This window comes from bacterium, assembly GCA_035419245.1.
Lineage (GTDB): Bacteria > Zhuqueibacterota > Zhuqueibacteria > Residuimicrobiales > Residuimicrobiaceae > JAKPUX01.
Genome location: DAOLSP010000014.1, coordinates 57,672 through 101,605, shown reverse-complemented (window position 1 = coordinate 101,605; position 43,934 = coordinate 57,672). Strand labels below are relative to the sequence as shown.

Genomic DNA, 43,934 nt, shown 5'->3' with positions numbered 1-43,934 from the left:
ACAATCAAATCATGCGGCTTAACTGTGTGTCGCAATTTGCGGGTATAGACCACTTCGGCCTTACCGGTCTAACATGGCTCGAGAGGAATACCGCCTTTGAAAAACCCCCCCTATTCCATGATTGCCGGCATGGGTGTGGCCATACCCGCCAATGTGCTCACCAACGCCGACTTGGAGCGCATGATCGACACCAGCGATGCATGGATCCGCGAACGCACCGGCATCGAAAAACGCCACATCATCGAGGAGGGACGCTACACCTCCGATCTGTGCGCCGAAGCGGGCCGTAACGCCCTCGCTGATGCGGGCCTCGCCGTTGATACGGTTGACCTGATCTGCGTCGCGACCGTGACGGGAGATATGGCGTTCCCTTCCACAGCGTGCATCGTCCAGGAAAAACTTGGCGCTAGAAATGCTTCTGCCTTGGATATTGCTGCCGCTTGTTCGGGTTTTCTTTATGCCCTTTCCTGGGCGGATGCCATGATCGCTCTGGGCCGCGCCCGGACGGTTCTGGTTATCGGCGGCGAGACGCTTTCGCGGGTTACCGACTATCAGGACCGTACGACCGCCGTGCTTTTCGGCGATGGCGCCGGAGCGGTCTTACTGCAGCCCTCAGATGGCATGCGTGGTGTGATCGATACCTATCTCAGGAGCGACGGGCGTTTCGGTCACCTCCTGCGCATCGACGGACTGGGCACCAAGATTCCTCCCAGCCATGAATCGGTCGACCGGCGTGATCAGTTCATCAAAATGGAAGGCCGCGAGGTCTTCAAACAGGCGGTTACCGCCATGGGCGACGCCGCAGAGACCATTCTTCAGCGCAACGGTTTGGACGGTTCGGATATCGACCTGCTGATCCCGCACCAGGCCAATCTGCGCATTATCGACGCGACTGCCAAGCGGGTCAATATCCCGCCTGAACGGGTTTTCGTCAACATCGATCAGTATGGGAACACCTCAGCCGCCTCGATCCCGATCGCCCTTGAAGAAGCGCGCCGGACGGGCCGCCTCCAGCCAGGCGGCCTGGCCCTGATGGTCGCCTTCGGTTCCGGATTCACCTGGGCATCCGCGCTGGTGAGGTTCTGAGTGGGCAAAAGGGCTTTTGTCTTTCCCGGCCAGGGCTCCCAGGAGGTAGGGATGGGCCGGGATCTCTTCGAGTCGGAGGGCGCCGTCCGCGCGCTTTACGAAGAGGCGGGTGTGCTGCTGGGCTTCGATCTGGCGCAGATCAGCTTCTCGGGCCCGGAGGAGGAGCTTCGCCTGACACGCATCACCCAGCCCGCATTATATGTTCACGGATTTGCACTGCAGCAGCTGCTGCGGGCGCGTGGCGTTGCCCCACAAATGACGGCCGGCCACAGTCTGGGTGAATTCACAGCGCATGCGGCTGCCGGTTCGCTCGATTTTGCGGCGGGGTTGAGACTGGTGCAGGTGCGCGCGGAGGCGATGAACCGGGCGGCGGCGCTGCAGCCGGGGATGATGGCTGCAATCCTGGGTCTTGATTTTCAGCAACTTGCTGCGATATGCGAATCGGCTGCGGCAGCCGGGGTGGTTGCGATCGCCAATTTCAACTCACCGGGACAGATGGTAATCTCCGGGAGCCGAGCCGGTGTCGAGAAAGCCATGGCGCTGGCCCTTGCCGCCGGAGCACGGCGAACCATTCCGCTGGCGGTGAGCGGAGCGTTTCATTCGCCCCTGATGGCGCCGGCGCGCGACGAACTGGCGTTGGCGCTCGCCGCAGCGCCCTTCAATCAACCGTCTGTGCCGGTTTACAGCAATGTCACCGCGGAGGCCTGCCGGGATGCAGCGGAAATTCGCCGTCTCCTCGAAGAGCAACTCACCCGCTCTGTCCTTTGGGCAGCGGAGGTGGAGCGGATGATCGCGGACGGAGCGGAGGAGTTCGTCGAGATCGGGCCGGGGCGGGTCCTTGCCGGACTTATTAAAAAGATCGCGCCCGATGCGGTGGTTCATTCAGTCGGCAGTCTGAAGGATATGGATCGCTTTATCTGAGGAGAAAACCTTGATCGATTTGCATGGCAAAACGGCTATCGTTACCGGTGGCGCCAGGGGCATCGGCAAGGCCATCGTCCTGCGTTTGGCGGCGGCTGGAGCGGACGTCGCAGTCTCCGATATCGACCTGGTCGGCGCAGAAGCCACAGCGGCTGAGGTGGCCGCTTTGGGCTGCAGGAGTCTGGCCATCCGCAGCGACATCAGCAAATGGGCTGATGCTGAAGCCCTGGTCGAGGAGGCCATGGCCGCATGGGGGCGACTCGATATTTTTGTCAATAACGCCGGTATCACCCGCGATGCCTTGCTGGTGCGCATGGATGAGGCCCAATGGGATAGCGTCCTTGCGGTCAATCTCAAGGGCACTTTCAACGGCGTCAAGGCCGCCTGCAAGGTGATGATGAAGCAGCGCGCCGGCAAGATCATCAACATCGCTTCCGTCGTCGGCGTGATGGGCAATGCCGGCCAGGCCAATTATGCCGCCTCAAAGGCCGGCGTGATCGGCCTCACCAAGTCCGCGGCCAAAGAACTGGGCGGGCGCAATATTCAGGTCAATGCCGTGGCACCCGGCTATATCGAGACCGATATGACCAAGGATCTACCGCCAGCGGCCAAGGAGGCTTTTCTCACCCTCATCCCGCTCAAACGGTCCGGCTCCGCTGGCGACGTCGCGGATATCGTCCTTTTTCTGGCCAGCCCCCTCGCCGATTATGTTACCGGGCAGGTGGTGCACGTCGACGGCGGAATGGTGATGTAATTCCGCGGGGCAAGCATACAAGCAGCGTTCAGTAATCAGAATCACTCACGTCAATCACAAGGTTGTAGCACCGTATCCATGGAGGAAAAAACAATGGCTATTGAAGACCGCGTTAAAGAGATCATCGTCCAGCAGCTGGGTGTTGATGCCAAGGAAGTCGTCCCTGAAGCCTCTTTCATTGATGACCTGGGCGCCGACTCGCTCGATACCGTCGAACTGGTTATGGCGTTTGAAGAGGAGTTTGGCATCGAAATCCCCGATGAGGAGGCTGAAAAACTGGCCTCTGTCGGAGATGCGCTCAAGTATCTCAATGAGAAAATGGGCAAATAACAACCAGAAAGGGGCAACGGCAAGTTGCCCCTTTCTGTACCCTTTCGCCAGCAAAGGCTGAACCCTAATGGCTTGTTGAGGTTCGTTATGTCAGGACTGAGAGTCGTCGTTACAGGTATGGGGGTGGTATCGCCCCTTGGGCATTCACCGGAGCAAATGTTCGCCAATCTCCTCGCCGGCAAGAGCGGCATTTCGCGTTATGAGGCCTTCGATTCTGCCGGATTTGATACCCGTATCGCCGGTGAAATCAAGGATCTGACGATCACCGATTATATCGAGCCCAAGGAAGCCCGGCGGATGGACCGGTTCACCCATCTGGCGGTGATCCCGGCATCGCAGGCGCTCAAGGATGCGGGCATCGATCTGGAACGGGTGGACCGCGAGCGCTTCGGTGTCGTCCTCGGTTCGGGCATCGGCGGCATGCAGGTCTTTCAAAGGGAGTGCAAGGTGCTCTTCGACCGCGGCCCCGGGCGGATCAGCCCGTTCCTCATCCCCATGCTCATCCCCGACATGGCTCCCGGGCTGATCTCCATCCTCTATGGCCTCAAGGGAATTAACTATACGACTGTTTCGGCCTGTGCCTCCGCGGCTCATGCCATCGGCCTTTCCTGCAATCATATCCGCAACGGCGAAGCGACCTGCATCCTTTGCGGCGGTTCTGAGGCTCCGATCAATCCGATCGGCGTGGCGGGATTCAACGCACTGCGCGCCATGTCAACCCGCAACGACGAGCCCGAGCGCGCCAGCCGGCCCTTCGATCTCCACCGTGACGGCTTCGTCATGGGCGAGGGCGGTGCGGTGCTACTGCTCGAGGAACTGGAGCATGCCAAACGCCGCGGCGCCAAAATTTATGCCGAGATCGGCGGCTACGGCTTCAGCGCCGATGCCAATCATATCACCGCGCCCGATCCCCTCGGCGACGGAGCTATACGTTCCATGCGCCTCGCCCTGGACAACGCCGGAGTGCCCCCCGAGGCAGTGGATTACATCAACGCGCACGGCACCTCCACGCCCCTCAACGACAAAATCGAAACCCTGGCGATCAAACAGGTCTTCAAGGAGCATGCCCGTACTCTGGCAATCAGCTCCTCCAAATCGATGTTGGGACATCTGCTCGGCGCCTCGGGAGCAGTCGAAGCCGTTGCCGCGATCATGACCATCCAGAAGCAGCTCATCCACCCGACTGCCAATCTCGAGACGCCTGATCCCGAGTGCGACCTCAATTATGTGCCTCATCAGGCCTTAGCGCGCCGGGTGGAGGTGGTTCTTTCCAACTCGTTCGGCTTCGGCGGGCACAACGTCACTTTGCTCTTCAAGAAATTTCAGGAATAGAACGGGCTCTGTATATCTCCCCCCGAACAGCGCAGGGCACCCTCACAGAACCGGAATTATGAAAGCTACCATGAACTGGCTGAGAAAGACCCTCTCAAGACTCATTGAACCGCGCTCATCGGCCAAACCACCTCAATTGGACGAGCTGATGGTGCTGATTAATTACCGTTTTCATGATCTGACCCTGCTGATCCAGGCGCTTAAGCACCGTTCCTACCTGGTGCAGACCGGCGAGGACCGCCTGCAGTCGAATGAACGCCTCGAGTTGCTTGGCGATTCGGTCCTCGGGCTGGTTGTAACGGAGACTCTTTATAGCGATTTCCCCGACGAAGAGGAGGGGGTGCTGACCAATTACAAGTCGCTCCTCGTCAACCGGGTGAATCTCAGCCGGGTCGCCCATGAATTCAACCTGGGCAAATTCATCCTTCTCAACGACTCGGAAGAGCGCGCCGGCGGCAGATCGCGCGATTCCATCCTCGCAGATGCCGTCGAGGCGGTGATCGGCGCCATGTACCTGGACGGCGGCCTCGAACCCGCCCGCAAGATGATCCATAAACATATCATTACCGGCCTTTCCTCCCTGCTCGAAGAGACCCAGTACAAGAATTTCAAGAGTCTGCTGCTGGAATACTGCCAGCGAGAGAGCAAGACCGGACCGGTCTATATGGTCGAGAATGAAGAGGGACCCGATCATAACAAGATCTTTACAGTGGGCGTCTATATCAATGGGAGTAAATTCGGATCCGGCACCGGTTCCTCAAAAAAAGTAGCGGAACAGCATGCAGCTGAAGAAGCCCTGACGCTGCTGTACCAGAAACGAGAGAAAGGCCCGGCATGATGAACTATTATTTGACCGAGATGCAGCAGGCGCTGCAGCAGCTGGCCCGGGAATTCGCCCGGGGCACGATTGCTCCGGCGGCTGCCCAATATGACCAGAGCGCTGAATTCCCCTGGCCGATCGTCAAGGAGATGGCGCGGATGGATTTTTTCCGGTTGTGGATCCCCGAAGCCTATGAAGGCATGGGCGGCGGCATCACAGAAATGGCACTGGTGACCGAAGAGTTTTCCCGGGCGTGCGGCGGCATTGCCCTGGCCCTAGCCGGAACCGCGCTGGGCACGTTCCCGATCCTCATTGCCGGCAGCGAGGAACAGCAACGCAAGTTTCTCCCGGTACTCGCCAGCGGCGAGGGCTTGGCTGCATTCTGCCTGACCGAGCCGGAGGCCGGCTCGGATGCCGGTGCGATCCAGACGACCGCGCGGCTGGACGGCGATGCCTACATCCTCAACGGCACCAAGCATTTTATCACCAACGGCGGCGTCGCGCGCTTTTACACGGTCATCGCCAATACCGATCCCGCGCGCGGCGCCCGCGGTGCCACCGCCTTTGTGGTCGAAGAGGGCACGCCGGGGTTGATCTTCGGCAAGAAAGAGGACAAGATGGGCATCCGCGCCTCCGCCACTTGCGAGGTGGTCTTTCAGGAGTGCCGCGTCCCCAAAGAGAATCTCCTCGGCAAAGAGGGGATGGGTTTCCCTATCGCCATGAAGACGCTCGACCGCTCCCGGCCCGGTGTGGCGGCTCAGGCCGTCGGCATCGCTCAGGGAGCGCTGGACCATGCGGTGCGCTACGCCCGCACCCGGCAACAGTTCGGCCAGAGCATCAGCAGCTTTCAGGCGATTCAGTTCATGCTCGCCGATATGGCCACCGAGATTGAGGCGGCGCGCGCTCTTGTCTATGGGACCGCCCGCATGATCGACAGCGGCGAAAAAGATTTCGGCCGTGAATCAGCCATGTGCAAGGTCTTCGCCGGCGATGTCGCCATGCGCGTCACCACCGATGCCGTCCAGATCTTTGGCGGATACGGCTACATGAAGGATTATCCGATCGAAAAATACATGCGCGATGCCAAGATCACACAGATCTACGAGGGCACCAACCAGATTCAGCGCGGGGTGATCGCGCGCCACGTCATCAAGGAGAGCGCCAGCGGGCAGTAATCCCTCCGGAGGGTCCACCGGGCGCCGGACAGGACATGAGCCAGGACTCTTACAAGACCATTGCGGGCGCGGCTGAGGCCGCGCTTAAGATCAAAGGCTCCCGTTTTCTTGGATTCGCTGCACCCATCAGCGGGCGGCAGGAGGCAGAGGCCTTCCTCGACGAACTTCGCCGGCGCTACTTCGACGCCACCCATCACTGCTATGCCTGGCGCCTGGGCGACAGCGCCGGGGAGAACAGCCGCTTCTCCGACGACGGCGAGCCCCCCGGCACCGCCGGCAAACCCCTCCTCCAGGCCATCACCGGCCGCGATCTCACCAACCTCATCGTCGTAGTGGTCCGCTATTTCGGCGGCACCAAGCTCGGCGTCGGTGGACTCGTTCACGCCTACAGCGACTGCGCCGCCCGCGTTCTCGATGCCTGCACTGTCCAGACCATCTGGCGTACCCGGAGCTGCCGGTTCACAGTCGGTTACGACCATCTCAGCGCGGTGATGCGGCTGATAGAACAGCATGGTGCAATCATCGAGGAGGTCGTGTACGGGGGGGAGGTGACCATGCGCCTGGCCTTGCGCCTGCAGGAGGCGGAGGCCTTCCGCACCGCGGCGGTAGAGGCAACCCGTGGTACGATTCACTGGGAGAGATGACCGATGATCTGCTACAAGTGCCAAACCGAGCTTGCCGTTGAGGGCAAGCCCGGCCGCCAGCAGCTCTGCCCGCGATGCAGCAGCTATCTCCACTGTTGCCGCAACTGCCGCTTTTTTGACGCCCTGGCCTACCATGGCTGCCGTGAGCCCCAGGCGGAGTGGGTGCAGGAGAAGGAGATGGGGAATTACTGCGAGTATTTCGAGGCCGGCGCTGCGCCGTCGACAGCGGTTTCAAAAGCGGAGGAAGCCCGGCGCCGGCTGGATCAACTTTTTGGAAAGAAGAACGGCTGACACGGTCCAGCCGGCGGAGTGCCCCGGGCTGGCTGGGTTCAGCCTGTTTAAAGGATGCGCTTCAGCTTGTTATGAACCTGGACCATCGATTCACCGGCGACCAAACGAATCTCGAGGTGATGGCGCAACAGGTTGTTGCTCTCCCCTTCGAGCACATCGACGCAACGGCGGAACATGGCATAATCGCTCAACCCGTAGAGCAGCATGATCCGCCAGTCATGATCGTCGGGTGCGGGCAAGCCCGCCGCATCGCTGACAAAGCCGCTGAGATAGTAAGCGCCTGCACCAATCCAGCGTTCGTGCAGGATCCGCCACTTTCTTTCCAGCAGGTTGTTGATCTCGCTATGCTCCTCGCGTGTCATTTCCATGCTGCGCTGCAAACCCACGCTTCGCCGGCGGACGGCGACCAGCATAAGTTTGTCTTCAATAGAGTGCGGTTTGTGCCGGTATCGGCGGATGTATCCATAACCAAGAAGGCCGATGGCTGCCAGGAGGAGGAGGGTTACAGTCGTGGTCATGATGGACTCCAGAAAGGGCATAGATGGTATGCGATAAAATAGGCGATTCAGGTCTCAGGTGCAAGCGAATTTTTCCCCGCTGATGATAACCCGCACGGTTACGTTCCCTGCGGCGGCCATCCTTACCGTTTACGCATCCACTCTTCTTTTCCGTATGTACGATAAACACGACTCCACTCTCTCTCAAAACCGCAACGGGGTTTGGCATGCATTCACACTTTCGTGCTGCCTGGTGGTTGATCTTCCTTTCGCCACTGGCACTGCGGGCGCAGATCTGGGATTCCGGTCTGGGTTTCTCCCTGCAAACCGGCGTCGTTAAGTTCCTCGGTGATATTCCCGATCGTGCTGCGGCCGGCACGGTCAGCGGCCTGAGTGTTCGCTACGGTCTGAACCGCCATCTTCAGCTTGAAACTCACCTGGGCTATGGCAGCTTCAAGCCCAGCCGCGAGGGTTCGCATTACCGCAAAGATCCGGATGACATGCATCGCACCTTCATTTTCCCCTGGAATCTGGGTGCCCGGATCACCCCTAATAAGATTGGCACCGTCAAACCCTATCTTGCTGTCGGCACGGGCGTGCTGTTCTGGGATCTGCGCTACCTGACCGGTGAAAAGGTGACCTTCTGGCGGGATCATTACTGGCGCTGGGGGGAGCGCGTCAGCGGTTGGCGCAAGAACGGGATGCTCTATGAAGGGGTCGGCGCCGAGTTCTACCTTCATTCAGGACTCTCCCTGGATCTGGCGGTGCGCTTCACCAGCCTGCTCCATCTCCGCCGCGATAACGTCGGCCAGGAGGATATCAACGCCCAGATCCTCGAGGGGATGGCCACGCTGACCTGGTACATCCGTTATCAGAGCGACCGCGACCGCGACGGCTATATCGATAAACTGGATGCGGATCCGCTCCATCCCGAGGATTTTGACGGCTTTCAGGATCTGGATGGCGCGCCGGATCTTGATAACGATAACGACGGGATTCCGGACAAGGCCGATCTGGCGCCCCTCGCTCCCGAGGACCTCGACGGTTTTGAGGATGCCGATGGTGTGCCGGATCTGGACAACGACCAGGATGGCATCCCCGACGTCCAGGACCTGTGCGCCAATGCAGCCGAAGATTTTGACCATTTTGAGGACGAGGATGGATGCCCGGATGCGGATAACGATCAGGACGGGATTGTCGATGCCCTCGATGCCTGTCCCGAGAAGGCAGAAGATCTCGACGGCTTTGAGGATGCGAATGGTTGCCCGGACATCGATAACGACGGAGACCTCATCGTTGACCTCGTCGACAAATGTCCCGACCAACCGGAGACCATCAACGGGTATATGGATGAAGACGGCTGCCCTGATTCAGACATCGACGGCGACGGCATTCCCGATGAGCGCGATCAGTGCCCGCGCGATCCCGAAACTAAAAATGGCTACCAGGATGAGGACGGTTGCCCAGATGATCCCCAGCTTGCACCGCAGGAGAATAGCAGTGCCGGCCTGGTGCTCCAGGGTGTCAATTTCGCCTCCGGTAAAGCGGATTTGACTCCGGAATCTCTGCCGGTCCTGGACGAGGTGGCCAATTCCCTGCTGCTCGAACCCACAGCCATCGTAGAGATCCGTGGTTTCACCGATAATGTCGGCAAGGCCGCGGCCAATCAGTTGCTCTCCGAACGCCGCGCCGAGGCGGTGCGCCGCTACCTGATGCAGAAGGGGGTGGCCGGCGAGCGCATTTCGGCGATCGGCTTTGGCGCGCGCTATCCTCTGGCGGACAACAAAACACCCGAAGGGCGCGCCAAAAACCGGCGCATTGAATTCCTTCGCGTCAAATAGGATGCCCCTGTAAGAAAAAAGCCTGCCGTGTGATTACACGGCAGGCTTTTTTATGCCCCATTAAGGAGAAACGATCAGGTTTCTCGGATGACCTCGGCGTTGGTGATCTCGCCGCCGACACGGGCATCCTTGCCCAGGTAGACCTTGACCTTCACCTCGTTTTCGAGCACTCGGATATCCCCTTCCACCACCGAACCAGGCCCCAGACGGATGGTGATATACTGCTGGGCCGAACTATGGCGCTTGGAATCCTTGATGATGATATCGCCCTTGACAAGGGAGGCATTGGCGAGCATGACATTGCCATTGAAAAGCGAAAGATCCCGCTCCGCGATGGCATGATCCATCGTCAGATTGCCATTGATGGAGGCCAGATCTCCTGCAGCTTTGGCACCGACATGGAGGGTGATCGATCCGTTCACGGTTGTCACATCATCGCGGGCCTTGCTGTTTTGGCCGATCTCGATGTCGCCATTGACGACCTGGAGTCCCTGCACCAGCGAATTCTGGCCGACACGAATCGATCCGTTCACCGTGCGGCAATCACCGCGTATGATGCAGTCGTTGCCGATGGTGATGTTGCCATTGACGGTGTTGATTCCGCCGTCGCGTCGTTCGCCATCCTGAACATAGACGCTCTTGTTGATCGAGGAATCACAACCCGTCGCCACCGCCAGGAGCAGAGTCAGGCCCAGGGTCACATTGAGTGCTTTCATCGTGCAGCCTCATGGATTGGTGTAATGCCTGCTGGCTTGTCTGCTTTTCTTTACGAACGGCCGGGGGAAAGGTTACATTTTTTTTCGCCGTTTTCTGCGCTGAAAGAACTCGGGCGCCTCACGAATGGCGGTGACCAGAATCGGCAGAGAGCGCGCTGCCACCCGCCAGCCGGTGCGCTTGAGGGCGGCCGATTCCGTGCCGATCGTCTCGAATCCCTTTTCTGTGGGATGCAGCTGCTCGTAATTCCGGAAAAGCCGTCCCCACGGTGAGCTGAGGGCTGCTGCCATCTTGCGTTTGGCGAAGAGGGGGTACCAAAAGGTGTCATGGTAGGTCACCGAGGCAATATAGGACCAGGGTGCGAGCACGGTTTTTAGGGTCCATTCGAGCGGCTTCTTCAGGGGGCCCCAATAAATACGGTGCTGCATGCGTGCGGCGAAGGTCATTTTCTTAAAGGGTCCCGTAAAGTGCCAGTTTTCGCCAGCGGCCTCTTCATCGCCGACGATCTCGATCTCATGCGGATCGCCACATCCCAGACCCGCTTCGTGGGCGAGGCGGATGAACTTGATCGCGAGCGGATCCATGCCCATCAACCGGGCGGCGATGGCATCGATGGCCACCTGATCCGAGCTGGCGAGCAGGATGTTCTTGACATGCGGCATCATACAGCGCGGCCCGGGACCATCGCCCGCGAAGGTGCCGTCCATCACGGCAAAGATCCCCTTGTGGATCCTTTTCTGGACGCGCAACAGATCGACCAGCGTCTCATGAATGACCGGATGAGTCCAGTGCCGCCGCTCGTTAAGCAGGCCGCCGAAGGCGTTTTTCATTGCTCCCGTTATGGTCGTAAAAATGTGCGTCTTGACGGTGGGCAGGTGGATGATATTCTCGCCGATCAGCCGCTTGGGGATCATGAAGCCATTCCTGAAAACCTGATTGAGGCAGAGAAATTCGTCTGTCAGGTCGCCGACGGCCTCGCGGATGTCGATCCACTCCTCATCCTCGTAGAGATGGATGTTGCGCAGACCGTAGGTCTCAACCACGTGGAGTTGTTTGTTCTCCCGCTCGCCGAGGTGGGCGTCTACGACGACGGTGCGATTGTGGCAAGCGTGGATCTTGTCGCGCGTAAAGCCGTCGCTCAGCAACGAGCGAATCACCCCTTCGAGCTGCCAGGGAGTGGTGGAACTTCCCGGATAAAAAAAATGCCAGGAGATATTCACCTTGAGGGCCGTCTCCGCCGTGCGGTCCAGCGTCTCTTGGTAACCGGCCAGATTCATGAGCCGGTGGTAATCGGAAAAGATCGTACGGGGATCGGTTTTAATGACCGCGACACGACTTGCCATGGTTTCAGCCCCTTTCGATTGATCCTTCTTCCCCTATAAAATGAACTGTACCCGATCCTGGGGCGTACGGCAGTCCATGTCGGCACCGCGGTCGCGATGGTCGGCGATCTCGGCGGCGACGCCGATGGCCCTGCCGTAGATAAACTGCGTGAAACTGAGGTCCTGCACCATCTTGACCGTCATCCGGCCCTGCTGTAGGTCGCGCCAGACCAGCTTGAGAATTATCACGGCTAGGACCGCATCGATGTTGACACAAAAGACGTTCTTGGTCGCCCCTTCATTGAAAAGTTCCTCAACCAGATGATGATAAAAGTCGAGAAAGACGTTGGTGATGCCCCGTTTGCGGAACTCACCGCGGATGAACTCCTCTCGAGGGTCGATGTTGATGTCGTTGCCCTTGAAAACCGGATGGTTGATGCAGGGGATGCGCGCGTATTGCAGCTCACCGCTCTCCTTTTCATTCTTTTTGTAGTCGCGGTAGGTGCGGGCGGCCTGGTTGGCCATCTGCTGGAGATTCAGTCCGTGTCCGGGGGCGCCGGGATCGGCCAGGCTGGCATCGAAGTGCCGCAGCAGATACTCGACCGCTTCGAAGCCGTTGCCGCCGTGCGCGAGTCCGGTGTTGGTGAGGAATCCGAGAAAGGCGGTGGCAATATGGTTGCGGGCGCTGACCGACTCCTTCGCCCCTTTGGCCGAGAGGGTGCCCGGACCATTGGTGAGGGTCAATCCGATCAGGGCCTTGAATTCGAAAAGCTCGGTCTCGTCCGGCTTGCGGTTAAAGAGAATGGCAAAGGCGTTCTCGGTGAAGCTGCTGCGCAGATTGCTCACCTTGGCATCGATCAGATTGCGCCAGCTGGCGTTGTTCTGCCGATCGATGACCGAATAGGCAACGATGCGCGAGATGATGTAAAAGTAGGTCACCGCATCCTCCACTACCTGCCGACTGATACGCTTCTCGAGCATCGGTTTCCAAAACATCGCAACGGCGAGGCCGCCGAGGAAGAATTCGTAATTGTCGCGGATCTCCAATCCCCTGGTCTCGGCGAGATGGATGATATGCTGTAACACGCGGATCGGAAAGGATTTTTTAGGGCAGCGTTTGATCTCCTTAAGGAGGAGCTCCGAAACCGGCGTCTTGCGCACGGGCTCGCTGATGAGCAACTCGGTGGTGATAAAAATATCCAGAGTCGCCGGAAATTCAGCAGTCTGATCGTCGATCTCGAATTCACGAATCATGTTGATGAGGATGCGCGTCGCTTCGCGCGCCCGGGCGAGGAAGCGCTTATCGCCGATCAAGGCAATCTGCGAGCCGATATAGGCATTGGGCGTACAGCCATTGGCCCGGGCGACATCGACCAGATCCATACGTTTCTCGTCCATCTTGAGGAAGAGGTTGAGCATGATGTTGATGGTCGGTATGTCAGCCGGTTCGGGCATCACCTTGGCCAGGGCAAAATAGATGTTCTCCTCCATGGAGTACCTGGAGAGTTCGAGGATCGACTTGCCGTGCAATTCCGATACCTGGCTCTTCGGATCCATGCGCGAGGCGCCTGACTTGTCGGCCATATTTTGACGCAGATAGTTGGCACCGACCTGGCGATTGATCTCGCGGATCTGATTGTCGTAGGGCGGCATCGCCTGGACGACCGGTATATCCAGTTCCGGGGGCAGCTTGAACCAATTGTCGCTGATCCAGAGTTTGAGCGAGAGGTCCCCGCTGGCTGCGAAATCGGGTTCTTCGTCGATGGCGGCGAAGACTGCGCGCATCGCCTCGGGGAAATGCTGGATCGAGGCGACGCGGACGCCGCGCTTGCTCACTCTCGGCTTACGGGGGTCGAAGGCGGGCACGCCGAAATAGTCATCGAACCACTCCTCCTTGGAGATGGCGTCGTCGCCTGCTCCGGCGAGGGCGCCAGCATGTCCGCAACTGCGCTGGATGTTTTTCTTCCAGCGCCCGGTGACGCAGACGACCACCGGCTTGTTGAAGCCGAAACGGCGTTCTTTGATCCAGTCGAGGGCCAGTTTTTCATAATAGCCGCCCGGCTCGACGTAGAGGGCGATCGCCTTGGTTCGGGGGTCGTTTTGTGCGGCGTAGAGAAATTCCGGCAAAGCGAAATGGATGTAGATGTCCTTCCCCGAACTGACCGCCGTGGAAAGCCCGAATCCGGCGGTGCGCAGGTATTCGGCGATGGTGGTGGTGAAATTGCCCGAGTTGGAATGGATAGCCACCGAGCCCTGGCGCAAGGCCTCTTCAGGATGGTCGCCGGCGAGCGCCCCGCCGACGCGGACATGGTCCCAGACGTTGGCGACACCGAGGCAGTTGGCACCGATGACATCGACCCCCGCCTCCTGGCAGACGAAGCGGATGTTGCGCGAATCGCGCGTCGGCACCTTTTCGGTGACGATGACGATGCGCTTGAGTGCCTCGTTGTAGGTGACCAGCTCCGCCACCGCCTGGCTGACCGCCGTCGGGGGGAGATAGATCACGCCTATATCAAAAAAGATGCCGCTGTTGATAACATCGCGAATGCTACTGTAGACCGGAATGTTGCCGATTTTGGTCTCGAGCACACCCTTGCGTCCGTATTGAACGCCGGCGACGATGTTGCCGCCACTGTATTCATGCGAAATCGGCGTCACCTTGCGGCTCTCGCTGCCGAGGATATTGATCACGCAGACCCGCGACTCCCGGGTGACCAACTCCTCTAGAGAGTGGACCCCGACAAAATAGGGAAAGGGTTTGGTCTTCTGCTGTCTCATTGGTTACACCTTCTTCTTTTCGTATTCTTTGCGGCCTGATTCGGCCCACCATTGATCGATGCGCTTGGCGTATTCGAGCACCTGGATCATCGAGGTGTCGTAGCCGAACATCTTGTAGGGGAGTTTGAGGGTGTCGAGAATATCCTTGCCGTAGAACATCCCCTTGATCAAGTTGGGGCCGCCGCGCCCGACGACCGTATAGATGGGATGGCGGCCGTGCAGAGCGACATGGTCGCGCAGGGCGTCGAAGATGCCCTTGAAGGTGACGTAAATATCGGTGTTGTTGGCTTTGCCGCCGATGATGAGCAGCACATTGGCCTTTTTGAGCCAGTGTTTGAAGACGATGCGGGCGATCTCGTACATCTTTTCATAAGGCGGATTGCCGCCGAAATCGGAGGCGAAAATGGCCGAGGCTCCCAGGGTTTCGGTGGCCGCCGAATTGGCACCGCCGCCATACATGAAGGGGATGATCGTGCCGGCGGGATTGAGTTCGAGCACGTCACTCTGCCCCTGATAGGTGCGCAGTTGATTGATCTCCGCCTCGAAGGGGGTAATATCGGACTGGAAGATGGTGCTGGGTAGACCGAGGCGTTTCCAGGCGGGATTATCCTGGTCGAAGGCCGCCTTGAGGTCGCACGCCATCGGCACCAGCCGATTGTCCTGATACGTCATGCGGATCGGGTTGATCTCCAGGGTGGTCAGGCCATAGTTATCGTAGAGCCCCCATAGCTTGGGGAGGTTCTGGACCAGAGGCGAGATGTAGGGCTCAGGGCATCCCGTGTCGACCAGGGCATTGGTGATATCGAAGGATTTGAGGCCGATGAAGGGATCGATCCAGGTGACTTTTTTCTTCTCCGGCGGCAGGGCTTCGATGTCGATGCCGCCCCAGGGGCTGATGGTGAAGATGGGCTTGCGATGAATCGTGGAGGCCGTAATGCTGAAATAAACCTCGATTTCGGAAGGGATGAAGGCTTCGTAGGTGACACCACTGGCTTGAACGGTTTTAGCGCCGTACAGGTGGGTGGCGAAATAAAGTTCCTTTTTCGCCTGCAGGGCATCCTGAAGATTGTCGGCGATGCGCACCAGGCCGGCTTTGCCCTTTTTGCCAACCCCGCCGCTAAAGAAGGGTTTGATGACGAGCTTTTTATGCTGGTCGAGGAGAGTCTGAATCTCTTCCTTGGTCGCGTCGGCCGTAAGGAAGGGCGCATAGGGGAACTCGACCAGCTCCAGTAACTGCGCTCCATACTTGAGTCCGGATATTTGCATGACATTTGCCTGTAATGATGGAGGTGACCGTTGGCTAATTTTATTACTTTACATAATCTTTGATAGATTTGCAAGGCAAAAATATGGGCGGGATCAGCGGTGGATAAGGCGGTTATCGCCGAGGCGTTCGGTGCGGCCCTGTTGGTCGAACCAGTTGAGCAGGGGAACCGCATATTTACGCGAGGTCCCCAGCAGTTCGCGGAATTCACCCACCGAAATCTCCTCCCGCTGCTGTGCGAAATCGAGCAGTCTGCTCTCCGCGTCCGCCAGAGCCGTGATGGTGAAGTAGAGATCCCCCTCCAGGCGTACAATCCGACCCATGCCCTGGAGCGCCCCGAGGAGGCGGTGGACCTGGGTGTCCGAGACGGCCAGCGTACGGGCGATCTCCTCCTCTCCGGGCGGGGCGAAGGGCTGGGCTGCGATCAGCGCCTGGATGCGGCCTGCCAGCGCTTCATCGGCACCCTCCAGGCGGACGGTATGCCCCTCCAGCCGGACCCATTGCGACTGCTCGGCCACATAGCCTTGCGCAACCAGTGCTGCAAGGGCGTCATCAAGGAGCCGGGGAGCGATGCTGCCGCCGAGCTGGGTGCGCAGTTCGGCCTTGCCCATCCCCGGCCGGAGAGGCTCGCGTTGATGAAAGACTTCGAGAACCGCAAGGATCTTTTCCAGCAGCAGTTCGAACCCCTGCCGATGCCAATAGAGTATCTTGCTGCCGGATCCGCTGGTGAGCAGGTCGCCACGGGTTACCCCCTCGTCCAGGAGGCGGTTCAGGGTCTCGCTCTCGACTCCGCTGCGGGCGGCCAGAGCGGCGGCGCTTTGCGGGAGAAAGGGGTCGGCCAGGAGGGCGGCGGAGACTGTTTCGAAGGGGTCGGGATGTTCAAGGGCGCGGATGTGATCGAGTGCGCTGCGATCGAAACGACGGTGCGGCTGTGCCTCGGCCTCGAGAATGATCCCGCCGCCGATGGTGTAAGCGGGAGAGTAATGGCGGATGACGAAGGGCTCGCGCCGTCGTGCGACGGCCGGTTCTTCGAGCATGAACTGGACCAGAGCGGTGTCGCCTGGCGCCAGCGACTCGACATCGAGCAGCCTGACCCGGGCCATGATCTCACGGGCGCCCATATGAAGCCGCACCCGCGTGCGCTGGCTCATTTCCTTGCGCGCACTTTTAAGGAGGCGAAGGCGGGCATCCATGAGACGCGAAGCAGTGAAGTGCCCCGGGGTGGCCAGGACATCGCCGCGCTTCACCTCCTCCCGGCTGACATTCTGGAGGTTGATGGCGGTACGGTAGCCGCTGGTAACCCGTTCGACGCTCTGGTTCTGCTGCTGCAGGCCGCGTATCTTTACGGGGCGTCCGGCGGGGAGAAGCTCAAGAAGATCCCCGGTCGCGGCGGTGCCCGAGAGCAGGGTGCCGGTGACCACTGTGCCGAATCCCTTGATGACAAAAGAACGGTCCACGGGCAGCCAGAAGCTGCCGCGCGACCGCTGCACCGGCATGTGTCCAGCGGCGGCGATGAGGGCCTCACGGAGGGCCGGCAGCCCCTCGCCGGTGACGGTGGAAACCTCAAAGAGCGGGGCGCCCTCCAGGAAGGATCCCTGGACCGTCTCCTGCACCTCCTCCCGAACCAGTTGGCGCAGATCAGCGTCCACGAGGTCGATTTTGGTGAGGACGATGAATCCACGCTGCACACCTAACAGGGAGAGGATATCGAGATGTTCGCGGGTTTGCGGCATGACGCCATCGTCCGCGGCGATTACCAGAATGGCGAGATCGATGGTGCTGGCTCCGGCCACCATGTTTTTGATGAACTTTTCATGGCCGGGGACGTCGATGAATGCGATCTCCGGGTTGAGGAACGCGAAGCCGAGATCGATGGTCATACCGCGTTCCTGTTCCTCAGCAAGACGGTCGGGGTCGGTGCCGGTCAGGGCTTTGACAAGCGCGGATTTACCATGATCGATGTGGCCGGCGGTACCAATGATGATGGGCATGAGTGAAGTGCTCGCGCTCCTCTCAATCCAGTCCCAGACAATCGATGACCTCTGCGAAAACCCCGGCGGTCAGGCTGAGCATAGGGCTGTTCTGGAGACCATCGGGATGGTTGATGCTACGGTCCGATGCATTGTACCAGGCCCACAGTTCACCGGTTTTGGCGTACTGTTCCTGGACCATCGACAGCCAGTTGGTGCCGATATCCGCCGCGTCCTCCATAAAGTCGTAGTCGCAGAGTCCCTTGAGGGTGGTGTAGACATATGGCGCCTGGATCAGAGGGGCGCTCCAGAGCGACCTTTTTACGCCGTAGTTCTGATCGGTCAGGGAAAAGCCGCCGGGTGCGGTAAAGTCCTTGAGATGCAGAATCATGCGCTGGGCGCGGTCGTTGTCGACCATTTCGACAAAGAGGGGCATAAATCCGGCCAGACTCCGGACCGGACTCAATTTCTTCTCCTCAAAATTATTGTCATAATAGAATCCTGCGCCGTCATCCCAACAGAATTCCATCATCTTTTTCATACTCGCCGCTTTCTGCAGCAGCGATTCGTCGCCGTGTCCTTCGGCTTCGATCTGAAGATCGTAGATCATCCGGGCATTGCGGCTGAGCAAGGCATTGAGGTCGATGGCATTGTAGCGGCGGGGATCGCTGAAGCGGGGCGAGCCGATCCAGCCGGATTCCGCCATAGCCGCATCTTCCGGTATAAGGGCCCCGTCCTTGACCGGATGGTAGCGGTAGAGGCCGGTCGGGGTTGTATGGGGTTTGCTGGTCCAGAACTTGAACTCGTGAACGACGTCGGGGAGCATCCGCCGCAGCCATTCCTTCTCCCCGGTGGCGCGGTAGATGTCGCGCACCATCCAGGGCAGGAAAGGAGGCTGGGAGTAGCCGAGCATGGCCCGGGAATTGGAAGCGGGCACATGTCCGAACTTGCGCAGCAGAAAAATGAGGTTCTCCACATTGTGCCGCGCGTAATCGATCATGCGCATGCGCAGCAGTCCCAGGTTGATGAAGTAGGTATCCCAGTAATAAAGGGCTTCACTCTTTCCTCTGCCGGAGATGATATAGGGATAGGGCAGGCCGATCAATTCGTCGCTATCCTGAGGCGTTTCGCGCACGCATTCCTGTTTGATGCGCGATTTAAGCTCCGGAACCAAAGAATGAAAATTCTGACTCATTCCCAACCTCACTTTTTTACGTGCTCATGCCAATCAAGCTGTTGCCGGCGGGCTGCCGCAGCGGCGTCGCGGTGCAGATGCACCAGGTTGGCGTCCCCGTCCAGAGACAGGGCTATGCCAGAGTAGGATTTGGATGGTACGAGGGGAGTGTGCGTGGTTACGAACCCGGTCATGGTTAATAACAAGGGTCTGGCCTTGAGAAAACAGGGTGGTCCCTACCTGAAAGTAAATCAACCGCCGGATAAAAGCAAGCGATTTTTATGGCGCGTTGTGAAATCGGAAAAGACATAAAATTAAAAAATTAAATTAATTATGATTTCCTGATCAGGGACGCCGCAGCCAGGAAGCGTAGGCGCGCGCCGAGGTAACGGGCCGGTGCGAAGTGCTGCAAAAGAAGCAGATAGCTGCGAATATAGGCGGCCAGATCGCCGTCGGGACGAGGCCGGATCTCGAGCGTGATGCTGCCGTCGTAGCCACTGCGATGCATAGCGCGCAGCAGCGGCAGAATGGGCAGGTTGCCGCCGCTGTTGAAGGGAAGATGGCTGTCCTCGCGGCCGACGCAGTCCGACAGGTGCACTGCACCGATCTCTTCGCGGAAGGCGAGGAACTGCTCCACCGGATCCAGACCGCTGATCTGAAAGTGGGCGGCATCATAACACATACCTGCATAGTGTTCGCCGAGCCGGGCGCGCGCCAGCTGGAGAAAGTCGCGCAACGACTCGGGGGACTGGCCGGCCACATTCTCAAAATAGAGCGGAAGCGGCAAGCGCGCAACATTGTTGAAAAGGGTGTCAAGACTGGCACCGGGATCGCCAGCTGGCGGGCAGGGTTCGGGGGGATGAGCGATAAATTGGGTCAGTCCGAGGCGGTGATGATGCTGCTGCAGGAGGGCTATGGTCGCGTCGATCTGCTTTTGGCGGTCGCGGCATGAGAAATCCCAGCCATCTTCCTCGATGATGGGCAAATGAAAGGCGGTGCGTATGGTGCGCAGCTGGGACAGGACCTGCTCGAGGGCATCCAGGATACGGATATTATACTCGACAAAATTAACCCCCAGTCGGCGCATCGCGGTTGTTATCGCCGCGGGATGCCACTCCTGAAATCCTTCAACCGTAAATCCGATGAGCACGTCACTCTCTTTCGCGCTAATCCATGCCATCTCTCACCTACAAAACCGCGGTTCAGGAGACTTTGTTCCCCTGGGCCGTCGGGACTAGAAGAGGGCGAAGCGGGCGCCGAGCAGGAAAATCCAGTTGAGCCAGAGGAGAACGAAGGCGCTGCCCAACATGATCCTCAGTTCAACCGGACGCCAATCCAGCACCAGGGCGCGCTTCCACACCAGGGCGGCCAGGGCATTGAGGCCGGTTGCGGCCATCCCGAGATAGAGCAAGGTGAAAAGGGGATTGAGTCGCAGGGCATCGCCGGGATGGGCATGGGAGAGCGCAATCGCAGCGGAGGTAGCGCCGCAGGATGGGCACGGCAGGGTGGTCCAGGTGCGAAAATGGCACATGGGCAGCAAAGCGATCAACCCCGGCGTGAAGCGACAGAGTGCCGCTCCTGCCAGGCCGATCAGCAGCGCCATTCGTCCAATCGGCATGCTGCGAAATTCTCTGGAACGAATTGAAAGTCTCATGCGTATTTATATCCAGGAAAGAGAAGGTGCGTCGTATCACCATTGAAAAAATACGCCATCGCGCCGTTAAAAACAAGGCAATTTTGCGGTTGGCCGCAGGAGGTGCTATGAAGAACTGGTTCATCGGGGCGGGTATCGTCCTGTTCGCTTTTGCCCTTTTGGGAAACGGGGCGTTGCGTGCCGCGGGAGTGGATTCAAGGCAAGCCCACAAAGGCGATGCCTGGCTGGGACTCTACCTTGCTGACGTCGAGGAGACCAGCAACTGGGATGATGCCGAGGGGGCCGTCGTCAGGGAGGTAGTCAAGGGGGGGCCTGCCGACAAGGCCGGTTTACGGGAGGGTGATGTAATCATCAAATTGAGGGATCGGACCGTGCGCGATGCCGACGACGTCACCCGGGATATCCGCAAGATGGCTCCAGGCGACGAGGTCGCGCTGCTGGTGCTTCGCAACGGCAGAAAGCTCAATCTGAAAGTCAAACTTGAGGAACGAGAAAAACCGATGGGTATCCGGCCCCCGCAACGGGACCAACAAAGGGAACACCCCCGGGAACTGCAGCCGCTGCGCAACTTTTTCATGCGCCAGAACCGGCGTATGGGTGTGCAACTGCAGGAGATGGATCCCGATCTTGCGGATTATTTCATGGTGAAAGAGGGGGAGGGCGTGCTGGTGACTCATGTCGATGCGGAAAGCGCGGCGGAGCAGGCCGGACTGAAATCGGGCGACGTGCTTATGGCGGTCAATGACCAGGCCGTCCACAAGATCGAAGAGGTCACCAAAGCCGTTCAGGAGAGCGATTCCGACACGTTGCAGATCGCTTATGTGCGCAAGGGCCGGCGAGACAGCACCACCGTCGTTCTTTCCGAGCGCAAACCGCTGAACCTGCAGCTTCGTTTCAATGGCGATAGCTGGCCCTTCAGCGGCGAGACCATGGAGGAGTTACGCAAGGATCTTGAAGAATTACGCGATGAATTGAACGATCTCAAGATCCACATGAACATCGATGTGGAAAAGAAATAATGCGGACAGGCCGGAGGTCACTCCGGCTTTTTTTTAACCACAGGCTGTTTTCCCGCATGCCTGTCGGCCTTCATTCCTGCTTGTTTTTATCCCTTTCGTTGAGTATCTTTAAACTAAAAATTCAACCATCGGGAGTTCTTTTGGAAAAGCTGCCTGTCGCTGTCCTGGGTGCCACCGGCATGGTGGGCCAGTATTTCCTCCATTTGCTGCATGACCACCCCTGGTTTCAGGTTACCGCGGTCTGCGCCAGTGAAGCCCGCATCGGCCAGCTGCTGGGGGAGGTGACTCCGCTACATCCGGCGGGAATCGCCCCGGCGGTGGCCGATTTGCATCTCATGCCGCTCGAGGCGGCCGCCCTGGCTGCCCAGGGGGTACGGATCGCTTTCTCCGGATTGCCGGCGGAAATCGCCAGATCAGTCGAACCTGCTCTGGCCGACCAGGGCATCCACGTTTTCTCGAATGCCAGCGCCTTCCGGATGGATCCCCTGGTTCCGATCCTTATCCCCGAGATCAACCCGGGTCATCTCGAACTGGTGCGTCGGCAGCCACACAAGGGGAGGCTGGTCACCAACGCCAACTGCACCAGCACCGGACTGGCACTCTCCCTGGCCCCGCTGGTGCCCCTGGGGATCCGGCGGCTCATCATCGCCAGCTATCAGGCCGTCTCGGGGGCCGGTTATCCCGGGGTACCGGCCATGGATATCTCGGGGAACATCATCCCCTGGATTGATGGCGAGGAGGCCAAGGTGCGTCAGGAGTGCAACAAGATTTTCGGCCGGGTTACGGTCTCGGGTCTCGAGCCAGCCGGATGGGAGGTGCATGCCCACTGCGTGCGTGTTCCCACCCTTGTGGGCCATCTGATCTCGACCCATGTTGAGCTGGAACAGCCGGTTACCCGGGAAGACGTTGCGGCCTGCTATCGCGATTATCGCCCCCCGGAGGCTGTGGCTGGATTGCCGATGGCCCCGGAGCGACCGGTTCTGCTCAGCGAAGGTACGAATCGTCCCCAACCCCGCCTCGATGCCGACGCCGGCGGGCCGGGCCGGCGCAGAGGGATGGCCGTCGTTGTCGGCCGCCTTGAAATCTCGGGTGCTGTTGTCCGCCAGGTGAATCTGGCGAACAACCTGGTCCGCGGTGCAGCGGGCGGTTCGCTCCTCAATGCCGAGCTGGCCTTGCGCGCCGGCTATCTTGAATGACAGGAGACACGCACATGGTCGTCCTGAAAATCGGCGGCTCCTCACTGCGCAACCTCGAGTCGTTACAGCAGGTGGTCGAGGTAGTGTGCAACCGGCCGGAACCGGACAAGATCATCGTCCTCTCGGCCGTCAGCGGCGTCACCAATCACCTCCTGCGCAGCGTCGATGAGGCGCTGCAGACTGAACGCAAAATAACCGGGTTGCTCGATTATCTTCACCTCCTCCACCGCGAGATGATCCTCGGCGCGATCGGCGATCACGAGGTGCAGCACCGGGTGCTCGATGAAGTGGATTACCTGTGCTCGCGTCTGGAGAAGCTGCTCTATGGCATCGCCTACACCGGCGAGTGCAGCCGGCGGACGCGCGATTTGATCCTCTCGATGGGTGAGCGCATGGCGGTCCAACTGCTCGCCGGGGCCTTGCAGTGTGCCGGAAGCGACGCGGCCGCCTTTGACGGCGACAAGATCGATATTGTCGCCAGCGGGGAGTTCGGCAACGGTAACGCCGAGCTCGAGGTCACCGCCCGCTTGCTGCCGCCACACCTGCAGGAGACCTTACAACGCGGTGCCATTCCGGTCCTCACCGGCTTTTTCGGACGAACGGCCGCGGGCCACACCATCACCTTCGGCCGCGGCGGCACTGATTACAGCGCCGCCATCGTCGCCTATGCCATGGATGCCGAAGAATTGCAGATCTGGAAGGATGTCGACGGCTTTCTCACCGCCAGTCCGGAAATCGTGCCGGAAGCGCAGCCCCTGGCATACCTTGCGTATGATGAAGCCGCAGAACTGAGCTACTTCGGCGCTTCGATTCTCCATCCGCGCACAGTCGAGCCGCTCGCCCGCAAGGCCATCCCGGCGGTGATTAAAAATACCTACAGGCCGGATGCGCCGGGTACCCGCATTGGTGCGGAAAAACAACAGCATGAGGAGATCATCAAGAGCGTCGTTACCAACTCGAATATCGGCATGCTGCGGCTGCACGGCGCCAGTCTCGGCCAGCAGGTCGGATTTCTCAAGGCGGCGGTCTCGGCGTTGAGTGACGCCGACATCAATATTATTTCGGTGATCACGGCCCAAACTGCGGTGAATCTACTGCTCATGAAAGCGGATGTTCAGCGCAGTGCCAGCCTGATCGCAGGATTGAAAATAGCCTATGTGGACCATATCGAACCTGTCACAGACGTAGCGCTGATCGGGGTGGTCGGCGAAGGCCTGAACGAGACGCGGGGCCTGGCGGCCCGGGTCTTCAAGGCGGTAGCCGGGGCGGGCGCCAACGTCGAGATGATCGCCTCGGGCGCCTCACGGGTGACGCAATATTTTATCATCAAGGAGAAAGACCGGGATGTAACCGTGCGGGCGATCCATCGGGAGTTTTTCGCTGCTCCCGGCTGATCTCCGGAGCGGCATCTGTGCGGGTGCACCGTAAAGGCGGGTGCTGGCTACTTTTTCTTTTTCTTAACGAATTCAGCTGCGGTGAGTGCCAGGACGATTCCGACAAACAGACTGACCGCAATTCCCCAGAAAAAGCCGTCTACCCAGTCGGTGCCCTTGTTCATCGCAAAATAGCGGCGCATATAGACATCGGCCTCGACAATATCCAGCCGGCCGATCAATACGGGGGTGAGTCGCTTGAAAAAGTCGTAGAGAAAAAGGAAAAAGGCCAGCAGGGAGAGACGCCGGCCCCAGACCAGCAGCGGAAACGAGCTGCCCTTGAAGGCCAGCCAGGTCACTAGGGTGCCGAAGGTCGCCACAAGCTGGAAATTATCCAGCAATACTTTTTTAATCTCAGGTGGCATCTACGGTTCCCAGATTCCGACTGGCGAGGAAATGATTATTCTGCGGCCGTCTCTTCCTGTTCATCATCCAGAGCGGCACCACCGGCAAAGCGGAACTCCGAAAAATTCAACTGTACTTCGATATTAAAAAAACGGTACAACTCGGCGAGCATTGCGGCGCCGTCGTCGTCTTTGGTCTTGCAAACCAGGGTGAGGAGGGCAAATTCCTGTTTAACGGTCTCTGCCGCTTCCCCCTTGCCCAGCGTGATCTTTTTCTGTTTGATGGTGAAGGGACGAATGGTCACAGCGGGGATTTCATACTCTTCCCCAGTGAGATTGTCCATGATGGCCAGATGGACCAGGCCGCGAACCATGTTCTTGTAAAGCTCGCGGATCTGATCGCTGTCCTCGATCTCGGCCTCTACCTGCATCTGCACCTGCCGCACGATGAGATCGTCGGCTCCCTTGTCATCCGCCGGCCAGTATTTCTTGATAACTGCTTTTTCAAAAATGAGCATCGCTTCTCCCTGGGTATCCTTTCCTAATTTGAAAAGGTACTAAAATTTACCATGCAAAGCAAGCGCTTATTTTCCGGCGAGAACAGCAGGGTGGGTGCGAGGGGGGAGGGGCCGGAGAGCGCGGCTGGCTGAGCGCGAGAGGGGAGGGGACGACGAACCGCCCGCTAAAATATGTCTTGACACTGAAAAGAAAAATAGTTAACATTAAATGCATAAAAGCCCTGATAGTCAGGATAAAGGAGGTGGTGGCAATGCTGGTCCGAGCCAAGGTAGAACGTGTCACCCTCGACACGGCGACCAGTCGATTCGTGGTGATTCTCAAGGACGAAAAGCAGAGCCGCTGGCTGCCGATTGTGGTGGGATCCACGGAAGCCCAGGCCATTGCGCTCCAGCTTGAGAACATCGCCCCGCCGCGTCCCCTGACGCACGATTTGATTCGCAATCTTCTGGAAATGCTGAATATTACCATTGAGAAGGTGGTGGTCAACGATCTGCGCGACAATACCTACTTCGCCATCATCACCATGTCCGGGAACGGCCGTTCGAAGGAGATCGATTCCCGACCGAGCGATGCCATCGCCATCGCACTGCGCATGAACGCCCCGATTTTCGTCTATGAAGAGGTGATGCGCAAGGCGGCGATCATCGACGGCGTGCCGCCCTCCGAAGATGCCGAAGATGAACAGGCGCCTGGCGATCGGCTGGAACAGCTCAATATCGACTTGATCAATGCCGTCCAGGACGAGCGATACGAAGAGGCCGCACGAATCCGCGACGAGATCAAGAAGGTCAAATCGCACCTCCGCGAAAAAACCACGTAATTCAGCACGCTAGTCTGAGCGAGCCTCATTGAACAATGAGGCTTTTTTATATCCACGAAAGCGAGCCCTGCATGAAGGAGAAACAAAAGCGAGAGGGAAGCGCCGCTCACCGTAATCCCTGGTCCTGGATTCCTTCGCTCTATTTCGCCGAGGGAGTCCCCTACGTAGTCATCATGACCGTTTCGGTCATTATGTTCAAACGGCTTGGACTCTCCAACACCGACATCGCCCTGTATACCAGCTGGCTCTACCTGCCGTGGGTAATCAAACCGCTCTGGAGCCCGGTGGTCGATATTCTCAAAACCAAGCGGTTCTGGATTGTCACGATGCAACTGGTGATCGGTCTTGGGTTTCTGGGTATTGCCGCGGCTATCCCCCTGCCTCATTTTCTGCTGTACACCCTGGTGGTCCTGTGGATTCTCGCCTTTGCCTCGGCGACGCATGACATCGCGGCGGATGGTTTTTACATGCTTGGACTCGGCGAGGCGCAGCAGGCCTGGTTTGTCGGCATTCGCAGCACCTTTTACCGTTTTGCCATGATCACCGGTCAGGGCCTGCTGGTCATTCTGGCTGGCTATATCGAAGGTCATTCTGGCCTCGAGGCGGTTACGGTGCCGGTTCAGGCGGGCCCAGGGGTAGCGGAGGTGCAAATGATGCATCCGGAGTCGCTTCCCGGTCTCCCTCCCGGCGGGGGCCTACGGCTGCTGTGCCAGCCTGAGGTGTTGACCATCCGCACCACCTTGCAGCCCAAGGCCCGGATCGACTCCCTCCTGCATATGGCCCATGTCTGGAATCTGGCGCATGGTTTTTATCCTGCAGAGCGCGCAGCGGGCGTTTCTCCGGCCGGTGGCCCCTCTTGGTGGACGCGGAGCGTCTCCGGCCCGCTGGCGGAATGGTTGCGCGGCCATTTCGGCCAGTCGCGCCAGGCGGCGGCCTTGGTTGAAGCGAAGGCGGGCAATGTCGGCGCTCTCTATTTCCGCCTTTCCCAACCGCCCGCGGCGGGCAAGGAAGTAATTGTCAGCTTTGGCCGAGAGTCCGGCGACAAGTCGATTAATCTGATCGAAGGAAGCCGTCTGGTCTTCACCGATCGCAATTGGGACCGGCCCGCTGTCGCCCTGATCCAGCTCGATCCCAAGCTGCAAAACGCCGTCACCAGCCAGTATGTCGCGCGCGCAGGCAATATTCCCCTTTCCTGGTCGATCACTTTTGTGGTGCTCGGGGTGCTCTTCCTGTTCTTTTTCCTCTATCACCGCTTCGTCCTGCCACGGCCGGCGGCTGATGTGGGGGTTCAGGTGGACAATTTTTTCAGGCAGTTTTTTAATACCTTTGTCAGCTTTTTCCGCCGCAAGCATATCAGCGCCATCCTCGCATTTCTCCTGCTCTACCGTTTCGGAGAGGCGCAGTTGGTCAAGCTGATCCATCCCTTCATGCTCGACAGCCGCGAGCTGGGAGGACTCGGCATGACCACCGGTGAGGTGGGGCTAGTCTACGGCACCATCGGCATCATTGCCCTCACCGTGGGCGGGCTGCTCGGCGGCTTTGTGGTGCCGCGGCGTGGCTTGAAGTTCTGGCTTTTCCCGATGCTCCTGATCATTCACTTGCCCGATCTCGCCTTCATCTATCTCTCGCAGGCCCAGCCGGATAACCTGTGGATCGTCAGCTGTTTCGTCGCCCTGGAACAATTCGGCTACGGCTTTGGATTCACCGCCTATATGCTCTACATGATCTATGTGGCCGGGGAGGGAGAACACAAAACCGCCCATTATGCGATCTGTACCGGCCTGATGGCCCTGGGCATGATGGTGCCGGGGATGTTCAGCGGCTGGCTTCAGGATATCATCGGCTACCGCCACTTCTTCATCTGGGTGGTCTTTGCGACCATCCCCTCATTCATCGCTGCCTACTTTATCCCCCTGGAAGAGGCGTTCGGCAAGAAAAAGTGAGGCCTCTATGAAAGCGATTCCGTTCCTCTGCTGTACCCTGCTGATGCTCAGTGGTCGGGTCGCCGCGGCCGAGCCCACTCCGGTCAGGCTGGGTGTGGATCTCCTGCTGAGCGACAGCCTTGCCCTGATCCAGGGCAAGCGGCTTGGGCTGATCACCAATGCCACCGGCTTGACTTCGAACCATGAGTCGACCATCGATGCCCTGGTCCAGACTCCGGGCGTCCAGCTGGTTGCGCTCTTCGGACCGGAGCATGGGGTGCGCGGCGATGCCGAAGCCGGAAAGGCGATCGATAACTATGTCGACGAAAAAACTGGGATCATGGTGTACAGCCTTTATGGCAGGAACCACAAACCCACTCCCGAGATGCTGCGCGGCGTCGATCTGCTCCTTTACGATATTCAGGATATCGGTTCGCGTGCCTATACCTATATCTACACCATGGCCCGCGGTATGGAGGCTGCCCGGGAGAACCACATCCCCTTCGTCGTCCTCGATCGTCCGGATCCAATGGGAGGCGATCTGGTGGAAGGGGGGGTGCTCGACCCGCGGTTCAAATCGGGCATCGGGCTTTACCCTATCCCGTTCATTTACGGCATGACTGTAGGCGAACTGGCGCAGCTCTTCAACCGGGAATTCGGCATCGACTGTGATCTCAAGGTTATCCGCCTTGCGGGCTGGCAGCGGCACTGCTCTTTCGAGGAGACTGGCCTGATGTGGGTGCCCACCTCACCGCATATCCCAGAGATGCTTTCGGTGTGGTACTGCGCCACAGTCGGCTGCCTCGGCGAACTGCAGCAGGTCGATGTGGGCGTGGGGATGCCCGGCCCCTTCGAGTATATCGGCGCCCCCTGGATCAAGGGCGAGAACCTTGCCGTCGAACTCAACCGCCGTCAGATTCCCGGCGTCTTTTTCCGCCCAGTCCATTACCGCCCCTTTTATGGCATCTTCAAGGGTGTCGATCTCGAAGGGGTGCAGATTCATCTGCTTGATCACCATATTTTCCGGCCGATGCAGACGCAGCTGCATATCCTCGCTGCCTTGCAGCGCCTCTATCCCGATCGAAATATTTACGACACCCCACGTCTGGATATGTTCATGAAGGCTATCGGAACGGACCAGGTTCACCAACGGATCCGCGCCGGTGCAGAAGTGGACGAGATCCTCATTATGTGGCGGGAGGGTCTTGAGCAATTCATGACGCTGAGGCAAAAGTATCTCCTCTATCCTTGAGATGGCGACGAAACTTTTCTCCGGCTTGGGCGTCTATTCAACAGCGGCCGTTTTCTGCACCGGGCGTTCTTGAAATTTCTTTGTACCTGGAGGCGTAGCGATCCCGGTGCGCCGAGCCAGTTCTGATTGCCAGCACGGTCCAACCGTTTACCCTTCATCCATCCTGCAGGTCTGCGCATGCTCAAACTGAAAGAGATTTCCCGAAAACGATGGTTCTGGCCCGGCCTGATTGCCCTGTTGCTCCTGTTTTGGCTGCTGGGCAGCCGGAGCAAGGAGGGTGCTGGTGGGGAGCCGGTCTGGGGAGATCTGCGCAAAGGTGATTTTGTCATCGACGCGGTCGAGACCGGCGAAATCGAGGCGGTGCATTCGGTGGATCTCGCTCCCCCGATGGAATGGCGGATGGATATGCAAATTATCGCCATGGTCCCGGAGGGAAGCATCGTGAAGCAGGGTGATTTTCTCGTCCAGTTTGACACCTCGGAATTGGAGGATCGCCTGGAACTGGCGCAGGATGCCCTGGCTGCCCTCCTGGCCCAGCGCGATGGTCTGCGCGCCCAACAGTCGGCGCGTATCGCCCAGCTCAAGGCCGACATCGCCGCGGCGGGCTATTCACAGGAGGTGGCGGTTTTACAGCGGGAGCTGCTCCAGTATGAGGCCGCAGTGCGGCGGATGGATGCGGAACTGGAGGAGAAAAAAGCGCAGATCTCTCTGGAGGAGACCAAGACCTCCCTGGAGTCGCAGGAGATCATCGATTCTTCGGCGCTGAGCACGCTGGGCGTCGATATCGCCAAGGCGCGCGCCAATGTGCGCGAGCTTGAGGACAAAATCAAGAGTCTGACCCTGCGGGCCCCCATTGGCGGACTGGTCGTTTACAACGAAATCGGCTTTGGGGACTCCCGTAAAAAGATCGCGATCGGCGACAAACCCAATCCGGGGCAGCCGGTGATCAGCATTCCGAATCTCGATTCGATCCAGGTCAAGTTGCGTATCAACGAAATGGACGCCGCCCGGCTGAGCATCGGCCAGCAGGCAACCATCCGGCTCGACGCCTATCCGGAGCGTTCATTCAGCGGCCGCGTGCTGCATATCGCCCGGCTGGCCCAGAAGGAGGATTGGGATTCGGAAATCAAGGATTTCGAGGTTCTGGTGCGGCTGGCCCAGTCCGATCCGGTGCTCAAGCCCGGAATGACCGCGCGGGTCCAGATCGAACTCGGGGTTGAGAAAGATGCCCTCACCGCCCCGACCGGCGCCATTTTTGAACGCCAGGGGGAACGGGTGGTCTTTCCACGCACAAATTATCCCAAACCCCAGCCTGTCGAGACCGGCCCGCGTAACGATCTGCGCATGGTCATCCGCAACAGCCGGCTCAAGGAAGGCGATCTGGTTGCCTGCTCACCGCCGGACACGAGCTACCATCGCCTTGGATTCTCCACCTACCTGGCGGCCTCAACCGGCAAGCCGGAAAAACTGGCCGCAGATCTGGCCGAGATGGAGAAGCGCGGCCTGGCATTCGACTACGATGCCAATCGCAACCGTCGGGTGATTGCCCGCGCTCCCAATGGCGCCGCCGGCGATTACGAGGCGCTGCGCGGCCGCATCCCCGGCATGACCCCGGACGGCCGCCCGATGGAAATCGATCCAGCCACCATGAAAAAACTGCAGGAGGCGATACGCGGTATGCAGCCCGGACCCGGTGGTTTGCCCCCCGGGCCGGCCATGCGCCCCGGCGGCCCGAATGTTCCCTCCGGCCTCGTCACCGGCGACACATCCCGGCGGCTGCTGCAGCAGCGCGGCCGCGGGCTTCCGCCCGGGTATGCTCCCGGGGATACCACCCGGCCGCATCGGCCGGCTGGAGCGCTTCCCTCGCAAAAACTCCGGCGGAACATACCATGAAGAGTCCGTTCTGGCGCAGACTCCTGAGCAAAACCGGACACCGTCCGGCCTTCGGCGGCCTCGAAATCCTGAGATACATCGGACCCGGCCTTCTAGTCACGGTGGGCTTTATAGATCCCGGCAACTGGGCCTCCAACCTGGCCGCCGGCTCCGACCACGGCTATCTGTTGCTCTGGATGATCACCCTCTCGACCTTTATGCTGATCATCCTGCAGCACAATGTCGCCCATCTGGGCATAGCCACCGGCCTCTGCCTCTCCGAGGCCGCCACACAATATTGCCCGGCGTGGATTTCCCGACCGCTGCTGAGTTCGGCGATGATCGCCTCGGTTTCAACCTCTCTGGCAGAGATCCTGGGCGGGGCCATTGCTTTACAGATGCTTTTTAAAATTCCGATCCGCGCCGGCGCGGTGATCACCCTGCTCACAGTAATCTGGCTGCTCTTCACCAATTCCTATCGCAAGCTGGAGAAATGGATCATCGGCTTTGTCTCAATTATCGGCCTTTCCTTTATATATGAACTCACGCTCGTCGACATCCAGTGGGGAGAAGCGGCCCGCGGTTGGGTCATGCCGGCCATCCCCCACGGCTCGATCGTCATCGTCATGAGTCTGCTCGGGGCTGTGGTGATGCCGCACAACCTTTTTCTCCATTCCGAGATCATCCAGAGCCGCCAGTGGAACCGCGAAGATCCTGCCATCATTCGCCGCCAGCTCAAATTCGAGTTTCTCGACACCCTTTTCTCGATGCTGGTCGGCTGGGCCATCAACAGCGCGATGATCCTGATGGCCGCCGCGGTCTTTTTTAAGGCCGCAACGCCGGTCTCGGAATTGCAGCAGGCCAAGGAGATGCTGCGGCCCCTGCTTGGCGACAGTGCGGCTGATATCTTTGCGTTCGCACTGCTGCTTTCGGGCCTGGCCTCGACCATAACGTCGGGTATGGCCGGCGGCACCATCTTCGCCGGCCTCTTCATCGAACCCTTCGACCTGAAAGACCGTCACAGCCGTATCGGGGTTTTAACCTCTTTTCTGCTGGCTCTGACGATCCTCTTTTTAATCCGCGACCCCTTCCAGGGCCTGATCTACTCGCAGATGGTGTTGAGCATCCAGTTGCCTTTCACGATCTTCCTGCAGATCTATCTGACCTCTTCACAGAGGGTTATGGGGCCCTATGCCAATTCACGACTGTTGAATGGCTTGCTCCTGGCCGTCGGCCTGCTGGTAACCTACCTCAATTTGCGGCTGCTGATCAGTGCCTTATCATGATCATCATGGCGGGTATATTGGACTAAATTCGGGTGTACTATGAAACCTGGTGAACAATTGAAAAAGTGGTATGACTGGATCAATGCGCGCGGCTTGTCCCGTCTCGGCAAGTGGCGGCTGCCGGTGCTCATCTTGGCTGGCCTGGTGCTCATCCTTCTGATCTACAAATGGACGCTGGGCTCGACGCCGGATGTGGCCACCTCTGCGGCCCGTTTCGGTGACTTTATCATTGATATCAATCAAAGCGGCGAGCTTTACGCGGTTAAGTCGGTCTCGGTCGGGGTCCCCGCCAAGGTGCGCGGCAGCCTGCGCGTTGTCGCGCTCGCTGAGGACGGCTCGATGGTGCAAAAGGGTGATTTTCTCGTGCAGTTCGACACCGCTGAGGCCTCACAGGACCTCGAAGACCGCCGCAATGAGTACGAATCCGCGCTGGCCGAGCTGGCGAGCCTCCAGGCCTCCAACCGCTCGACCATGGCCCAGCTCAACACCGCCTACGAAACGGAAAAGTATTCATATGAGCAAGCCAAACTCCGCTACGAACAGATGAAATATGAAGCGCTTTCCAAACAGCGCGAGCAGGAACTCAACCTCAAGAAGGCGGCCCTTTCGCTCGAACAGGCACAGCGCAAGATCGATTCGCAGGAGATCATCAACAAGGCCGACCTGACCAAAGCTAACCTTAAAGTGCGCCAGGCTCGCCTGCGCTATGAACAAAAGCTGCAGGAGGTCACTGATCTCACCCTGCGCGCGCCGATCGACGGCTTGGTGGTCCTCCAGGAGATTTTCGGGGCCAACGGGCGCGCCAAGATCAAGGTCGGCGACACGCCCTGGCGCGGCATGACGCTGGTCGAGATCCCGGATCTATCACAAATGATGGTCAAGGCCAAGGTCAATGAGGTCTTTATCAGCCAGGTGCGCCCCGATCAGCAGGTGATTCTCTCCGTCGATGCCCTGCCGGGAGAGCGTTTCTATGGCAAGGTGATGCGGGTTGCCTCGCTGGCCACCCGCGAAAGCGGCTCCGATGTCAAGACCTTTGACGTGGAGATTCTCATTGACGGGGCCGACGGACGGCTTCGCCCCGGCATGACCGCGCAGTGCCAGATCATCACCGACCGGATCAAGAACAAACTCTTTGTCCCCCTGGAAAGCGTCATCCACAAGGATGATACGACGGTCGTTTATATCAAACGGGCCGGTTTCAAACGCCGGGAGGTGCAGATCGGCGCCAAAAACAGCGACTTTGTCGTCATCGAGAAGGGACTGAAGCAGGGTGACCTGGTCGCTCTGCGGGATCCAACCGTCCCGGTCAAGGAGGCCGGCGAAAAAGGCACTGCGGCGGTCAAGGAAAAACGGCCGGATCGCCGTCCGCCCGGGGGCGGGAATGCCATTATGATCATGCGTTGAGCAGGGGATGCCATCATGAATATCCGTGAAAGCGTTGAAATCGGGCTGGAGGGTATCCGCAGCCATAAACTGCGTTCTATCCTCACCGCCCTGGGCATCATCTTTGGCGTCGCCGCGGTCATCGCCATGCTCTCGATTGGTGAGGGCGCGAAGCAGGAGGCGCTCGAGCAGATCCAACTGATGGGGATGAACAATATCCTGATCAACGATATCCCGATCGAGAACGAGGAAGATGGTACCGGGAGGACCAACCTTTCCCGGGGACTGACTCTCGAGGATGCAGCCGCCCTGCAGGTGATCAATCCGCTTCTCAATGTGGCCATCCCGGAGCGTTCGGTCAAGTCACAGCTCTATTACGGCCAGGAGTCGGTCGAGGCCACGGTGGTCGGCACGCTGCCGGATTACGAACGGGTCATGGCCTTTTCCCCGGTGCAGGGCGCCTTTTTCAATTATGAGGACGTCATCGAGGCGCGCCGCGTCTGCGTCCTCGGCGCGGAGGTGCGCTGGGCGCTCTTCCTGTTTCAGGATCCCATCGGCCAAAGGATCAAGATCGGCCGGCAGTGGTATACGGTGGTGGGCGTAATGGACGAGAAGCCCAGTGCTGGTGCCGGTTCGGGGATCTCGGATAATCTGAACAACAATGTCTATATCCCGGTGACCGCTGCGGTTAAACGGTTTCCGCGTAGCATCTTCGCCAGTGAAATCGACCGGATCATCCTCCAGGTCAAAGACTCCGACAGCATCCAGGAGGCGGCGGCGATCGTCAAGACCTCCCTGAATCGCCGCCACAATCAGGTCAACGATTTCACCATCACCATACCTGAGGCGCTGCTGCGCCAGAAACAGCAGACCCAGCGGATTTTCAACATCGTAATGGGGGCCATTGCCGGGATCTCACTGCTGGTCGGCGGCATCGGCATCATGAACATCATGCTCGCCTCGGTTATGGAGCGCACCCGCGAGATCGGCGTGCGTCGCGCCGTCGGGGCCCGCCAGATCGACATCCTCGGCCAGTTCCTGGTCGAAGCGATGGTACTCAGCTTTGCGGGCGGACTCCTCGGAGTGGTTCTCGGCTTCATCCTTACCAAGGTGATTGCCCTCTACGCCGGATGGCGCACCATCGTCAGTATCGGCGCGATCATCCTGGCATTCAGCGTTTCCGCTGCAGTCGGCATGGTCTTCGGCATTTATCCGGCCCGTCAGGCCGCCAGACTCGATCCCATCGTCTCGCTGCGTTATGAATAGCATCCCGTTGCACCGCTTTTACTGAGGAGAGTATGAAACCGCGAATTGCTTCCATTACCGTCCTCGGCGTTGTCCTCTTCCTGGCCGTTGCCGGCCAGGTATGGGCACAGGATAGCCCCATGCCGCAGCCGGTTGCGCCGGACACCGCCGGCATCCGGGCGGCAGGCGACAGTCTGGATGGGGCTCCGAAAACCATTATCACGCTCGACCAGGCGATAGGCATCGCGCTGGAGAAGAGCTACGAGATGAAATCCCTGCGCCTGAGCCTGGCGCAGGCGGAGCAGAATCTCATCGCTGCCAAAGGACGCTTCAAGACCAACGCCGACCTGAGCCTGGAGACGCCCAACTGGAACGAAACCGTCTCGGAGATCACCATACCCAACGCCCTGCCGATCTTCAATACCACCGGCTATACGCGATACATGGGAACCCTGGATATCAACCAGCCTCTGCCCACTGACGGCGCCATCACCCTGCGCGGCCAGAGTTATCACCGTGATGTCTCTACCTATCTTCAGGAGAGCGCGGCGGATGTCTCCCGCAGCGAAATCTACAACTCGGTTAGCCTCCGTTTCAAGCAGCCGCTCTTTGCCATCAATCAGCTGAAATTGGGGCTCAAGAATGCCAATCTGAGTTATGAACGCACCCTCCATCGTTACCGCCGCAGCGAGCTGGATATTGTCTACCGCGTCACACGCGCATTTTTCGATTATTACCAGGCCACCCGGCAGCATGAGATCAACCGCGACAACGTCCGGCAGCAGCAGGAACTCTATGATCTGGCGGCGAAAAAGTACGCCGCCGGGCTGATCCCCGAGGTGGAGGCGCTGCAGATGGAGGTCGACCTTGCCGAGAGCCGCAACGCCCTGCTTTCGGCGGAGGGCGAATTGCAGCGCAATGAGGACAGTTTCAAACAGCTGATCGGCTTGAAGCTTTCCGACCTGGTGGGGGTGCGCACCGATCTCGCCATCGAAACGGTTGAGGTCGACCTAGCGCGCGCCATCGAGTTGGCCATGAAGTACCGCACTGAACTGCGGGAGGGGCAGATCGATATCGAACTGGCCCTGATCAGTATCAAGGAGGCGGATGCCCGCAGCGAAATGCGCGGCGATATCAACGCCTTTTATGATATCACCGGAGTCAGCGACTCCAACCTGGCCTATCATTCGCCCTGGAACGAGTTGTGGAACTCGAGCCTTGATGACATGAACCGTCGGCCGCACAATCGCGGCGTCACTTTCACCCTGACCGTACCCCTCTGGGATTGGGGCGTCAATCGTGCCGAGGTGCAGGCTGCTCGTACGGTCTATAATACCAGTGTGCTCTCGCTAGAGGAAGAGAAGAAGACGATCGAACGGGAAGTCCGGGAAGTGGTCCTGCGCTTGCGCGAGGCGGAAAACCGCATCGCCGTGCTGCGCAAGAATCAGGAGGTTGCCCAGCGCGCCTTCGACATCACCCTCGAACGCTTCAACAACGGCGATATCACCAGCCAGGAACTGGCTCTCGACCGCAACCGCTTGACCACCGCCAAGACCTCCTACCTTTCGGCTTATGTCGATTTCAAGTTGGCGGTTGCCGATCTGCAGCGCAAGACCATGTGGGATTTCGTCAATAACCGGAGTCTGCTCGATGCTCCGGCGAAGGCTGGAAAATAAGCAGGGCTGCTTTTCATTCTCTGCATCCGGCCGCTTCTGCACGTAGAAGTATAGGAAGCCAATAGTTCAACAGCGGTTTTCATCAAGCGAATGGGACTGTTATGAAACTGACCGTCATTGGTTCGGGGTATGTAGGTTTGGTAGCGGGAGCCTGCTTCGCAGAGGCGGGCAACCAGGTGATCTGCATGGATGTGGACGAGAAAAAAATCGCCAGCCTGCGGCAGGGCGTGATTCCGATCTACGAGCCCGGATTGGAGGGGCTGGTTGAACGCAATTACAAGCTGCAGCGACTGACCTTCACCACGGTGATGCAGGATGCCGTTCAACACTCCGATATTCTTTTTATTGCGGTGGGCACACCCCCTGAAGAGGATGGTTCAGCCGATCTCACCCATGTTCTTGAGGTGGCCAGGGCGATCGGAAAGCACATGAATGGCTACAAAATCGTCGTCAACAAGAGCACCGTGCCGGTCGGGACGGCGGACAAGGTGCGTCAGGTGATCGCTGCAGAGACGGAACTGCCCTTCGACGTCGTTTCCAATCCCGAATTCCTCAAGGAGGGCGCGGCCATCGATGATTTCATGTATCCCGACCGGGTGATCATTGGCACGCGCAATCCCAAGGTGGGGGAGATCATGAAGGAGCTTTACGGCCCCTTTGTGCGCACCGGCAATCCGATTCTGGTCATGGATGAGCACAGCGCCGAGGTGACCAAGTACGCCGCCAATTCCTTGCTGGCGACCAAGATCTCCTTCATCAACGAGATCGCCAATCTTTGCGACCGTGTCGGCGCGGATGTGGAGATGGTGCGCCGCGGTATCGGTTCGGACAAGCGCATCGGTCACTCCTTCATTTTTCCAGGCATGGGCTATGGCGGTTCCTGCTTCCCCAAGGACGTCAAGGCGATCATCCATACCGCCAGGCAGTATGGCTATCAGCTGAAGGTGCTGGAAGCGGTCGAGGCAGCCAATGAGGCCCAGAAAACCATTCTGCTGCCGCGGATCGAGGCGCATTTCCAGGGCAAGCTCGAGGGGCTCACCCTCGCCCTCTGGGGTTTGAGCTTCAAACCCCGCACCGATGACATGCGCGAGTCCCCGGCCATTCCCCTGATCAAGGCCCTGCATGCACGGGGGGTCAAGCTTCAGGCGCATGATCCTGCTGCCCTTGAGGAGGCCAAACGCCTCGGCTTGGACGGGATGGTCCAACTCTTCGAGAATAATTATGAGGCGCTGCAAGGAGCGGACGGCCTCATCATTGTGACGGAGTGGCTTGATTACCGCGAGCCTGATTTCGATCGCATCCGCAAGGCGCTCAGAACGCCGGTTATCTTTGACGGCCGCAATATCTACAATCCGGTTAAAATCCGCGACCTCGGCTTTACCTATTACGCGATCGGCCGCCCGCAACTCGGATAAACCGGCAGCAAACAAAAAAGCCTTGTGCATCGTGCACGAGGCTTTTTTTTAGCGCCCGGTGTCAAAATCCTTGATGCTCGGTACGGGCAATGATCTCGTCCTGGAGCGCTTTGCTCAAGTCGAGAAAGTAGTCGCTGTAACCGGCGACGCGGACGATCAGATCACGATGCTCTTCGGGATGTGCTTGGGCATGCCGCAGGGTCGCGGCATCGATCACATTGAACTGGATATGATGGCCGCCCAGGGTGAAATAGCTGCGGACCAGATGGCTGAGACGGTCGATCCCCGCCTCATCAGCGAGCAGGGAGGGGGTGAATTTCTGGTTGAGCAGGGTGCCGCCGGTGCGCACATGGTCCATCTTGGCTGCGGATTTCAGCACCGCAGTCGGGCCCTTGCGGTCTGCACCCTGCACGGGCGAAATCCCCTCGCTCAGCGGCATTCCTGCCAGGCGGCCGTCCGGCGTAGCGCCGATGACCGAACCGAAATAGACGTGACAGGTGGTTGGCAGCATGTTGATGCGGTAGGAACCGCCGCGGGTGTTGGGCCGCCCGTTAATAAGACCATAATAGAGTTCAAAAATCCGCATCATGATGCTGTCGGCATAATCCTCGTCGTTCCCATATTTGGGCGTCTGGTTGAGCAGCCGCAGCCGCGCCGCCTCGTCGCCCGCGAAATTCCGATCCAGCATGGCGATCAATTGCGGCATGGTGAATGTAGGGTGGTCGAATACGTGGTATTTGAGCGCCGCCAGACTGTCGCTGATGGTGCCGATGCCGACTCCCTGGATGTAACTGGTGTTATAACGGGCGCCGCCGGCGTTGTAATCCTTGCCGCGGGCTATGCAGTCATCGATCAGGATCGAGAGAAACGGCACCGGCATGTGAAGGGCATAAAGGCGCTCGATGATGGCATTCCCGGTCAGCTTGATCCCGATGAAATGGGCCATCTGCTGCTCAAAAGCGGCCATCAGATCCTCAAAACTGTTCCAGCTTGCGGGATCGCCGCTGTGCGGCCCGAGCTGGCGCTGCGTACGCGGATCGAAGCCGTCATGCAAGGTGAGTTCGAGGATTTTGGGAATATTGAAATAACCGGTGAGAATGTAAGCCTCTTTGCCGAAAGCGCCGGTCTCGACACAGCCCGAAGTACCCCCCTGACGGGCGTCCTCGACCGATTTTCCCTGGCGCAGCAGCTCCTCCACCACGGTATCGGCATTGAAGAGCGAGGGCTGGCCCCAGCCCTTACGCACGATCCGCAGGGCGTGCTTGAGGAAAGCATCGGGATTCTTGCGGCTCAGCTGGATGTTGGAGCTGGGCTGCACCAGGCGCATCTCATCGATCACCTCGAGGATGAGATAGGAGAGCTCGTTGACGCCGTCGCTGCCATCAGCCCGGAGGCCGCCGCTGTTGATATTAGCAAAATCGGTATAGGTCGAACTCTCCGCCGCGGTAACCCCGACCTTGGGGGGCGCCGGCTGGTTGTTAAATTTCACCCAGAAGCATTGCAGCAGTTCGCGCGCCGCTTCGCGGGTCAGGCTACCAGCGGCCATCTCCCTCTGGTAAAAGGGGTAGAGGTGCTGATCGAGGCGTCCCGGGTTGAAAGCGTCCCAGGGATTGATTTCTGTGATGACGCCGAGATGAACGAACCAGTAATACTGCAGGGCCTCGTGAAAGGTGCGCGGCTTTTCGGCAGGGACCCTGCGGCATATCGCGGCGATCTGCTGGAGCTCCGCGCGGCGCTGTGGGTCGATCTCCTCCCCGGCCAGCGCCTCCGCCCGGTCAGCGTGACGCTGGGCGAGGGTGATGATCGATTGGGCACATAGGCGCATGGCGCGGAGTTCCTCGGCCTGGTCGTAGGCCGTTGGATCCTGTATATAATCCAGCCCTGCCAGCCGAGCGTCGATTATCGCGATGAAATCGTTCATCCCGCGATGATAGATCTTGTCGTCGAGCACGGTGTGGCCGGGGCCGCGCTGTTCCATGAACTCGGTGAAAACGCCCGCCGCATAGGCCTCTTTCCATTCCTCACTCATGTTGGCGAGAATTTTTTCGCGCAGGGTTTTTCCGCGCCAGAAGGGGATGAAGGTGTCGCGGTACCGCTCTCGGGTCGCCGCATCGACCTTGAAAAAGACCTTCTCGCGGCTGTTCAGTATCTCGAGGTCCTCCAGCGAGTGGCAGCAGATTTCGGGAAAGGTGGAGGTGGCCTTGGGCGCGGGTCCGCGTTCGCCGACGATGAGCTCTCCGGGATTGATGCAGATGGTTTTTTCCGCCATGATGGCCTCGAAGATGCGGGCGCGGAGCATCGGAGCGGAGAGCAGTCCGGCCTCGCTATAGACGCGGGTGACGATTTCGGCCCGTTCGGTGGAGAGGCTCGGTGTGGCCTGCATACTGGCTTCGCGTAAACGGCGAACGCGGTCGTTCATGGTGGGGCCTCCGGAAAGATGCGGGGCGGCGCGGAGATCTCCTCTCAGCCGCCGATGGTTACGGTTTCGATGATCTGCGCCAGCTGCGCGGCCAACTCGGTGAGGCGCTCCTGGCTGGGCGGCTGCAACCCTTGCAGTGGCTCATTTCGTCCCAGACGGTAGTATTTTCCATTCCCGATCGGATGATAGGGGAGGAGATGAAGCTGGCGGACATGGCGCAGCCTCGCCAGCCAGCGCATCAGTTTTTCCATATCAACGGCATCGTCGTTGATGCCAGGCAGGATGGGCAGCCGCAGGCTGAGGGGCCGGCCATCGGCGTCGAGGCGCTCAAGGTTCTTGAGGATGAGGCGATTGGAGACGCCGGTCCAGTGCCGGTGTTTTTCTGGATCGATCATCTTTACATCGAAGAGAAAAAGATCGGTCAGCGGCGCGATGGCATCGAAGAACCGCCAGGGCGCAAACCCGCAGGTGTCAACCACCGTGTGCAATTCCTCCATCCTGCTCGCCATGAGCAAGGCCTGTAAAAATCCCGATTGATAGGTTGGCTCGCCACCTGAGAAGGTGACACCGCCGCCGGACTGGTCGTAAAAGACGCGGTCCGCCAGCACTGCTTCCATCACCGCACCGGTGCTCATGACCTCGCCCACCCGCGCGCGGCCTCCCGCAGGGCAGACCTCCACGCATGCTCCGCAAGCCTGGCACAGCTCTCGATGCGTGATCGGGCCTTGCCGGGTGTACACGATGGCCCCCTGGCGACAAGCCTCGATGCAGGCACCGCAACCGATGCAGCGATCCGGATTGAGCATTAATTCCGGCTCCATGCTGATCGATTCGGGATTATGGCACCAGGCGCACGCCAGGGGACAGCCTTTCAAAAAGACCGTGGTGCGAATACCCGGCCCGTCATGCACAGCGAACCGCATTATATTAAAAACCAGCCCGCTGGTCTGCAAGAGATCCGTCATGCTCCCTTTCTTCTTCATTTTGACTTGTAATATAAAAGGATCCGATGAATCGGACAAGGGATTTCTGCCGGACCGTTCTAGGCGATAAGAGTAAAGATCTCCTCCAGAGACGGATGCGGCCTGGCAGCGGGGACCGTCTCCGGCTTGCCCACCGCCACGGCGGTGACGAGTTCCCAGGGCGCCTGCACATGTAGCAGCTTCTCCAATTCCGGGCGGGCCACCATCATGCCGGAAAGCCAGCAGGCGCCAAGTCCAAGCTCGGCGGCGGAGAGAAGGATATTCTGCACCGCAGCACCGGCGCTCTGGAGATCAGGATGACGTCGCATCGCATTGAGCGCCTCATGATCCACTCCCTTGATTTCGAGGTCATCGGCGATCGCTTTATACGGCTGCATGGCTAAAAATAGAACTGCAGGCGCGCCCTCAAAGACGGTCGAGAAATGGTCCACGGTCTTGAGCACTGCAGCCCGTGTCGTATCCGCAAACAGGGCTGCAATGCGCTGATGCACCGCCGCGGCCAGATCCTGAATCAGACGGGTTTGGGTGACGGCGATGAACTTCCAGAAATGGGCGTTGTTGACACGGGGGGCGAGTCCGGCGCGCCGCGCCAGCTCCCGTAAAAGATCGGCGGAGACCGGTGTGTTCGCGAATTTGCGTACCGTCCGCCGCACCTCAATGGCTTGTACGAGTTCCATGGTTCCTCCAAGGTTGGGTCACCTATATAATGCCGGCACCGGGAGAATAATTCCCGCCCGAAGCGCGCTGTTAAAAAGAGCGCGCCGGCCCTATTTTTCGCTTGTATCTTGCCCGGAGCGCTCCTATATTAATACAGGTTTGCCGACAGGGATTTCCCCAAGGGCCAGGTCTCCTTTTGTGTGAGGATGGGAATGCTCCAGGAGGGCGATAGTGTCCGCCATGATTATACGGTTGGCCGCGAGATCATGCACGATTTCGGAGCGGCTTTTACCGACTGGACGCTGCTCCATTATGATGACGACTATGCGCGCAAAGTGGGTTTTGAAGAGACGCCTGTACAGGGCGCCCTGATCTCGGCCCTCATCGTCAAGTCGATTGTACGGGCCTTCGGCGATTCAACGATCCTGCGGGTGCACAATATCGAGTTCTTCAAACCGGTCTACCCCGGCAGCACCATCACCATCGAACTCTATGTGCTATCCAACCTGCGCAACCAGATCGTAACCCTGCGCTCCCGCGTCTATATCGGCAATACCCTCCACTATCAGGGAATGACCAAAATCAGGGCCTTCGAGTCGATTTAGTCGGCCCTGCAGCCGCATACACCGGAATCGGGTCTCCCAACCCGATTCGCAGCGGCCCGGTCGCTGCTTATCCAACTTCCATCTGAGGATACCCATGCTCACCGGAAAATACCAACAGCTTTATGCCCGTCTGCGCCCCCATTTCCCCGCCAGCCGCCTGCTTCACGATGATCTTAACACCCTTGCGCTCGGCACCGACGCCAGTTTCTACCGTCTGCTGCCCCAACTGGCCATCCGTGCCAATTCGGAGGACGAAATCGCCCGCATTCTACAGGAATGCGCCGCCTTGCACCTGCCGGTGACCTTCCGCGCCGCCGGCACCAGTCTTTCGGGCCAGGCGGTTTCGGATTCGGTTCTGGTGCTCATCGATCAGGGCTGGAAAGAGATCCACATCGAGGCTCAGGGGGCGCGGATCCGGCTGCAGCCGGGGGTTCTCGGCTGCAGCGCCAACAAGGCTCTGCTGCCTCTTGGCCGCAAGATCGGCCCCGATCCCGCTTCGATCGATGCCGCGATGATCGGCGGCATCGCCGCCAATAACGCCAGCGGCATGTGCTGCGGCACGGCGCAGAACAGCTACCGCACTCTCGCCGGACTCCGGCTGCTGCTGGCCGACGGGACCCGTTTCGATGGCCTCGACCCCGATGCCGTCACACGCTTTCGCCGCGACCAGGCCGGGCTGCTCAACCGGCTGCTGGAGCTGCGGCAGCAGCTGCTCGCCAAGTCCCTTTTGGCGGACCGGGTGCACGCAAAATTCAAAATGAAGAATACCTGCGGCTACAGCCTCAACGCTTTGGCCGATTTCGAGGACCCGGTGGAGATCCTCCAGCATCTGATGATCGGCTCGGAGGGCACTCTCGGCTTCCTCGCTGAAATCGCCTACCATACAGTCCCCGAGTATCGCGACAAGGCCTCCAGTCTGATCATCTTCCCCGATATCGGGAGCGCTTGCCGGGCCGTCTCCGTTCTCGAATCGGCCCCCGTCGACGCTGTGGAGATCATGGATCGCGCCTCGCTGCGTTCGGTAGAGGGCAAGGCAGGCATGCCCGATTACCTGGCGGATCTGCCCGAGGCTGCAGCCGCTCTGCTCATCGAAAGCCGGGCCGCCGATGCCGACGGCTTGCAGCACCAGATCGCGACGATCCGGTCGATGCTGGGCGGAGTGTCTACGCTCAGACCGGTCACCTTCACCCTAGATCCGACCGAGTATGGCAAACTCTGGAACATCCGCAAGGGACTTTTCCCGGCGGTCGGGGCAATGCGCCAGACCGGCACCACGGTGATCATCGAGGATGTCGCCTTTCCGGTGCCGCATCTGGCCGAG

At 59.2% G+C, this 43,934-nt stretch carries 38 protein-coding genes (1 of these 38 only partly in view); 24 read left to right on the top strand and 14 right to left on the bottom strand.

Annotated elements, in window-relative coordinates; genetic code table 11:
- Positions 1–96: 96 nt before the first annotated feature.
- The 9 genes from PLH32_14305 (at position 97) to PLH32_14265 (ending at position 7,353) form a co-directional block, all read left to right on the top strand.
- Positions 97–1,086 carry a beta-ketoacyl-ACP synthase III gene (locus PLH32_14305; GenBank protein HQJ65782.1) on the top strand — a complete coding sequence of 330 codons (990 nt, stop codon included), beginning with the start codon at positions 97–99 and terminating at the stop codon, positions 1,084–1,086.
- Positions 1,087–2,007: an ACP S-malonyltransferase gene (fabD, locus tag PLH32_14300; protein ID HQJ65781.1), complete on the top strand. Its 921-nt coding sequence runs from the start codon at positions 1,087–1,089 to the stop codon at positions 2,005–2,007.
- 13 nt (positions 2,008–2,020) lie between these two features.
- Positions 2,021–2,761 (top strand): 3-oxoacyl-[acyl-carrier-protein] reductase, encoded by a 741-nt coding sequence (gene fabG, locus PLH32_14295; protein HQJ65780.1) that lies wholly within the window; start codon positions 2,021–2,023, stop codon positions 2,759–2,761.
- A gap of 93 nt (positions 2,762–2,854) precedes the next feature.
- Positions 2,855–3,091, top strand: coding sequence for an acyl carrier protein (locus PLH32_14290; GenBank protein ID HQJ65779.1), 237 nt, complete (start codon positions 2,855–2,857; stop codon positions 3,089–3,091).
- A gap of 87 nt (positions 3,092–3,178) precedes the next feature.
- Positions 3,179–4,423, top strand: coding sequence for a beta-ketoacyl-ACP synthase II (fabF, locus tag PLH32_14285; GenBank protein HQJ65778.1), 1,245 nt, complete (start codon positions 3,179–3,181; stop codon positions 4,421–4,423).
- Between the two features lie 70 nt (positions 4,424–4,493).
- On the top strand, positions 4,494–5,261 hold the full coding sequence (rnc, locus tag PLH32_14280) for a ribonuclease III (protein ID HQJ65777.1): 768 nt from the start codon (positions 4,494–4,496) through the stop codon (positions 5,259–5,261).
- A complete protein-coding gene (locus PLH32_14275) occupies positions 5,261–6,418 on the top strand; it encodes an acyl-CoA dehydrogenase family protein (protein ID HQJ65776.1) in 1,158 nt (385 codons plus the stop codon). The genes rnc and PLH32_14275 overlap by 1 nt, the downstream gene beginning before the upstream one ends.
- Positions 6,419–6,453: 35 nt before the next feature.
- A complete protein-coding gene (locus PLH32_14270) occupies positions 6,454–7,062 on the top strand; it encodes a YigZ family protein (protein HQJ65775.1) in 609 nt (202 codons plus the stop codon).
- A gap of 3 nt (positions 7,063–7,065) precedes the next feature.
- Entirely contained in the window at positions 7,066–7,353 is a 288-nt protein-coding gene (locus PLH32_14265; protein ID HQJ65774.1) for a hypothetical protein, read from the top strand.
- Between the two features lie 47 nt (positions 7,354–7,400).
- Here PLH32_14265 and PLH32_14260 read toward each other — a convergent pair whose 3' ends face one another.
- On the bottom strand, positions 7,401–7,871 hold the full coding sequence (locus PLH32_14260; protein ID HQJ65773.1) for a hypothetical protein: 471 nt from the start codon (positions 7,869–7,871) through the stop codon (positions 7,401–7,403).
- A gap of 206 nt (positions 7,872–8,077) precedes the next feature.
- Here PLH32_14260 and PLH32_14255 point away from each other — a divergent pair, with 206 nt between their 5' ends.
- Positions 8,078–9,691, top strand: a complete 1,614-nt coding sequence (locus tag PLH32_14255) for an OmpA family protein (protein HQJ65772.1) — start codon at positions 8,078–8,080, stop codon at positions 9,689–9,691.
- 74 nt (positions 9,692–9,765) lie between these two features.
- Here PLH32_14255 and PLH32_14250 read toward each other — a convergent pair whose 3' ends face one another.
- The 8 genes from PLH32_14250 to PLH32_14215 all read right to left on the bottom strand — a co-directional run bounded on the left by PLH32_14250 (position 9,766) and on the right by PLH32_14215 (position 20,567).
- Positions 9,766–10,407 (bottom strand): hypothetical protein, encoded by a 642-nt coding sequence (locus PLH32_14250; protein ID HQJ65771.1) that lies wholly within the window; start codon positions 10,405–10,407, stop codon positions 9,766–9,768.
- Between the two features lie 72 nt (positions 10,408–10,479).
- Positions 10,480–11,748, bottom strand: a complete 1,269-nt coding sequence (locus PLH32_14245; protein ID HQJ65770.1) for a DUF362 domain-containing protein — start codon at positions 11,746–11,748, stop codon at positions 10,480–10,482.
- Between the two features lie 33 nt (positions 11,749–11,781).
- A complete protein-coding gene (locus tag PLH32_14240) occupies positions 11,782–14,505 on the bottom strand; it encodes a CoA-binding protein (protein HQJ65769.1) in 2,724 nt (907 codons plus the stop codon).
- 3 nt (positions 14,506–14,508) lie between these two features.
- On the bottom strand, positions 14,509–15,771 hold the full coding sequence (locus tag PLH32_14235) for an ATP citrate lyase citrate-binding domain-containing protein (protein HQJ65768.1): 1,263 nt from the start codon (positions 15,769–15,771) through the stop codon (positions 14,509–14,511).
- Positions 15,772–15,864: 93 nt separating this feature from the next.
- Positions 15,865–17,760 (bottom strand): selenocysteine-specific translation elongation factor, encoded by a 1,896-nt coding sequence (gene selB / locus PLH32_14230; GenBank protein ID HQJ65767.1) that lies wholly within the window; start codon positions 17,758–17,760, stop codon positions 15,865–15,867.
- Positions 17,761–17,782: 22 nt separating this feature from the next.
- A complete protein-coding gene (locus PLH32_14225; GenBank protein ID HQJ65766.1) occupies positions 17,783–18,934 on the bottom strand; it encodes a trehalase family glycosidase in 1,152 nt (383 codons plus the stop codon).
- Between the two features lie 310 nt (positions 18,935–19,244).
- The gene (locus PLH32_14220) at positions 19,245–20,093 is read right to left on the bottom strand and encodes a TIM barrel protein (GenBank protein ID HQJ65765.1); all 849 of its coding nucleotides are present in this window, start codon (positions 20,091–20,093) and stop codon (positions 19,245–19,247) included.
- Positions 20,094–20,147: 54 nt separating this feature from the next.
- Positions 20,148–20,567: a DUF2752 domain-containing protein gene (locus tag PLH32_14215; protein HQJ65764.1), complete on the bottom strand. Its 420-nt coding sequence runs from the start codon at positions 20,565–20,567 to the stop codon at positions 20,148–20,150.
- Positions 20,568–20,674: 107 nt separating this feature from the next.
- On the opposite strand from PLH32_14215, the gene PLH32_14210 reads away from it, so the two are divergent.
- The 3 genes from PLH32_14210 (at position 20,675) to PLH32_14200 (ending at position 24,176) form a co-directional block, all read left to right on the top strand.
- A complete protein-coding gene (locus PLH32_14210) occupies positions 20,675–21,586 on the top strand; it encodes a PDZ domain-containing protein (GenBank protein HQJ65763.1) in 912 nt (303 codons plus the stop codon).
- Between the two features lie 140 nt (positions 21,587–21,726).
- Entirely contained in the window at positions 21,727–22,782 is a 1,056-nt protein-coding gene (asd, locus tag PLH32_14205; protein HQJ65762.1) for an aspartate-semialdehyde dehydrogenase, read from the top strand.
- A gap of 14 nt (positions 22,783–22,796) precedes the next feature.
- Complete coding sequence (locus tag PLH32_14200) at positions 22,797–24,176, top strand: aspartate kinase (protein HQJ65761.1); 1,380 nt, start codon at positions 22,797–22,799, stop codon at positions 24,174–24,176.
- A gap of 47 nt (positions 24,177–24,223) precedes the next feature.
- On the opposite strand, the gene PLH32_14195 is transcribed toward PLH32_14200, so the two are convergent.
- Positions 24,224–24,580: a hypothetical protein gene (locus tag PLH32_14195; GenBank protein HQJ65760.1), complete on the bottom strand. Its 357-nt coding sequence runs from the start codon at positions 24,578–24,580 to the stop codon at positions 24,224–24,226.
- Between the two features lie 35 nt (positions 24,581–24,615).
- Positions 24,616–25,077, bottom strand: a complete 462-nt coding sequence (locus PLH32_14190) for a hypothetical protein (GenBank protein HQJ65759.1) — start codon at positions 25,075–25,077, stop codon at positions 24,616–24,618.
- Between the two features lie 251 nt (positions 25,078–25,328).
- Here PLH32_14190 and PLH32_14185 point away from each other — a divergent pair, with 251 nt between their 5' ends.
- From PLH32_14185 to PLH32_14145, 9 genes are all read left to right on the top strand, one after another.
- On the top strand, positions 25,329–25,898 hold the full coding sequence (locus PLH32_14185) for a bifunctional nuclease family protein (GenBank protein ID HQJ65758.1): 570 nt from the start codon (positions 25,329–25,331) through the stop codon (positions 25,896–25,898).
- A gap of 71 nt (positions 25,899–25,969) precedes the next feature.
- Positions 25,970–27,841, top strand: coding sequence for an MFS transporter (locus tag PLH32_14180; GenBank protein ID HQJ65757.1), 1,872 nt, complete (start codon positions 25,970–25,972; stop codon positions 27,839–27,841).
- Positions 27,842–27,848: 7 nt separating this feature from the next.
- Positions 27,849–29,072 (top strand): DUF1343 domain-containing protein, encoded by a 1,224-nt coding sequence (locus PLH32_14175; GenBank protein ID HQJ65756.1) that lies wholly within the window; start codon positions 27,849–27,851, stop codon positions 29,070–29,072.
- A gap of 177 nt (positions 29,073–29,249) precedes the next feature.
- Positions 29,250–30,965 (top strand): efflux RND transporter periplasmic adaptor subunit, encoded by a 1,716-nt coding sequence (locus PLH32_14170; GenBank protein HQJ65755.1) that lies wholly within the window; start codon positions 29,250–29,252, stop codon positions 30,963–30,965.
- A complete protein-coding gene (locus PLH32_14165) occupies positions 30,962–32,230 on the top strand; it encodes an Nramp family divalent metal transporter (protein ID HQJ65754.1) in 1,269 nt (422 codons plus the stop codon). Before PLH32_14170 ends, PLH32_14165 begins: the two co-directional genes overlap by 4 nt.
- A gap of 39 nt (positions 32,231–32,269) precedes the next feature.
- Positions 32,270–33,634, top strand: a complete 1,365-nt coding sequence (locus tag PLH32_14160) for an efflux RND transporter periplasmic adaptor subunit (protein HQJ65753.1) — start codon at positions 32,270–32,272, stop codon at positions 33,632–33,634.
- Positions 33,635–33,649: 15 nt separating this feature from the next.
- On the top strand, positions 33,650–34,879 hold the full coding sequence (locus tag PLH32_14155) for an ABC transporter permease (protein ID HQJ65752.1): 1,230 nt from the start codon (positions 33,650–33,652) through the stop codon (positions 34,877–34,879).
- Positions 34,880–34,911: 32 nt separating this feature from the next.
- Complete coding sequence (locus PLH32_14150; GenBank protein HQJ65751.1) at positions 34,912–36,534, top strand: TolC family protein; 1,623 nt, start codon at positions 34,912–34,914, stop codon at positions 36,532–36,534.
- A gap of 101 nt (positions 36,535–36,635) precedes the next feature.
- Positions 36,636–37,949: a UDP-glucose/GDP-mannose dehydrogenase family protein gene (locus tag PLH32_14145; protein ID HQJ65750.1), complete on the top strand. Its 1,314-nt coding sequence runs from the start codon at positions 36,636–36,638 to the stop codon at positions 37,947–37,949.
- 61 nt (positions 37,950–38,010) lie between these two features.
- Here PLH32_14145 and PLH32_14140 read toward each other — a convergent pair whose 3' ends face one another.
- From PLH32_14140 to PLH32_14130, 3 genes are all read right to left on the bottom strand, one after another.
- Positions 38,011–40,368, bottom strand: coding sequence for a glycyl radical protein (locus PLH32_14140; protein HQJ65749.1), 2,358 nt, complete (start codon positions 40,366–40,368; stop codon positions 38,011–38,013).
- Between the two features lie 44 nt (positions 40,369–40,412).
- On the bottom strand, positions 40,413–41,333 hold the full coding sequence (locus tag PLH32_14135) for a glycyl-radical enzyme activating protein (GenBank protein ID HQJ65748.1): 921 nt from the start codon (positions 41,331–41,333) through the stop codon (positions 40,413–40,415).
- Between the two features lie 77 nt (positions 41,334–41,410).
- Entirely contained in the window at positions 41,411–42,028 is a 618-nt protein-coding gene (locus PLH32_14130; protein ID HQJ65747.1) for a nitroreductase family protein, read from the bottom strand.
- Between the two features lie 192 nt (positions 42,029–42,220).
- On the opposite strand from PLH32_14130, the gene PLH32_14125 reads away from it, so the two are divergent.
- Together PLH32_14125 and PLH32_14120 are read left to right on the top strand one after the other, a co-directional pair.
- On the top strand, positions 42,221–42,613 hold the full coding sequence (locus tag PLH32_14125; GenBank protein HQJ65746.1) for a MaoC family dehydratase: 393 nt from the start codon (positions 42,221–42,223) through the stop codon (positions 42,611–42,613).
- A gap of 94 nt (positions 42,614–42,707) precedes the next feature.
- On the top strand, positions 42,708–43,934 hold the start of the coding sequence (locus tag PLH32_14120) for an FAD-binding and (Fe-S)-binding domain-containing protein (protein HQJ65745.1). The gene runs 1,635 nt beyond the window's last position; 1,227 of the gene's 2,862 nt are visible here — the first part of the coding sequence; it begins with the start codon at positions 42,708–42,710; the stop codon falls past the right edge of the window.

Excerpts from the sequence above, each read along its gene's own strand:
- PLH32_14290 (HQJ65779.1), top strand. The coding sequence starts at position 2,855 with ATGGCTATTGAAGACCGCGTTAAAGAGATCATCGTCCAGCAGCTGGGT.
- fabF (HQJ65778.1), top strand. The coding sequence starts at position 3,179 with ATGTCAGGACTGAGAGTCGTCGTTACAGGTATGGGGGTGGTATCGCCC.
- rnc (HQJ65777.1), top strand. The coding sequence starts at position 4,494 with ATGAACTGGCTGAGAAAGACCCTCTCAAGACTCATTGAACCGCGCTCA.
- PLH32_14275 (HQJ65776.1), top strand. The coding sequence starts at position 5,261 with ATGAACTATTATTTGACCGAGATGCAGCAGGCGCTGCAGCAGCTGGCC.
- PLH32_14270 (HQJ65775.1), top strand. The coding sequence starts at position 6,454 with ATGAGCCAGGACTCTTACAAGACCATTGCGGGCGCGGCTGAGGCCGCG.
- PLH32_14265 (HQJ65774.1), top strand. The coding sequence starts at position 7,066 with ATGATCTGCTACAAGTGCCAAACCGAGCTTGCCGTTGAGGGCAAGCCC.
- PLH32_14260 (HQJ65773.1), bottom strand. The coding sequence starts at position 7,871 with ATGACCACGACTGTAACCCTCCTCCTCCTGGCAGCCATCGGCCTTCTT.
- PLH32_14255 (HQJ65772.1), top strand. The coding sequence starts at position 8,078 with ATGCATTCACACTTTCGTGCTGCCTGGTGGTTGATCTTCCTTTCGCCA.
- PLH32_14250 (HQJ65771.1), bottom strand. The coding sequence starts at position 10,407 with ATGAAAGCACTCAATGTGACCCTGGGCCTGACTCTGCTCCTGGCGGTG.
- PLH32_14245 (HQJ65770.1), bottom strand. The coding sequence starts at position 11,748 with ATGGCAAGTCGTGTCGCGGTCATTAAAACCGATCCCCGTACGATCTTT.
- PLH32_14240 (HQJ65769.1), bottom strand. The coding sequence starts at position 14,505 with ATGAGACAGCAGAAGACCAAACCCTTTCCCTATTTTGTCGGGGTCCAC.
- PLH32_14235 (HQJ65768.1), bottom strand. The coding sequence starts at position 15,771 with ATGCAAATATCCGGACTCAAGTATGGAGCGCAGTTACTGGAGCTGGTC.
- selB (HQJ65767.1), bottom strand. The coding sequence starts at position 17,760 with ATGCCCATCATCATTGGTACCGCCGGCCACATCGATCATGGTAAATCC.
- PLH32_14225 (HQJ65766.1), bottom strand. The coding sequence starts at position 18,934 with ATGAGTCAGAATTTTCATTCTTTGGTTCCGGAGCTTAAATCGCGCATC.
- PLH32_14220 (HQJ65765.1), bottom strand. The coding sequence starts at position 20,093 with ATGGCATGGATTAGCGCGAAAGAGAGTGACGTGCTCATCGGATTTACG.
- PLH32_14215 (HQJ65764.1), bottom strand. The coding sequence starts at position 20,567 with ATGAGACTTTCAATTCGTTCCAGAGAATTTCGCAGCATGCCGATTGGA.
- PLH32_14210 (HQJ65763.1), top strand. The coding sequence starts at position 20,675 with ATGAAGAACTGGTTCATCGGGGCGGGTATCGTCCTGTTCGCTTTTGCC.
- PLH32_14200 (HQJ65761.1), top strand. The coding sequence starts at position 22,797 with ATGGTCGTCCTGAAAATCGGCGGCTCCTCACTGCGCAACCTCGAGTCG.
- PLH32_14195 (HQJ65760.1), bottom strand. The coding sequence starts at position 24,580 with ATGCCACCTGAGATTAAAAAAGTATTGCTGGATAATTTCCAGCTTGTG.
- PLH32_14190 (HQJ65759.1), bottom strand. The coding sequence starts at position 25,077 with ATGCTCATTTTTGAAAAAGCAGTTATCAAGAAATACTGGCCGGCGGAT.
- PLH32_14185 (HQJ65758.1), top strand. The coding sequence starts at position 25,329 with ATGCTGGTCCGAGCCAAGGTAGAACGTGTCACCCTCGACACGGCGACC.
- PLH32_14180 (HQJ65757.1), top strand. The coding sequence starts at position 25,970 with ATGAAGGAGAAACAAAAGCGAGAGGGAAGCGCCGCTCACCGTAATCCC.
- PLH32_14175 (HQJ65756.1), top strand. The coding sequence starts at position 27,849 with ATGAAAGCGATTCCGTTCCTCTGCTGTACCCTGCTGATGCTCAGTGGT.
- PLH32_14170 (HQJ65755.1), top strand. The coding sequence starts at position 29,250 with ATGCTCAAACTGAAAGAGATTTCCCGAAAACGATGGTTCTGGCCCGGC.
- PLH32_14165 (HQJ65754.1), top strand. The coding sequence starts at position 30,962 with ATGAAGAGTCCGTTCTGGCGCAGACTCCTGAGCAAAACCGGACACCGT.
- PLH32_14160 (HQJ65753.1), top strand. The coding sequence starts at position 32,270 with ATGAAACCTGGTGAACAATTGAAAAAGTGGTATGACTGGATCAATGCG.
- PLH32_14155 (HQJ65752.1), top strand. The coding sequence starts at position 33,650 with ATGAATATCCGTGAAAGCGTTGAAATCGGGCTGGAGGGTATCCGCAGC.
- PLH32_14150 (HQJ65751.1), top strand. The coding sequence starts at position 34,912 with ATGAAACCGCGAATTGCTTCCATTACCGTCCTCGGCGTTGTCCTCTTC.
- PLH32_14145 (HQJ65750.1), top strand. The coding sequence starts at position 36,636 with ATGAAACTGACCGTCATTGGTTCGGGGTATGTAGGTTTGGTAGCGGGA.
- PLH32_14140 (HQJ65749.1), bottom strand. The coding sequence starts at position 40,368 with ATGAACGACCGCGTTCGCCGTTTACGCGAAGCCAGTATGCAGGCCACA.
- PLH32_14135 (HQJ65748.1), bottom strand. The coding sequence starts at position 41,333 with ATGACGGATCTCTTGCAGACCAGCGGGCTGGTTTTTAATATAATGCGG.
- PLH32_14130 (HQJ65747.1), bottom strand. The coding sequence starts at position 42,028 with ATGGAACTCGTACAAGCCATTGAGGTGCGGCGGACGGTACGCAAATTC.
- PLH32_14125 (HQJ65746.1), top strand. The coding sequence starts at position 42,221 with ATGCTCCAGGAGGGCGATAGTGTCCGCCATGATTATACGGTTGGCCGC.